At 64.1% G+C, this 57671-nt stretch carries 49 protein-coding genes and 1 pseudogene (1 of these 50 running past the window's edge); 16 read left to right on the forward strand and 34 right to left on the reverse strand.

Annotated features, from left to right (window positions below):
* A pseudogene (locus ACIPHN_RS09930) lies at positions 1-402 on the forward strand (superoxide dismutase); the annotation flags it as partial.
* 80 nt (positions 403-482) lie between these two features.
* On the opposite strand, the gene ACIPHN_RS09935 reads toward ACIPHN_RS09930, so the two are convergent.
* From ACIPHN_RS09935 to ACIPHN_RS09950, 4 genes are all read right to left on the reverse strand, one after another.
* Positions 483-1775, reverse strand: coding sequence for an NAD(P)/FAD-dependent oxidoreductase (locus ACIPHN_RS09935; protein WP_400435709.1), 1293 nt, complete (start codon positions 1773-1775; stop codon positions 483-485).
* A 16-nt stretch (positions 1776-1791) separates the two neighbouring features.
* A complete protein-coding gene (locus tag ACIPHN_RS09940) occupies positions 1792-2520 on the reverse strand; it encodes an amino acid ABC transporter ATP-binding protein (RefSeq protein WP_400435710.1) in 729 nt (242 codons plus the stop codon).
* Entirely contained in the window at positions 2517-3173 is a 657-nt protein-coding gene (locus tag ACIPHN_RS09945; RefSeq protein ID WP_400435712.1) for an amino acid ABC transporter permease, read from the reverse strand. Before ACIPHN_RS09945 ends, ACIPHN_RS09940 begins: the two co-directional genes overlap by 4 nt.
* A 118-nt stretch (positions 3174-3291) precedes the next feature.
* The gene (locus tag ACIPHN_RS09950) at positions 3292-4068 is read right to left on the reverse strand and encodes an ABC transporter substrate-binding protein (RefSeq protein ID WP_400435714.1); all 777 of its coding nucleotides are present in this window, start codon (positions 4066-4068) and stop codon (positions 3292-3294) included.
* A gap of 371 nt (positions 4069-4439) precedes the next feature.
* Here ACIPHN_RS09950 and ACIPHN_RS09955 point away from each other — a divergent pair, with 371 nt between their 5' ends.
* Entirely contained in the window at positions 4440-5231 is a 792-nt protein-coding gene (locus ACIPHN_RS09955) for an IclR family transcriptional regulator (RefSeq protein WP_400435715.1), read from the forward strand.
* A gap of 70 nt (positions 5232-5301) precedes the next feature.
* The gene (locus ACIPHN_RS09960; RefSeq protein WP_198981431.1) at positions 5302-5688 is read left to right on the forward strand and encodes an OsmC family protein; all 387 of its coding nucleotides are present in this window, start codon (positions 5302-5304) and stop codon (positions 5686-5688) included.
* Here the strand turns inward: ACIPHN_RS09960 and ACIPHN_RS09965 are convergent.
* The 5 genes from ACIPHN_RS09965 to ACIPHN_RS09985 all read right to left on the reverse strand — a co-directional run bounded on the left by ACIPHN_RS09965 (position 5670) and on the right by ACIPHN_RS09985 (position 12099).
* A complete protein-coding gene (locus ACIPHN_RS09965; RefSeq protein ID WP_400435717.1) occupies positions 5670-6593 on the reverse strand; it encodes a rhodanese-like domain-containing protein in 924 nt (307 codons plus the stop codon). The two genes, ACIPHN_RS09960 and ACIPHN_RS09965, sit on opposite strands and share 19 nt — an antisense overlap.
* A gap of 211 nt (positions 6594-6804) precedes the next feature.
* Positions 6805-8157 carry an MFS transporter gene (locus tag ACIPHN_RS09970; protein ID WP_400435718.1) on the reverse strand — a complete coding sequence of 451 codons (1353 nt, stop codon included), beginning with the start codon at positions 8155-8157 and terminating at the stop codon, positions 6805-6807.
* Between the two features lie 124 nt (positions 8158-8281).
* Complete coding sequence (gene gudD / locus ACIPHN_RS09975; RefSeq protein ID WP_400435720.1) at positions 8282-9652, reverse strand: glucarate dehydratase; 1371 nt, start codon at positions 9650-9652, stop codon at positions 8282-8284.
* Between the two features lie 214 nt (positions 9653-9866).
* Entirely contained in the window at positions 9867-10973 is a 1107-nt protein-coding gene (locus ACIPHN_RS09980) for a LacI family DNA-binding transcriptional regulator (RefSeq protein WP_400435721.1), read from the reverse strand.
* 76 nt (positions 10974-11049) lie between these two features.
* Complete coding sequence (locus tag ACIPHN_RS09985; RefSeq protein ID WP_400435723.1) at positions 11050-12099, reverse strand: NAD(P)H-dependent flavin oxidoreductase; 1050 nt, start codon at positions 12097-12099, stop codon at positions 11050-11052.
* A gap of 447 nt (positions 12100-12546) precedes the next feature.
* Between ACIPHN_RS09985 and dkgB the strand changes: the two genes are divergently transcribed.
* Positions 12547-13359, forward strand: coding sequence for a 2,5-didehydrogluconate reductase DkgB (dkgB, locus tag ACIPHN_RS09990; protein WP_400435725.1), 813 nt, complete (start codon positions 12547-12549; stop codon positions 13357-13359).
* A 452-nt stretch (positions 13360-13811) separates the two neighbouring features.
* Here dkgB and ACIPHN_RS09995 read toward each other — a convergent pair whose 3' ends face one another.
* The 4 genes from ACIPHN_RS09995 to ACIPHN_RS10010 all read right to left on the reverse strand — a co-directional run bounded on the left by ACIPHN_RS09995 (position 13812) and on the right by ACIPHN_RS10010 (position 19569).
* Positions 13812-15167: a TRAP transporter large permease gene (locus ACIPHN_RS09995; protein WP_400436082.1), complete on the reverse strand. Its 1356-nt coding sequence runs from the start codon at positions 15165-15167 to the stop codon at positions 13812-13814.
* A gap of 8 nt (positions 15168-15175) precedes the next feature.
* The gene (locus tag ACIPHN_RS10000) at positions 15176-15748 is read right to left on the reverse strand and encodes a TRAP transporter small permease (RefSeq protein WP_400435727.1); all 573 of its coding nucleotides are present in this window, start codon (positions 15746-15748) and stop codon (positions 15176-15178) included.
* Complete coding sequence (dctP, locus tag ACIPHN_RS10005; protein WP_400435728.1) at positions 15745-16782, reverse strand: TRAP transporter substrate-binding protein DctP; 1038 nt, start codon at positions 16780-16782, stop codon at positions 15745-15747. The genes ACIPHN_RS10000 and dctP overlap by 4 nt, the downstream gene beginning before the upstream one ends.
* Before the next feature lie 69 nt (positions 16783-16851).
* Positions 16852-19569: an AMP-binding protein gene (locus ACIPHN_RS10010; protein ID WP_400435729.1), complete on the reverse strand. Its 2718-nt coding sequence runs from the start codon at positions 19567-19569 to the stop codon at positions 16852-16854.
* 222 nt (positions 19570-19791) lie between these two features.
* Here ACIPHN_RS10010 and ACIPHN_RS10015 point away from each other — a divergent pair, with 222 nt between their 5' ends.
* Positions 19792-20478: a GntR family transcriptional regulator gene (locus tag ACIPHN_RS10015; protein WP_400435731.1), complete on the forward strand. Its 687-nt coding sequence runs from the start codon at positions 19792-19794 to the stop codon at positions 20476-20478.
* Positions 20479-20652: 174 nt separating this feature from the next.
* Here the strand turns inward: ACIPHN_RS10015 and ACIPHN_RS10020 are convergent, their stop codons facing one another.
* Together ACIPHN_RS10020 and ACIPHN_RS10025 are read right to left on the reverse strand one after the other, a co-directional pair.
* Positions 20653-21174, reverse strand: coding sequence for a trypsin-like peptidase domain-containing protein (locus ACIPHN_RS10020; RefSeq protein WP_400435732.1), 522 nt, complete (start codon positions 21172-21174; stop codon positions 20653-20655).
* 107 nt (positions 21175-21281) lie between these two features.
* Positions 21282-21977 carry a hypothetical protein gene (locus ACIPHN_RS10025; RefSeq protein WP_400435734.1) on the reverse strand — a complete coding sequence of 232 codons (696 nt, stop codon included), beginning with the start codon at positions 21975-21977 and terminating at the stop codon, positions 21282-21284.
* A 396-nt stretch (positions 21978-22373) separates the two neighbouring features.
* On the opposite strand from ACIPHN_RS10025, the gene ACIPHN_RS10030 reads away from it, so the two are divergent.
* From ACIPHN_RS10030 to ACIPHN_RS10040, 3 genes are all read left to right on the forward strand, one after another.
* Positions 22374-24614, forward strand: coding sequence for a rhodanese-like domain-containing protein (locus ACIPHN_RS10030; protein ID WP_400435736.1), 2241 nt, complete (start codon positions 22374-22376; stop codon positions 24612-24614).
* 140 nt (positions 24615-24754) lie between these two features.
* A complete protein-coding gene (locus tag ACIPHN_RS10035; RefSeq protein WP_400435738.1) occupies positions 24755-25666 on the forward strand; it encodes a transporter substrate-binding domain-containing protein in 912 nt (303 codons plus the stop codon).
* A 51-nt stretch (positions 25667-25717) separates the two neighbouring features.
* Positions 25718-26962, forward strand: a complete 1245-nt coding sequence (locus ACIPHN_RS10040; protein WP_400435739.1) for an aminotransferase class I/II-fold pyridoxal phosphate-dependent enzyme — start codon at positions 25718-25720, stop codon at positions 26960-26962.
* A 4-nt stretch (positions 26963-26966) separates the two neighbouring features.
* Here the strand turns inward: ACIPHN_RS10040 and ACIPHN_RS10045 are convergent, their stop codons facing one another.
* The 3 genes from ACIPHN_RS10045 to ACIPHN_RS10055 all read right to left on the reverse strand — a co-directional run bounded on the left by ACIPHN_RS10045 (position 26967) and on the right by ACIPHN_RS10055 (position 29748).
* The gene (locus ACIPHN_RS10045; protein WP_400435741.1) at positions 26967-28268 is read right to left on the reverse strand and encodes an MFS transporter; all 1302 of its coding nucleotides are present in this window, start codon (positions 28266-28268) and stop codon (positions 26967-26969) included.
* A gap of 87 nt (positions 28269-28355) precedes the next feature.
* Positions 28356-28793, reverse strand: coding sequence for a MarR family winged helix-turn-helix transcriptional regulator (locus tag ACIPHN_RS10050; RefSeq protein WP_400435743.1), 438 nt, complete (start codon positions 28791-28793; stop codon positions 28356-28358).
* A gap of 103 nt (positions 28794-28896) precedes the next feature.
* A complete protein-coding gene (locus ACIPHN_RS10055) occupies positions 28897-29748 on the reverse strand; it encodes a LysR family transcriptional regulator (protein ID WP_400435745.1) in 852 nt (283 codons plus the stop codon).
* Positions 29749-29838: 90 nt separating this feature from the next.
* Between ACIPHN_RS10055 and ACIPHN_RS10060 the strand changes: the two genes are divergently transcribed.
* Positions 29839-30693, forward strand: coding sequence for an alpha/beta fold hydrolase (locus ACIPHN_RS10060; protein WP_400435747.1), 855 nt, complete (start codon positions 29839-29841; stop codon positions 30691-30693).
* A gap of 461 nt (positions 30694-31154) precedes the next feature.
* A complete protein-coding gene (locus ACIPHN_RS10065) occupies positions 31155-33431 on the forward strand; it encodes an NADP-dependent malic enzyme (protein ID WP_400435748.1) in 2277 nt (758 codons plus the stop codon).
* Between the two features lie 78 nt (positions 33432-33509).
* Here ACIPHN_RS10065 and hppD read toward each other — a convergent pair whose 3' ends face one another.
* Genes hppD through ACIPHN_RS10090 form a run of 5 tightly spaced genes read right to left on the reverse strand, consistent with a single transcriptional unit; the run spans position 33510 to position 38843 of the window.
* Positions 33510-34586, reverse strand: a complete 1077-nt coding sequence (gene hppD, locus ACIPHN_RS10070; protein WP_400435750.1) for a 4-hydroxyphenylpyruvate dioxygenase — start codon at positions 34584-34586, stop codon at positions 33510-33512.
* A 19-nt stretch (positions 34587-34605) separates the two neighbouring features.
* Positions 34606-35130 (reverse strand): gamma carbonic anhydrase family protein, encoded by a 525-nt coding sequence (locus tag ACIPHN_RS10075; RefSeq protein ID WP_400435752.1) that lies wholly within the window; start codon positions 35128-35130, stop codon positions 34606-34608.
* Positions 35131-35172: 42 nt separating this feature from the next.
* Positions 35173-36405 (reverse strand): CaiB/BaiF CoA transferase family protein, encoded by a 1233-nt coding sequence (locus ACIPHN_RS10080; protein WP_400435753.1) that lies wholly within the window; start codon positions 36403-36405, stop codon positions 35173-35175.
* Entirely contained in the window at positions 36402-37382 is a 981-nt protein-coding gene (locus ACIPHN_RS10085) for a hydroxymethylglutaryl-CoA lyase (RefSeq protein ID WP_400435754.1), read from the reverse strand. The genes ACIPHN_RS10080 and ACIPHN_RS10085 overlap by 4 nt, the downstream gene beginning before the upstream one ends.
* A 24-nt stretch (positions 37383-37406) precedes the next feature.
* Positions 37407-38843, reverse strand: a complete 1437-nt coding sequence (locus ACIPHN_RS10090) for an MFS transporter (RefSeq protein ID WP_400435756.1) — start codon at positions 38841-38843, stop codon at positions 37407-37409.
* A gap of 174 nt (positions 38844-39017) precedes the next feature.
* Between ACIPHN_RS10090 and ACIPHN_RS10095 the strand changes: the two genes are divergently transcribed.
* Positions 39018-39956, forward strand: coding sequence for a LysR family transcriptional regulator (locus ACIPHN_RS10095; protein WP_400435758.1), 939 nt, complete (start codon positions 39018-39020; stop codon positions 39954-39956).
* On the opposite strand, the gene ACIPHN_RS10100 is transcribed toward ACIPHN_RS10095, so the two are convergent.
* Positions 39946-40656, reverse strand: a complete 711-nt coding sequence (locus ACIPHN_RS10100) for a GntR family transcriptional regulator (protein ID WP_400435759.1) — start codon at positions 40654-40656, stop codon at positions 39946-39948. The genes ACIPHN_RS10095 and ACIPHN_RS10100 overlap by 11 nt on opposite strands.
* Positions 40657-40844: 188 nt before the next feature.
* Here ACIPHN_RS10100 and ACIPHN_RS10105 point away from each other — a divergent pair, with 188 nt between their 5' ends.
* Both ACIPHN_RS10105 and ACIPHN_RS10110 read left to right on the forward strand, forming a co-directional pair.
* On the forward strand, positions 40845-42200 hold the full coding sequence (locus ACIPHN_RS10105) for an MFS transporter (RefSeq protein ID WP_400435760.1): 1356 nt from the start codon (positions 40845-40847) through the stop codon (positions 42198-42200).
* A gap of 67 nt (positions 42201-42267) precedes the next feature.
* Entirely contained in the window at positions 42268-43542 is a 1275-nt protein-coding gene (locus tag ACIPHN_RS10110; RefSeq protein ID WP_400435762.1) for a glucarate dehydratase family protein, read from the forward strand.
* A gap of 20 nt (positions 43543-43562) precedes the next feature.
* Here the strand turns inward: ACIPHN_RS10110 and ACIPHN_RS10115 are convergent, their stop codons facing one another.
* Complete coding sequence (locus ACIPHN_RS10115; protein WP_400435763.1) at positions 43563-44453, reverse strand: LysR family transcriptional regulator; 891 nt, start codon at positions 44451-44453, stop codon at positions 43563-43565.
* A gap of 164 nt (positions 44454-44617) precedes the next feature.
* Between ACIPHN_RS10115 and ACIPHN_RS10120 the strand changes: the two genes are divergently transcribed.
* Complete coding sequence (locus ACIPHN_RS10120) at positions 44618-45571, forward strand: 2-hydroxyacid dehydrogenase (protein ID WP_400435765.1); 954 nt, start codon at positions 44618-44620, stop codon at positions 45569-45571.
* Between the two features lie 70 nt (positions 45572-45641).
* Positions 45642-47015: an MFS transporter gene (locus ACIPHN_RS10125; RefSeq protein ID WP_400435767.1), complete on the forward strand. Its 1374-nt coding sequence runs from the start codon at positions 45642-45644 to the stop codon at positions 47013-47015.
* A gap of 46 nt (positions 47016-47061) precedes the next feature.
* Here the strand turns inward: ACIPHN_RS10125 and ACIPHN_RS10130 are convergent, their stop codons facing one another.
* The 5 genes from ACIPHN_RS10130 to ACIPHN_RS10150 all read right to left on the reverse strand — a co-directional run bounded on the left by ACIPHN_RS10130 (position 47062) and on the right by ACIPHN_RS10150 (position 52742).
* Positions 47062-47454, reverse strand: coding sequence for a cupin domain-containing protein (locus ACIPHN_RS10130; RefSeq protein WP_400435769.1), 393 nt, complete (start codon positions 47452-47454; stop codon positions 47062-47064).
* Between the two features lie 18 nt (positions 47455-47472).
* Positions 47473-49062, reverse strand: coding sequence for an aldehyde dehydrogenase (NADP(+)) (locus ACIPHN_RS10135; RefSeq protein ID WP_400435770.1), 1590 nt, complete (start codon positions 49060-49062; stop codon positions 47473-47475).
* Positions 49063-49136: 74 nt separating this feature from the next.
* On the reverse strand, positions 49137-49922 hold the full coding sequence (locus ACIPHN_RS10140) for a ribonuclease activity regulator RraA (protein ID WP_400435772.1): 786 nt from the start codon (positions 49920-49922) through the stop codon (positions 49137-49139).
* A 170-nt stretch (positions 49923-50092) separates the two neighbouring features.
* Positions 50093-51469 carry an MFS transporter gene (locus tag ACIPHN_RS10145; protein ID WP_400435774.1) on the reverse strand — a complete coding sequence of 459 codons (1377 nt, stop codon included), beginning with the start codon at positions 51467-51469 and terminating at the stop codon, positions 50093-50095.
* Positions 51470-51548: 79 nt separating this feature from the next.
* A complete protein-coding gene (locus ACIPHN_RS10150; protein WP_400435776.1) occupies positions 51549-52742 on the reverse strand; it encodes a mandelate racemase/muconate lactonizing enzyme family protein in 1194 nt (397 codons plus the stop codon).
* Positions 52743-52984: 242 nt separating this feature from the next.
* Here ACIPHN_RS10150 and ACIPHN_RS10155 point away from each other — a divergent pair, with 242 nt between their 5' ends.
* Complete coding sequence (locus tag ACIPHN_RS10155) at positions 52985-53992, forward strand: LacI family DNA-binding transcriptional regulator (protein ID WP_400435777.1); 1008 nt, start codon at positions 52985-52987, stop codon at positions 53990-53992.
* Between the two features lie 31 nt (positions 53993-54023).
* On the opposite strand, the gene ACIPHN_RS10160 is transcribed toward ACIPHN_RS10155, so the two are convergent.
* The 4 genes from ACIPHN_RS10160 to ACIPHN_RS10175 form a co-directional block, all read right to left on the reverse strand.
* Positions 54024-54917, reverse strand: a complete 894-nt coding sequence (locus tag ACIPHN_RS10160) for a hypothetical protein (RefSeq protein WP_400435778.1) — start codon at positions 54915-54917, stop codon at positions 54024-54026.
* Between the two features lies 1 nt (position 54918).
* Positions 54919-55962 (reverse strand): porin, encoded by a 1044-nt coding sequence (locus ACIPHN_RS10165; RefSeq protein WP_400435780.1) that lies wholly within the window; start codon positions 55960-55962, stop codon positions 54919-54921.
* 177 nt (positions 55963-56139) lie between these two features.
* Positions 56140-57423: an MFS transporter gene (locus ACIPHN_RS10170; RefSeq protein ID WP_400435782.1), complete on the reverse strand. Its 1284-nt coding sequence runs from the start codon at positions 57421-57423 to the stop codon at positions 56140-56142.
* A 150-nt stretch (positions 57424-57573) separates the two neighbouring features.
* On the reverse strand, positions 57574-57671 hold the end of the coding sequence (locus tag ACIPHN_RS10175) for a Dabb family protein (protein ID WP_400435784.1). 199 nt of this gene lie beyond the right edge of the window; 98 of the gene's 297 nt are visible here — the last part of the coding sequence; the start codon falls outside the window, past its right edge — the gene reads right to left on this strand; its stop codon occupies positions 57574-57576.

Here is a 57671-nt window from a genome sequence, read left to right on the forward strand (position 1 = left end):
CTCCTCCGGCGGCATCTTCAACAACGCTGCCCAGGTGTGGAACCACACCTTCTACTGGAACGGCCTGACCCCGAAGGGCCAGGCGCTCCGAGCGGTGCGCTGGCTGACGCCATCAACGCCAAGTGGGGCGGCTTCGACGCCTTCAAGGCCGAGTTCACCAAGCAAGGCCTGGCCAACTTCGGTTCCGGCTGGACCTGGCTGGTCAAGAAGGCTGACGGCACCCTGGACATCGTCAACACCACCGGCGCCGGCACCCCGCTGACCACCGACAGCAAGCCGCTGCTGACCGTCGACGTGTGGGAACACGCCTACTACATCGACTACCGCAACGCACGCGCCAAGTATGTCGAGAACTACTGGGGCATCATCAACTGGGACTTCGTGGCCAAGAACTTCGCCTGATCTTGCGCTCTCGCCTTCCCGGCAAGAAAAAACCACGCGCGAGCGTGGTTTTTTTTCGCCTGTACGATCCGCAGCAACCTTCAGGAGAATCGGTCCAGCACGCTGTACCAGGCCACCCCGGCGGCGATGTAGAAGCGCTGCAGCCCATGCAGCGGGATGGGCTGGATGGTGCTGACCGGGAAGGGAAACACCGCCCCTGCCTGCCCCGTCAGGCGCTGCGCCAGGCAGCGGCCCATGGTACTGGACATGGCAATGCCGCGTCCGTTGTAGCCCAGCGCAATGCTCAAGCCGGCGGCCGGCTCATGCACATGCGGCAGGAAGTCGCGCGTGATGGCGACCCGCCCCGACCAGCGGTATTCAAACTCCACCCCGGCCAGCTGCGGGAACAGCAAGGCCACCGAGCGCTCCAGGTGCGCGAAGTCTTCCGGCCCGCGTGGTTCGCTGAAGGGCCCGCGTCCGCCCATGAGCAGGCGCCCCTGCGCATCGCGCCGGTAGTACAGCAACAGGCGGCGCGAATCGGACGTGACCTCGCCGCCCGGCAGGATGCTGGCGCCCAGCGCCGCCGGCAAGGGTCGGGTGGCGACGATGAAGCTGTTGGCGGCGATCACCGATTGCCGCAGGTGCGGCCACAGATCATCGGTGTAGCCATTGGTGGCGAGCACCACGCGTTCGGCATCGATGTGCGCGCCCTGCGCACTGTGCAGGCGCCAGCCGCCCTGGCGACGTTCCAGCTTCGCCACCCGCGTGCCGCCGTGGATGGCCACGCCCAGCCGCTGCGCCGCTTGCGCCAGTCCCCGGCAATATTTCAGGGGATGCAGGCTGCCGGCCCGTTCATCCTTCCATCCCCCCACATAGGCGCCGGTACCGATGCGGCGCGCCACTTCGGCGCCATCCATCAGCTGGGCCGGCGCCCCCTCGGCCATCCACTGGCGCGCGCGCGCTTCCAGCGCACGCATCACCTTGGGCGAGTGGGTGGGCTGGATCCAGCCGGCGCGTTGCGCATCGCAATCGATGCCATGCCGGGCGATCAGGTCGAACACCGTATCGGCCGCCGAACCAATGGCCGCGATCAGGGGATCGGCGACCGCGCTGCCGAACATCACCCGCAGCTGGTCGGGATCGTACTTGAGACCGGGGATGACCTGTCCGCCATTGCGACCGGAGGCGCCCCAGCCGGGCGCGTGGGCATCCAGCACGCATACTGATACCCCGGCCTCGGCCAGATGCAGGGCGGTGGACAGGCCGGTATAGCCGGCGCCGACGATGGCCACGTCATAGCGCGCGCTGGCCTGCAGCGCTGGCGCCTCGGGCAATTCGCCACCGGTGGCGGCCCACAGTGAAAGCGGAAAAGCGACGTTGGAATGCTGTGTCATGGGCAAGACCTCGCTCTCACTTGCCGATCACGCGGCGCAGGAAATCCTGCGTGCGCGCATGCTGCGGTTCGGACAGCACCTGCGCCGCCGCACCGGACTCGACGATGCTGCCGCTATGCAGGAAACACACGCGGTCGGCCACCTCGCGGGCAAAGCCCATTTCGTGCGTGACCACGATCATGGTCATGCCATCGGCAGCCAGCGTGCGCATCACCGCCAGCACCTCGCCCACCAGTTCGGGGTCCAGCGCCGAGGTCGGTTCGTCGAAGAGAATCGCTTCGGGTTGCATGGCCAGCGAGCGGGCAATCGCCACGCGCTGCTGCTGGCCGCCGGACAGCTGGGCGGGATAGGCATCGCAGCGCGCCGCCAGCCCTACCTTGTCCAGCAGCGCCATAGCCTGCTCCCGCGCCTGTTCACGCGGCACGCGGTTGACGAAGATCGGCCCCTCGGTCACGTTCTCCAGCACCGTGCGATGCGGGAACAGGTTGAAGCGCTGGAACACCATTCCCACCCGGGTGCGCAGGCGGTGGATATCCGCGCCATCGCGATCCACGCGCTGGCCATCGATCAGGATATCGCCGCGCTCGTAGGACTCCAGCCCGTTGATACAACGCAGCACCGTCGACTTGCCCGACCCCGACGGCCCGATCAGGCAGACCACTTCGCCCTCGGCCACCGACAGCGACACATCCTTGAGCACCTCGTGCTGGCCGAAGCACTTCGAAATACGCTTGACCTCGATCATCGCGCCCTCCCCTTGCTGTTGCGGATCTCCAGGCGACGGATCAGGAACACCAGCGGCAGCGACAGCAGCAAGTACAGCACCGCCACGGTGGTATAGACCGTCATGTTCTGGAAGGTGCTGGAGGCGATCATCTGGCCGGCGCGGGTCATCTCCAGCACCGTGATGGTCGAGACCAGCGAGGAATCCTTCAACATCATCACCAGCGTATTGCCATAGGGCGGCAAGGCGATGCGGAAGGCCTGCGGCAGGATCACGCGGCGCATGATCATGGGCCCGCGCATGCCAATCGATTGCGCCGCCTCGATCTGGCCCACATCCACCGCCTCGATGCCGGCGCGGAAATTCTCCGCCTGGTAGGCCGAATAGGCGATGCCCAGGCCGATCACGCCGGCCTGGAAGGCCGAGAGCTGGATGCCGATGTCGGGCAGCACGAAATAGATGTAGAACAGCTGCACGATGATGGGCAGCCCACGGATGATGTTGACGATGGTGGCCCCGGCCAGCGCCACCGGCTTGACGCGAGAGACTTTCATCAGGGCCAGCAGCAGTCCGATCACCGAACTGAGCAGGAAGGAATAGATCGTGACTTCGACAGTGACCAGCGCTCCCTTGAGGAGGATGGGCAGGAAGTCCAGCACGGTTTGCAGGAGCATGGGCGGTAGCGAACGATGACGATGGCAGCAGGCCGGCCGAACGCCGATGGAGCGGCGCCCGCCTTGCCCTGTAACGATGAAGGTGAAGCTGAAGGTGCAGGTGGATCTGACCCCGGGATCAGTTCAGCTTCCACTGCTCCACGATGCGTGCCAGCGTGCCATCGGCCTTGAGCTCGGCAATTGCCTTGTTGAGCCGCTCCACCAGCTTGGGGTCGCCCTTGCGGATGACCAGGCAGACATCCCCCATGAGGGTGGACTGGTATTCCTTGACCAGGCGCACCTGCGGATTGGCCCCCTGCGAGAGCTGGTAGGCCACGATGGGGCGGTCGCCGAAGCCGGCCTTGATACGGCCCAGGCCGACGTCGCGCATCATGTCGGCCACCGAATCGTAGGTCTTCACTTCCTTGAAGCCACCCTTCTTGTTCAGCGCATCCACGAAGACGGTACCGACCTGGGCGCCGACGATCTCGCCCTTGAGGTCATCGAGGTTCTTGTAGCTCTTCGTATCCTGGGCGTTGACGAACAGGCCCTCACCGTAGGAATACACCGGATCGCTGAAGTCCACGATCTGGGCGCGGGCCTCGGTCTTCAGCATGGCCGCGGCGATGATGTCGATCTTGTTGCCGGTCAGCGAGGGGATCAGCGCCGCAAAGGGCGTCTGCTGGATGTTGACCGAGAAGCCGGCCTTGCTGCCCACCGCCGTGACGGTATCGACCATCATGCCCTGCAGCTTGTTGGTCTTGATATCGAGGAAGGTGAAGGGCACGCCCGTGGAGGTGGCGCCGACGTTGTAGCTCGACTGGGCCATGGCGGGTGCGGCACCGAGCGTGGCGGCCAGTGCGGCCAGCGCGACGCTGCCCACCAGGTGTTTGAACAGGCAATGGAACGGCTTCATACGACTCCCCTTTGGCGCGAGATCGCGACCAGGCGCGATCAGGATGGACGGCTGGAAGTCCGCGCGACGGTGCAAAAGACCCCTCGGCGGTGCGTGGACATGCATGGACCTGCGTGAATCTGCGTGAACCTGTATGAACTGCTGCGGCCCCTGACGGAACCGGATGCTGCAACACCGCAAGCGCTCCTGCATCGGACTGCCCGGTGTGGCCTCGATGCAGCGCGCGGAGATCAATATGACGCGTTGAAACAAGTATATTTGGTTTATGTGTATCGTCAATAGATATTTATGTATCGATATTCGATACACAAAACGAGAATTGCCTTAGAATCGGGCATTCCTCCCACCCACTCCACTCTCCAGGAGCGCGCATGAACGAACCCGACGAGACCGCCTCGGACCTGTTGTTCAATCAATCGCTGGAAAAGGGCCTGGCCGTGCTGCGCGCCTTCAACGCCCAGCGCCGCACCATGACCCTGGGCGACGTGGCCAGCGCCACCGGCATTTCCAAGAGTTCGGCGCAACGCATGGTGCATACGCTGGAGACGCTGGGCTATGTCTGCAAGCATCCCAAGACACGGCGCTACCAGCTCACGCCCAAGGTGATGGAAGTGGGCTACAACTACCTGGCCGCCGATATCCTGGTGGATGTGGCCAATCCCTTCCTTTCGGAGCTGGCCAACATCACCGGCGAGACCGTCAACCTGACCGAGCCCTATGACCGCGAGATGGTCTACGTGGCGCGCTTCGTGGCCAGCAAGTTCATTCCCATCCACATGCCCATCGGCAGCCGCATCCCCATGTATTGCACGGCCTCGGGCCGCGCCTACCTGAGCGCGCTGGAACCCGCCGAGGCGCGGGCCATCCTGGAGTCCAGCGAGCGCACGGTGCACACGCCCCATACCCGCACCAACGTAGAAGACATCATGCAGGTGCTGACCGCCAGCCGCGAGCGCGGCTTTGCCAGCAACCGGGAAGAGCTTTTCCTGGGGGACATGACCATTGCCTCGCCGATCTTCAACAGCGAGCGCACGCCGGTGGCGTCGGTCCATGTGGTGGCGCCGACCAGCCGCTGGAGCGTGGAAGACGCCGAAAAGAAACTGGGCCCGCTGGTGCTGGAATGCGCCCGCGCGATTTCCAATTCGGTGCGCACGCTGGTGTGAGCCTTGTGACACAATTCCCCATCACATCGCTGACATCGCTCACATCAACCACTTGCCCAACGGAGAACCCATGGCCCACGTCACCCTGCACAATGCCGCCGGCTACGCCCAGGACATCAAGGCACGCATCCATCAGCTGAAGTCCGACGAGCCCGAGAGCAACGGCGGCCAGGATACCGGCCCCGCCCCCTATGAATTGCTGCTGGCCGCACTGGCTTCCTGCACCTCGCTAACGCTGCGCATGTACGCCGACCGCAAGGGCTGGGACCTGGGCAGCATCGCCGTGGACGCCCACTTCGGCCGCGACGACAGCGGGCTGGAAACCATCACCCGCAAGATCAGTTTCGGCAACACCCTGAGCGCCGAGCAACTCACGCGCCTGGCCGAGATCTGCGAAAAGACCCCGGTCACCAAGACCATCCGCCAGGGCACCGCGATTCAGACATCGATCGCGTAACCGGCCGCGCGCCAGGCATCGATGCCACCGGTGAGCGGGCGCACCTTCTTGTAGCCGCGCGCCATCAGCTGGCGCGCCACCATGGCCGCCGAGGCCTCGTTGGGACAGGCGCAATAGACCACCACCTCATCCTCGATGGGGCCCTCGAAGACGAAGGTCTGGATCTCCTGGTTGGAGATCGTCACCGCCCCGGGAATGCGGCCATCCTGCTGCGACAGCGGCGAGCGCACATCGATGATGGTGGGCGCATTGCCTTCTTCGAGCAGGGTATTCAATTCATCCACCGAGATGCGCGCCATCTCCAGCGACTTGCGGAAACGCCGGCGCTGCCACCACTTGTTGGCGATGAAGGCGGCCAGTGCCACGGCGATCATCATCATGCCGTAGTGGCCCAGTTGCGCCAGCACATTGAGCAGGTCATCCACGGCCGAGCTGAACAGCGACCCCAGGAAAATCCCCAGGCCCGCCCACAAGGCGCTGCCGGCCGCATCCCACAACAGGAAGCTGACGCGGCGCGTCCCCATGGTGCCCGACAGCGCACTGGCAATCGAGGCAAAGCCGGGAATGAACTTGGCCAGCAGCAGTGAGCGCGCGCCCCAGCGCAGGTAGATCGATTCGGTCTGGCGCACGCAGGAGTCGGGCGAGAGCGAAATGCGGCACAGGCGCGACATGATCTGGCGCCCGTAGCGACGGCCCGCCAGGTACCACACGTAATCGGCCACCAGCGCCGCGCACACCGCCAGCAACAGCAGCAGCGCCGGAGAATAGCGCCCGCCCTGCGCCAGCGCACCGGTAATGATCAGGGTGGGATAGGCCGGCACCGGCGCACCCAGTTGCTCCACCAGCACGTTGACGAAGACGATGAGCAAACCATACTGCTCGATCAGGTGATACAGGGTTTCCATGGCCAGGCCGCCTTGATGTCTTGCCGCAGGGAATGCGGCCTCTGCTCCGCCGTGGTGGCGGGTTGCAGGCTGCCATTATAGGTTTGGCGGCGCCGGCGTGCTTGGACAAAACCGGCCAGATAGGGACACCCAATAAAAAGCGCCCCGGCGCCTGTCGTAAAACAGGCCCACAGGGCGCAAACGAGGGAGACCTCGGAGAAAATCGTCTGGATCAGGCCGGCTGCTTGGCCACCTTGACCTCGCCAGCGGCCGGGCCGCCACCATCCTCGACGCTAGGCCGGGTGCGGGCCAGGAACACCAGCACCGCCGCCAGCAGGGACGCCACCGACAGGGCATACAGGCCGCCCTGGATGGAGCCGGTCTTCTGCTCCAGGTAGCCGAAGGTGGCCGGTGCAAAGAAGCCGCCCAGATTGCCCAGCGAATTGATCAGCGCCAGCACGGCGGCGGCGATACGGGCATCGAGGTAGGCCTGCGGAATCGGCCAGAACAGCGAGGACGCCGCCTTGAAGCCGATACCGGCAAAGCACACCGCCACGAAACCGATCACCGGGCCCGAGAAGGCCGACACCGCCATGCCGATGGCCGAGATCACCAGCGTGACAGCGACCCAGAATTGCGGCCTCTTGAAGCGTGCCGCCAGCACGGCGAAGAGGTACATCGCGGCAATGGCGACGATCCAGGGAATCGAGTTGAACAGGCCCACCTGGAAGTCATTGAAATGCCCCATCTTCTTGATGATGGTCGGCAGCCAGAAGGTAGCGCCATAGATGGTCAGCTGGATGGCAAAGTAGATAAAGCAGAACAGCACGATCTGCGGATCACGCAACAGCGTCAGCGCCGACACATGCGCCGGACGGCTGGCCGCGCGCTGCTCCTGCTCGGCCGCGATCACGGTGGCCAGTGCCTCGCGCTGCTCCGGCGAGAGCCACTTGGCCTCACGCGGGCTGGAGTCCAGCAGACGCCACACCACCACGCAGAACAGCATCGATGCGCCCCCTTCGATGAGGAACATCCACTGCCAGCCATGCAGGCCGCCCCCCTCGATGAGCAACAAGGCTCCCGTCACCGGCCCCGACAGGATCGAGGCGATAGCCGACCCTGACAGGAAGATCGCCATCGCCCGGCCGCGCTCGTGATTGGGCAGCCATTGCGTGAAGTAGTACACCACGCCCGGGAAGAAACCGGCCTCGGTCACGCCCAGCAGGAAGCGCATGAAATAGAAGCTGGTCTCGCTATGCACGAAGGCCATGCAGGCGGCCACCAGGCCCCAGGTGAACATGATGCGGGTCAGCCAGGCGCGTGCGCCGAAGCGCTGCAGCAGCATGTTGGAGGGGACTTCGAAGATGGCATAGCCCACGAAGAACAGGCCCGCGCCCAGCCCGAAGGCTGCCGCGCCAATGCCCAGGTCGGTGGCCAGGTGGCTGCGCACGAAACCGATATTGACGCGGTCGATGTAATTGATGATGAACATCGCCACGAACAACGGCAGGATGCGCCACTTGATCTTGCTCACCGCCGAGGTGAGCAGCAGGTCTGCCTTGGCAGATGCTTGGGAAGGATTCACGAGTTGTCTCCTCTTCAGGACTCGGTGCTGCAGGTTGATCGGAGGGCCGGTCACGGATGCCATCACAGGCGAACCGGCACAGGCGCGTCGGGCGCGCTCTTGTTCTTGCCAGCCGGGCCGGGATTCAGCGCACCAGGCAGGGCTTCTTGTTATCGAACTTCCAGCCAGGAATCAGGTATTGCATGGCCACCGCGTCGTCACGCGCGCCCAGGCCCATGTTGCGGTAGGTCTGATGCGCCGCCTCAAGCTGCGCCATGTCCAGCTCCACGCCCAGGCCCGGCTTGGCCGGCACCTTGACCTTGCCGCCCGCGATCTGCAGCGGTTCGCGGGTCAGGCGCTGGCCGTCCTGCCAGATCCAGTGGGTATCGATGGCGGTGATCTTGCCCGGCGCGGCCGCAGCCACGTGGGTGAACATCGCCAGCGAGATATCGAAGTGGTTGTTGGAGTGCGAACCCCAGGTCAGGCCCCAGTCGTTGCACATCTGCGCCACCCGCACCGAACCCTGCATGGTCCAGAAGTGCGGGTCAGCCAGCGGAATATCGACCGACTGCAGCGAGATCGCATGGCCCATCTGGCGCCAGTCGGTGGCCACCATGTTGGTCGCGGTCTGCAGGCCGGTAGCGCGGCGGAACTCGGCCATCACCTCGCGGCCCGAATAACCGTCCTCGGCACCGCAGGGATCTTCGGCATAGGCCAGCACGTCATGCTGGTCGCGGCACAGGCGGATGGCATCCTTGAGCAGCCAGCCACCATTGGGATCCAGCGTGATGCGCGCCTGCGGGAAGCGCTCGGCCAGCGCGGTGACGGCGGCGATTTCTTCCTCGCCGCGCATGACGCCACCCTTGAGCTTGAAGTCATTGAAACCGTAACGGGCATAGGCTGCTTCCGCCAGGCGCACCACCGCTTCCGGGGTCAGCGCCGCCTCGTGGCGCAGGCGCAGCCAGTCGTCGCTCTCCCCCAGGGCCGACTGGTAAGGCAGGTCGGTCTTGTTGCGCTCGCCCACGTAGAACAGGTAACCCAGCATCTCCACCTCGTCGCGCTGCTGGCCTTCGCCCAGCAGGGCCGCCACCGGCACCTCCAGGAACTTGCCCAGCAGATCCAGCAGCGCCGCTTCCAGCGCGGTGACAGCGTGGATGGCGATGCGCAGGTCGAAGGTCTGCAAGCCGCGACCGCCGACATCGCGATCCGCAAAGGCCGCACGCGCCCGGTTCAGGATGCCCTGGTAGTTGCCGATGGACTGGCCCACCAGCAGCGTGCGCGCATCTTCCAGCGTCTGGCGGATGCCCTCGCCGCCCGGCACCTCGCCCACGCCGGTGTTGCCGGCGCTGTCGGTGAGGATGACGATGTTGCGGGTGAAATAGGGACCATGGGCGCCCGACAGGTTCAACAACATGCTGTCATGACCAGCCACCGGGACCACGCGCATGTCGGTGATGCGGGGCGCGCCCTGAACGAGGTTGGACGGGGATGCAACGGAAGATGCGGTGGCACTCATGGCTCTGCTCTCTTTCACGCCAGGGATGGCGGTCTCGGGGTTGTCGGGTTGATGGTGATGCCTGGCAAGGCCGCCATCGGCTGGGATGGAAACGCCAACCAAGCATTTGGTAGCGGTACCAAATCTCAATGAAATGCATGGTAGCGGTACCAAATTTAGGTGTCAACCAGATTTTTTACCTTGCATCAGGAGCAACAAAAAAGGGGAAAGCGGATCAGGCGCTTTCGCGATGGATGATGGTGAAGCCCACATCGACGATGCGCTCGGCCACCTCGATGCCCGCGGCACGGTCGATGATGAAGCGCGCCGCGCGCTGGCCGATGCCGGTGCCATCGATGCGCACGGTGGTCAGCTTGGGTTGCAGGTCGCGCGAGAACTCCAGATCACCGAAGCCCACCACGGCCAGCTGCCCAGGAATGCTGATGCCCCTGCTCTGCGCCTCGATCATCACCCCCAGCGCCAGCAGATCGGAGCTGCAGAAGATGGCATCGATATCGGGCTGGCGCTGCAACAGGTCGGCCAGGCCATTGCGTCCCTGGCCCAGCGTGGTCGGCGCCACCACATGATGCATGGGCAGCGGCGCGCTACCGGCATGCATGCCCAGCGCCTGCGCCTGCTGCGCGAAGGCATTCATGCGGCGCTGGCTGCGCTCGTCGCGCCCACCCACCACCGCCACCTGGCGGCGACCGATACCGTGCAGGTAGCGCGCCACCTCGCGGCCGATCTGTTCGTGCGAAAAACCGACCAGCATATCGATGGGCGTGGGCGTCAGATCCCAGGTCTCGACCACCGGGATGCCGCTGGCCAGCAGGCGCTTCCTGGCCTCGGCCGAGCGCATGATGCCGGTCAGCACCACGCCATCGGGACGACGGCCGATGATGGCTTCGAGCAGCGCATCCTCACGCGAATTCTCATAGCCGCTCTGACCCAGCATCACCTGGTAGCCGGCAGCGGCCAGGGTCTCGGTGAGGGTATGGACGATTTCCTGGAACACCGGCCCGATCACGGTCGGCACCACCACCGCCACCAGCCGGCTCTTGTTGGAGGCCAGGCCACCGGCCAGGAGGTTGGGCACGTAACCGGTCTTCTCCACCGCCTCGCGCACCTTCTGCAAGACCTTGGGCGACACCGCCGAGGGCGTATTCAAGGCGCGCGACGCAGTGATCGGCGCCACGCCAGCCAGTTGTGCGACATCGCGCAGGGTGATGCCACCGGCACTCTTGCGACTGCCGCGACGACGTGGTTCGGCAGCCTCCCCCTCGCGCTCACTGCGCTGGGGATCGGGAAGGGAATCGGGGGACGTGGTGCGGTTCTCGGACATGCGCGCATTCTAGCATTGGGGTTGGTAGCGTTATCAGCAAAACCGACACCGACAACGCCCCGACGCAGCCTGGCGCTCAACGCGCCAGACGCAGTTCTTCCACCAGCGTATCCACCAGTTGCGCCGCCGGCATGGGCCGCCCCATGGCCACGCCCTGCCCCGCCCACAAGGACATGAGATCGGGCCGTCCAGCCCGGGTGGCGGCCTGGCGCAACTCGGTGGTCAGTGCGTTCTGCACCGGATAGCCCGGCAACACCTGTTCGAAAGGCCGCATGCGCTCCATGAATTCATTGACGATGCCACGCGCCCAGCGACCGCTGAAGCTCCTGGTCAGGCGCGTGCTGTCGTCACGGGCAGCGGCCAGCGCCGCGCGCCAGGCCGGGGCGATACCCGATTCAGGACAACACAGGAAGGCCGTCCCCATCTGCGCCGCCTGCGCCCCCAGCAGCAATGCCGCCGCGATGGCACGCCCGCTCATCAGGCCGCCGGCTGCGATCACTGGCACCCTGACCGCATGGGCCACCTGCGGCAACAACGCCATGAGGCCGATGCAGGATTGCTCGAAGTCCCCCAGGAAGGTCGCGCGATGTCCACCCGCCTCGCTGCCCAGGGCGCAGATGAAGTCGGCCCCGGCCTCCTCCCAGGCACGCGCCTCGGCCACGGTAGTGGCCGTGCCGATGACCTGGATATCCTTCTTGCGGAATTGCCGCACCACCTCCGCATCGAGCAGTCCGAAGGTAAAGCTGGCCACCGGCGGGGCAGCCTCCAGCAAGGCCGCGACCTGGTCCCGGCAGTTCTCCGAAAAGCGTTGCGGTGTCTGTGCCGGCGGCAGGCCCAGTTCCTCGCGCAGCGGCTGCAGCAAGGCCTGCGCCTGTTCCAGTGCGGGCGGCGTCTGCAGTTCCGGCAACAGGAACAGGTTCATGTTGAAGGGCTGGTCCGTCAGCGTGCGCAGATGCGCCGCCGTCTCCAGGATGGCCGACGGTGCCAGCAACGCCGCCGCGCAGGACCCCAGGCCGCCAGCATTGCTCACCGCCGCTGCCAGCGCCGGCGGCGAAGCACCATTCATCGGACCTTGCACGATGGGATGCGCGATCCCCACGGCGGACTGGAACTGTGTTTTCTGCATCGTCGCTCCTTCATTGAGAAACCGGGTGGGACAGATTCTAACCAATGGCAGGGCAAGGGACTTCGACAGCGGCCAAGGTCAGATTTGTCACCGATGTCAAATCAGCTTTGCCAGCAAATCTCTCACGACAGTCGATGCAGGGGATACCACCTGAACGACGTGATTTTCTGCCTCCTGCTACTCATCCACCGCGTCACTTTCATCAACGACTGCGAGGACGGCATGAACGCCCTGCCCGCCTGCACGGTCCGCACCCGGACGGTATAAATCCGGTCGCAATGTCTGCATCGCAATCCAGCAGGATTATTGATCCAGGATCAATAATGTTTTGCCCCACCGGTGCTTCTTGCAAGAGCGGATGTGGCCGATACTGGCCTGCCCTGCCTGTCCCTGACAGGCAATGACGTCAAGCACAAGCTTGCTCCCCGATACCGTACAAAGGACTGCATGAATACCTCCTCCCTCCCCGCCTTCGGCCTGGGCACCTTCCGCCTGCAAGGCCAGCAGGTCATCGATTCGGTCCGCATGGGCCTGGAACTGGGCTACCGCCATATCGACACGGCGCAGATCTATGGCAACGAAGCCGAGGTCGGCCAGGCCATCGCCGAGGGTGATGTCGCACGCGATTCGCTCTTCGTCACCACCAAGATCTGGACCGAGAACCTGGCTGGCGACCGTCTCATCCCCAGCCTCAAGGACAGCCTGCACAAGCTGCGCCTGCCACAGGTCGATCTGACATTGATCCACTGGCCCTCGCCGGACGATGCCGTCCCCCTGAAAGAGACCATGCAGGCGCTGGCCGAAGCCAAGGCACTGGGCCTGACGCGCCTGACCGGCATCTCCAATTTCACCGTGGCGCATATGGAACAGGCCATCGCCGCCGTGGGCGCCGCCGAGATCGCCACCAACCAGGTCGAGATTCATCCCTTCCTGCAGAACCGCAAGGTCATCGAATTCGCCCGCGCCCATGGCATCCACCTGACCGCCTACATGCCACTGGCCTACGGCCGGGTCATGCAGGATGCCACCCTGCAGCAGATTGCCGCCCGCCATGGCGTCACGCCGGCCCAGGTAGCGCTGGCCTGGTCGCTGCAGCAGGGCTTTGCAGTGATCCCCTCTTCCACCAAGCGCGACAACCTCGCCGCCAATCTGGAGGCGGTGAAGATCCGGCTGTCGGACGAGGACATGAGCGCCATCGCCCGACTGGATCGCGGCGAACGCCTGGCCAATCCGGGCTTTGCGCCGCAGTGGGATGAATAAGCGTTCGCAGGCATTTGGAATAGCGCTCAATGACATGCCGCCAAGCACGCTCAAGTATTTGAGCGCTTGCTAGTTCTAGAACCCACTTCGTCATTTCATCAATAAGCTCGGGATGCGTTCTGCCCAGAAAGGGCGAACTGCTGCGTTACGAACTTGGGTCAAGACGCCTATTCTTGACTCAAGTTCGCGCCTTGCACCCCATCTCAAGTCGATGGACAGCTGGCAGCGAGCAATGCGTATTGAGCAGGATGTACGGTAACCTGGAAAGCCGCCCCCAGGAAAAGCAAGCCAGGGGGCGAAGCAAAAAAACGATAAATCAGCCTCAGGCAGCGACCAGGGAATCTTACATGGCAAGCATCAGCTGGCGAAAATGAGTGTTAAGCGCTTTTACCTCTTGGTGCTTTCACTGCGCCGTTGAAGTTGGTAATTTCCATGGGCAGTGTTCCCCTATCTCATTCCTTGCCAATCCCCATCACCCTGTTCGGAACCCAAGTAGCAATCTCGGGAAGCAAACAAAGTAACAGTACCGCCATGAACATTAACCCCAGAAACGGAAGCACTCCATAGATCACTTGTTTAAGTGGAATATCGGGGGCCACGTTCTTGATCACGAAAATGTTCAATCCTACCGGCGGATGGATCAGTCCCATTTCCATGACCACCGTCATCACTACGCCAAACCAGATCAGGTCAAAACCGGCGGCCTTCAACGGCGGCAAAATGATCGGTGCCGTCATCAGGATCAGAGACACCGGCGGCAGGAAGAATCCCAGCACGATGATCAGGCCTAGCACCGTTGTCAGCAACATCCACTTCGACAGATGCTGGTCGACAATCCATTGAGCAGCCGACTGGCTGATGTGCAGGTAGCTCATTACGTAGGAATACAGCAAGGACATGCCGATGATGAACATGAGCATGGTCGACTCTTTCAGGGCGCTGGCCAGGATCGGGATCAGTTGCCTGGGGCGCCAGATATCGTAGACCAGAGCGATCAGTCCCAGCGCCATCAGACCACCCAGGCCAGCGGTTTCGGACGGAGTCGAGTAGCCTCCGTAGAGAGCAATCATCACGCCGATCAGTATCACCACAAAGGGGAGCACGCGCGGCAGCATACGGGTCTTTTGTGCCAGCGTCAGGGTTGACTGGTACAGGTAGGCTGATTTTTCGCCGCCGGCGGCTAGAGTCGCTACGGCTTGCCGATACTCCCTCTTGTAGCGCCAAGCTGCATACAGGGAAAATAACGCCACCAGTAGCAGACCGGGGCCGACGCCGGCCAGGAACAGACGCCCCAAAGATTGTTCAGCCGCGACAGCAAACAGGATCATGGTGATCGATGGCGGTAGCAGGATGCCCAGGGTGCCCCCGGCTGCGATGATTCCGGCGGCGAAGCCCGGGGAATAGCCGCGTGCACGCATTTCCGGGATGCCGGCGCTGCCGATGGCTGAGCAGGTCGCCGGACTGGAGCCGGCCATGGCGGCAAACAGGGCGCAGGCGAACACGTTGGCGATGCCTAAGCCGCCCGGGATCTTTTGCATCCAGGCGTGGATTGCCGAATACAGATCGGCACCCGCACGCGACTTTCCAATGGCAGCGCCCTTGAGGATGAACAGCAGTATCGACAGCAGGGTGATGCTGGCCATCTCCTCATAAACATTCTGCGTCACCGTATCAAGCGCCGATGTCGGCATGAAGAAGTACATGAACACCACGGCGATCAAGCCCAGCGCAAATGCAATCGGCATCCCCGAAAACATCAATAGCAAGGTGCCACCACCATACAGCAGACCGATCATGCCAATACTCATGTCGAAACTCATGTCGATGCTCCTTCTTGTGGTCGGCCTTGCCTGCAGATCACGACCTGGCGCAATGACTGCACCAGCAGTTGTAGTGTCAGAAGGCTCATGCCGAACGCCATCACGCTATAGGGAATCCACAGCGGTGGCGCCCAGGTGGAAGAGGTGGTCTGGCCATCGATCCAGGCTTCGTGACACAGGGTCCACGACTTCCAGGCGAAGAACAGACAGAACAGGAACGAGGCGACGTCGCAGAACAGCTGCCGCAAACGATTAGCCCACGGCGGCATCAGTCCTGCCAGTGATTCAATGCTGACGTGGCCGCGCTGCTGCTGCACGAAGGCACCGCACAAGAAGCTTGCCCCCACCAGCAGGAACACCGCCGCCTCGTCTTGCCAGTCGGTCGGTGCGTGCAAGTAGTAACGCAGGAACACGCTGGTGCTGAGGATGCCGGCTGCGGCCAGCAAGGCCAGCATGGACAGGCCGAGGATGGTGCGGTTGAGAATGCTCAGTAAGTATTCGATTTGTGCCAGCAGGCCGTTGGCGGGACGGGCTGCCGACGTCGGCAGTGTATCGGTATGCGTGTTCATGCCGTCACCTTCTCGGCCAGTTGCAGCAGGCGCGCACAGTTGGATGACTTGGCGGCGTAGTCCTTCCAGGCTGTGTCGCGGGCGATGGCACGCCATTTTTCAACGGTGGCGGCATCCAGATCGTACAATCGGGCGCCCGCCTTCTGGTAAACGGTGGCGACGTTGCGATCGTCGGTACGGACCCCGTCAAGGCCGATCTTCTCGATCTCGTTACCGATCTGCAAGATCAAGTCCTGCTGGGATCTGGGAAGTTTTTCAAAGACAGCGCGCGACATCAGTAGCGGTACCGCCATGAACCAGAACGATTCGTTGCGGCCGGTGGTGAGATGTTTTGCGACTTCCTCAAGGCGAAACGACAGCAGGCTGGTGGAGGAAGTGATGACGGCGTCGACCGCGCCGGTCTGCATGGCGGCGTACAGTTCGTTGGACGGCAGCGTGACCACGGCAGAGCCGGCGGCCTTGAGCATCATGTCCACTTCGCGACTGCCACCACGGATCTTGATGCCCCTGACATCGTTTGGCGCGACCACGGCGCCGTTCTTGCCGGCGATGCAGCCGCTCTCCCAGACCCAGGCAATCGGAACCGCGCCCTTGTCGATCAACAGGTCGTTAAGGGCCTTGCCGATCTCGGCCTTCTTCCAGGCCAGCCCTTGTTCGTAGGTGGTCACCAGCCCGGGCATCAGGGCGATGTTGAGTTCCGGTACCTCGCCGCCGGCGTACGACACCGGAAAGAAACTCATATCCAGCGCACCGCGACGCAGGGCGCTGAATTGGGCGTTGGTTTTCATCAGCGACGAGCCGGGATAGACGCTGAACTTGAGTGCGCCCCCTGAACGCTTGTCGGCTTCCGCTGCGAAGATACGGCACAAGCGGTCGCGGAAATCGCCCTCGTTGCCGGTGGAGCCGGGGAACTGATGCGATATCTTGAACGGCGTCGGCCCCTGGGCGCCCGCGTCCAGGCAGATGCCCGCCAGCGGCAACGCCGCCATCGACGTACACAACCGGCGGCGGGTGGGGTTGATGGTATGGGTCATGGTCTCCTCCATTGCAATGGATGTGGGTTGCTGTTGTGGGTACATCGTGAAACCGGGGCGGGCAGCTGCCTAATTGGCCGCTGCGGGCTTGCCATAGGTGTCGCGCAAGACGTTTTTCAATACCTTTCCCATGGCGTTGCGCGGCAGTTCGGTGACGAAATGAACATGCTTGGGTACCTTGTAGCTGGCCATCTGCGCCTTCAACGATTGGATGATGGATTGATCGTTGATACCGTCGTGGCCTGGCTCGCCTGTGGTGGGGGCCAGCACGACCACGGCATTGACCGCCTCGCCGAAATCGCGGTCGGGCACGCCGATGACGGCCGATTCAAGCACACCGGGCAGGGCATCAATGGCCATCTCGACTTCTTTTGGGTAGACGTTGTAGCCACCGGAAATCACAAGGTCCTTGGCGCGACCGACGATGGTCAGGTAGCCGTCGTCGCTCAGCGTGCCGAGGTCGCCCGTGCGGAACCAGCCATCGGCACTGAACTCGTCGGCAGTCTTCTGTGGATTGCGCCAATAGCCTTTCATGACGCCGCTGCCACGGATCTGGATGCCGCCGACGGTATCGAATCCCAGCGGCAGGTCGTCTGCGTCGGCGATGCGCACCTCGACGCCTTCGATGGCCGGACCGACCGAGCCGATGCGGCGTTCGCCGCTGCACGGGTTGGAGCTGATGATGGCCGACTCGGTCATGCCATAGCGTTCCAGTACCACGTGGCCACAACGTTGCAGGAAGGCGCTATTGGTCTCGGCTAGCAGTGGTGCCGAGCCGGAAATGAATAGGCGCATGGCTGCAGCGCTGGCGGCGGTGAAGTCGCTCTGCCCGAGCAGACGAGAATAGAAGGTCGGTACCCCCACCATTACGGTAGCGCGTGAGAGCAATCCAACTACCTGTGCAGCGTCGAATTTCTTCAGCAACAGGATGCTGCTGCCCGATAACAAGGTGCAGTGACTGGAGATGAAAAGCCCATGCGCATGAAACAGGGGGAGCGCGTGCAACAGGACATCTTCGCGCGTGAACTGCCATAGCTTGGTGAGGGCGCGCCCATTGCTGAGCAGATTGGCATGCGTGAGCATCGCGCCTTTGGGCCTGCCGGTGGTGCCAGAGGTATAGATGATCAGCGCCACATCATCGGCAGCGGTGTGGACGGTGTCGAACTCAGTGGTCGCTGTCGCACACTGGTTAAGGTAGTCGATGAAGCTACCGCGATTGTCGTCGCCGAGGCTCAGGCTGTGAGCCACACCATTGGCGGCGGCCAGCGGCGCCAACGTGGCGAGGTTGGTCGGGGAGCAGATGAATACGTGGGGTGCGGCGTCCTGCATGAAGTACTGTAGTTCGTTGGGATGATAGGCGGTGTTGAGCGGTAGATAGATGGCGCCCAGGCGCAAGGTGGCCAGATACAGGCAGAAGTTCTCCAGCGATTTGTCGACTTGTACTGCCACCCGTTCACCTGCCGTAACACCCAGCGCGCGCAGGGCATTGGCATAGCGGGCAGTGAGCGCCAGCATTGCGCCATAGGTGAGGCGTTGGCCTTCAGGTGTTTCGATGCAGGTGGCGTCCGGGTGCTGGCGGGCGATGTCTTCAAAGTTGGCAAAGATATTGGCATTCATGATGGTAGAGAGAGAAGTGGAAACGGTATCGGCCACGCCCAGTGCCGGATAACGGATCGGGTCGATGTCGGCGCTAGCGTCGACACGGTCGGGGTGCGCGAGGATCTCGGAGAGGGCGGCGGGTGGCAACGTGCGTACGCTGCCGGTGGCGCTGACGTTGACGCTCGAAGCGGCACCAGCTGTGGCGATATAGATGCCACCTGAGATGTCGCCTTCGATATGCAGATGGACTGGCTGGCCAGCGCGCACCCGGCGCCGGATGGTGCGCGCCAGGTGCATCAGGTATTGGCTGAGCAACAGGCGTTCGTCAGCCAGAAGAGCGCTGTGGCCATTGCTGGCAAGATGCAGGTGCAGGGGGCCGGTACCTGCTGCATCGACCAGTTGCGCCAATTGCAGGGCATCGGCACAACCTGTCGGAGCGTGCGTCGCTGCGCGCAGGGCGCTGCCTTCCAGCGTGACGGTTGCACTGCCACCCAGGCCGACGACGTCCAGGCGTTCTTGCAGTTGCCAGCGTTCGTCGTCGATGTCAGGGGCGGTATGTTCAACGGTGGTCTTGCCCACCCAGTGCTGCATGGCTGCGGCGTAGGTCTTCGCTGCATCATCGAGCAATTGTTCGCGCCCGCCCCAGTGGCTGCGGGCGCTACCTTTGATGACGGCGAGCACTTCTTCCACCGAATGCACCGTGGGGTCACTTTGTTGCACCACGCGAGGGCCGGTCATGGCGAGCAGGGTGGCGGGGCTGTAACAGCGTCGCGCAGCGGCATGGGCAATCATGCTCGCGCCACCAAAGACGTTGCGGCCTAACAGAGCCAGCATGGGCATGCCATCCAGACGCGCATCCAGCAGTTCTGTCATCAGCTGACGCAATGCCCCCTGGATCGCAAGGCCTTCATACAACTGCGCGCCGGCGGAGTCGAGTATCAACAGCAATACCGCACCAGATGACTGCGCCAGGCGGATGGCGCGTCGTAAGTCCTGGCATTCGGCCAGGCCCAGGGCGCCTTTGTCGGCGATGGGATCGGTGGCCACCGCCAGCACGGTGCGGCCGGCGGCACGCCCATGCATCATGCGCAGATGCGATGCGGATGGCAGCGGCACACGGCAGTCGGGCGGGAACAGGGCCGCCAGGCGTGCGTCGACCGGCATGCCAATGAAGCTTGCTTGGGACAAGGTCTCCTCCTTGATGTTGGCTCCCGTTGGTTCGGGATGCCTGGTGTAGGTGATGCCGATTTGCTTGCGTCGAATATATACCTATTGCCTATCCTGGTATACAAGAACTTATTTTAGGTTTTTAGTTATTTATTATAGGTGCACCAAAACGTCCGCCTGGGCTTGTCAAACATGAAATGCGATATCATGCGCAAGCCATTTAGGAAATTCAGGAAAAATCTCATGTCCGAAGACGAAAGCACCTCGCAAGCCGACCGCATCAGCCGCGCCATTGAAGCGGATATCCTCAACGGCACCTACGGCCCTGGAGAGCGTCTCGATGAGCGTCAACTGGCAGCGTTGCATGGGGTATCGCGCACCCCCATCCGGGAAGCGCTTGGCCGTTTGGTTGCCGATGGACTGGCCGAACATCGTGCGCGTCAGGGCGTGTTCGTCTCGCGCATTTCGCTTGCCAGCGTGTTCGAGTTGTTTGAAATGTTGGCCGTGCTGGAGTCTGCCTCAGCGCGCTTGGCCGCACGGCGCATGAAGCCGCATGAAGTAGTGCACTTGATGCAGGCTGCGACCGACACCGTACAGGCAGCACAGGATCAAGATTCGAGTGTGTACTCGGCAGCAAACAAACGTTTCCACGAAATCATTTACGCCGGCAGTTGTAACCGCTTGCTGGAAGATTCGGCCAAGCAGTTGCGCCGTCGCGCAGCGCCATATCGGGAACATATCCACCGCGTGGCCGGTCGGCGCGATGCCACTGCGCATGAGCATGTCGCGATCGCCGAGGCGATCAAGGCGGGCAAGGCAGAGGTTGCCGCTGATTTGATGTTTCTACATCTGGATATTCATCGGCCTGAGTTTGCCGATTACGTGTTTATTCTTTCGCGAGCTGTTGAAAACGGCATCGCAGTTTCTTGATCTGGCTTGCCGGTCACCGGATCCAGCAGCAATACCTGGCCCTGCCCGTGGTCCAGGTCCGCAGCCGGCAAAAGTTGCGCCTGCCGCAGGTCGACCTGACGCCGAAAATGATATAAAAAATAATGCCGTCCATCGTTTCCGGTGGACGACATGCAGGTCTGGGTCAGCCAGGACTTACTGGGCCTTCTTCACACCCGGGCTCTGCAACTGCAGGTTCAGCTTGTCGATGGCGCTGGCCAGCGGGATGAAGAAGTTCATCCCGGCCAGGCCTTTGGCACCCAGGCCGGCTACCGTGATGCCGACCACCTGGCCGGACTTGTCCAGCAAGGGGCCGCCACTGCTGCCCGGCAGGATGGCCACGTCGCTTTGCAGGAATTCCTGATCCTTGAGCACGCGCACGCCGCTGAGGATGCCGCGCGTGAGCGTGGTGTTGAAGGTGTCGCCCAGGGGCGAGCCCAGCGCATAGACATCTTCGCCGATACCCGGCTCATCCACCCGCAGGGGCATCGGTCGCACGCCGGGGGCCTCGTCAAACTTTTCCACCAACAGCGGCGTCAACTTGGGGACGGGGATCGAATGACCATCCTTCCGCAATTCGCCGCGGAAGAGCGCAAACATCACCTGGGCCGGCGGCAGCAATTCGGCGGTCTTGACATTCCACTGGATATCGCCCTTACGTGAACAGAACAGGCGCAACTAAATCTAGACTAATGGAGAAAATTGGCTATTACCGCCCCCGCAAAGAGGGCTTGTACTCGACTCTTTGGAGGGGCACATAAAACGTGTAACTTAGGGCAGCTAACTTAGTTGATAAAGTCTAATATTTCTTTCTCAAGCTTTCCTTTTGAATAGCAGGTAACCATTTGCCCCCCACCTATATCTTGGGAAACCGATTTATTAGTGTTAAACGAAAGCGAAGTGCTTTCGCTGGTGGTTCCGCGATCAAAGACATTCCCATTCAAATGTTCGGCAACAATCTGTCGGCGAGCCTGAATGTTCAGTATGTAACGTGTGTTTACGGTGACCATCGTCCTCTTGTCATTCGTATCGGACGGAGCTAGATAAACGTTGACTCGTCCTTCGAGGTTTGTATTCCTCTTAACTACGATATAGTTGGAAAACGCTGGGTGCTCCTGCTTTTCAGTAGCTACGCGAAACTGTGAAGAAGCGGCGACATCGTAGTCATATTTTTCCACCGTCTCACCTCGGGTGTAGGTCCGGTGCGTTTTTCCGCAATCGATGTATTGAGAAGCGTTGGGAGTAGAGAACGAGAGATTAATAATCCTCGATTCCTTATCAATATTATTAATAACGTAGAAGCTTTTTGAAAGTTCTCTGACAAGCTTGTCCCATACCTGGGAATACGGCGCTGATACCTCTGCCTCGTTCTTTACAGCACTAACGGAGCTTGGAGTATAGCTGTACGAGCTCACCCCCTGAGTTGCGCATCCTGAGACTACAAGGATGATTGGTGCAGCATATTTGAGCTTCCCTAACATGTTTGTTCCCCGTGGTTGATTAAATTCTTTTTTGTCTGAGTGGCAGCTAACCCTTGAGAACAGCTCAATTGCCTGTGAACAGATTTGACGCCGTACTCATTGACAATATTTTAACTTTTCTACTAAGAACGTGCACTTCAGCTTCCTCATCTACGAGGCAGCGTTTTGCAGATTACCGTGGGAAAAGTCCCGGCCACCGTCGCCCTGTGTGCATCGCCGGCCAGTAACGGCCTGGGCACCTCCGTGACACTGCACACGGCGATCACCAGTAGCTTGCCAAGCGCCATCGTGGCCACCAGCGATTTACGTATATGGATCGGCGGATTTCTTCGTTGCCAGTCCCCGAGGTGGGGCTTACCGTGACAAATCCGTTTTCATCCATCCGCTTCCGACGCCATGACCTCGACCCCGCTTGCCATCGTTCCCGCCCCCTCACCCGCCCCGGCCGATACCGGCAGCCGCCGCGCCGCTGCCGTTGCGCACTTCATCGCCAGTGCCCGCCAGTTGCTGCCCGATCCGGCCCAGCCCACCGCCGGACAATTGCAGGCGGTGGCGCGCCAGCTTGAGGTGCTGGCGCAACAACGCGAACTCTTCCCCGAGAAAGACTTCACCGTCGATGCCGACCATCCCGCTGTCGTCTATCGCCTCAGCGAACAGGGCGACGGCAGCTATGCCCTCTACCTGTCGGCCGGCCTGCCGGGCAAGGCGGTGCTGCCGCATGACCACACCACCTGGGCCATCATCAGCGGCGTGCAGGGTATCGAGCGCAACATCTTCTATCGTCGCGACCAGACCAGCGACCCGGCACGAGACAGTCTCACGCCCGAGCGCACGGTCGATGTGGTGGTGGGTAATTCGGTGATCCTCAGCCCCACCGATGTGCACACCATCGAACTGCTGGGCGAGCAGACCGGCCTGCATCTGCATTTCTATGGACGTGGCCTGGACCGCATGCCCGAACGCGTGGTATTCGAGACCCGCAGCGGCGGCAGCTATCGCACCTTCAGCGCGCCGGCCGGTATCCGCCACGCCCGTATCTCTGCCACCGAACTGAAGGCGGCACTGGCCGACGGCGACGAGATCGCCCTGCTCGACGTGCGCGATGCCGGTGTGTTTGCGCGTCGTCACATCCTCTTCGCCGCCTCGGCGCCGTTATGGCGCCTGCCGCTGGAGATCGACCGCCTGGTGCCGCGCCGCCAGACCCGCGTGGTGCTCACCGATGGTGATGAAGCCGTGGCCCATGCCGCCGCCCACCAACTGGTGCGCCTGGGCTGGACCAATGTGTCGGTCCTGGCCGGAGGCACCGATGCCTGGGCTGCCGCCGGCCTGGAAATCTTCAGCGGCACCAACGTGCCCAGCAAGGCCTTTGGCGAAGTCATCGAACACGAGAAGCACACCCCGTGGATCACCTCCGAGGAACTGGAACGATCGGTCCAGGCCGGCGAAAACGTGGTGGTGGTCGACAGTCGTACACCCGAGGAATTCGCCGCCTTCAGCCTGCCCTTCGCCCATAGCGTGCCCGGTGCGGAACTGGTCTATCGCATCGGCGAGCTGGCCCCCGATCCCGCCACGCTGGTGGTGGTCAATTGCGCCGGCCGCACCCGCAGCATCGTCGGCGCCCAGACCCTCATCGATGCCGGCATTCCCAATCGTGTGGTCTCGCTGCGCAACGGCACCATGGACTGGTTGCTGACCGGGCGCGAACTGGCCCATGGCCGCCAGACCCCGCTGCCCGAACCCTCGCCCGAGAACCTGGCCACCGCGCGTGAGCGCGCCGCCGCCGTGGCCGAGCGGGCCGGTGTGCGTCGCATCGATGCCGCCACCCTGCAGCGCTGGCAGGACGCCGCCGAGACCGGCCAGGAACGTACCCTGTATCGCTTCGACGTGCGCACCCGCGAGGAATACCAGGCCGGCCACCTGGAAGGCTGGCGCTGGGCCCCCGGTGGCCAGCTGGTGCAAGCTACCGACGAGTACGCGGCCACCCGTGGCGCGCGCATCGTGCTGGCCGACTGGGATGGCGTGCGCGCCCTGACCACCGGCGCATGGCTGGCGCAACTGGGTTGGGATGTCTCGGTCTACACGCCACCAACGCATGGCCCGCAGTCCACTCGGGTGACCGGCGCAGAACCGGTACGCGTGCTGGCCCCCAATCCCCCCGCGCCGCAAGTGGCGGCCACACAGGCGGCCAAGTGGCTCAGTGCAGGACAAGCCGTGGTGATCGACATCGACCATCGCGCCGCCTATGAAAAGGGCCACATCGCCGCCGCCTCCTTCGTCGCCCCGGGCAGCCTGGTGCAGCACATTGCCGCCTTGCCGGCCGGCCAGGCGGTGCTGCTGGCCTCCGGCGACGGCGTACTGGCCCACAGCATCGCCTCGGGCCTGGATGCGGCACAGCGCAGCGGCCACGAAGTCGTCTCGGTACTGGGTGGCACGCAGGCATGGCGCCGTGCCGGCCTGCCCATCGGCCAAGGCAGCGAGGGCGTGCTCACCGGTGATGACGACCAGAGCTACAGCCCCTATCTGCACCACGACCTGGCCCTGCGCAATGCCGGCTTTGTCGACTATCTGGAGTGGGAGCTGGGACTGGTGGCGCAGCTGGCGCGCGAAGGCCATACCGGCATCCAGCTGATCGACTGAGGTACACGCCGGCCCTCGTCCATGGCGCAGGGCCGGCGCCACAAACCGCATTAGCAAACGCAAAAAGCTTCGTTGCGAGGGCGCAGGCGGCGGGCGCAAGATGGATGGCTCTTTTCACGGCAACCGCCCGGATACCCCTCATGCGCCTCCCCTCACTCTCCCGTACTGCTCCCCTGCTGGCTCTCCTGCTCACCACCCTGGCCTGTCACAGCGCCCAGGCCGATACTACGCTCGACAAGATCAAGCAGCGCGGCAAGCTGTCGGTGGGCGTCGATGGCGTCAGTCCGCCCTTCGGCGTGATGGACCCGGCCACCGGCAAGACCGGCGGCTACCAGTTCGAACTGGCTGCCGACCTGGCGCGCCGCCTGGGCGTGACGCTGGAAACCGTCTCCGTCACCGCCTCCACCCGCGTTCAATTCCTGCAGACCGGCAAGGTCGACCTGCTGGTGGCCAACATCCAGTGGACCCGCGAGCGCAATGACACCCTGGCCTTCGCCCCCACGCCCTATGACCTCATCGGCGGCGGCGCGCTGGTGGCCAAGTCCAGCGGCATCAAGCGCTGGGAAGACCTGCGCGGCAAGGTCGCCTGCGTCTCCCAGGGCAGCAACTACGCCAAGCCGCTGGCCGAGAGCTATGGCGCGGTGGTCAAGGGCTTGCGCGGCATCCCCGAATCCCTGCTGGCACTCAAGGGCGGCACCTGCGCGGCCTCGGTGCACGTCTATCCGGTGCTCTACAACACCCTGCACGGAGATGGCAGCGAGCAGTGGAAGGATTTCGCCCTGGGCACACAGGATCAACTGATCCCCTCCCCCACGGTGGTCTGGATGCGCAAGGGGGAAAGCGACACCCAGGCCTTCGTCGACCAGGCCATCCAGGATTGGCACCGTTCCGGCTTCCTGCTCAAGCAGGCGCGCAAATGGGGCGTGCCCGACCAGTGGATCGCCAGCCGGCATGATCTCGCCCTGAAGGGGAAGTTCGACCGCGCGCCGTTTGATTTCGAGGTCTACAAGAGCGCCCAGCAAGAGGCTGCTCCCAAGGTGGCCAGGCAGTAAGCCACGCACGCTGACCGTCCACCTGATGTCATCTGAAGAAAGGTCTTTTTCATGAGCAAGGATTCCCCCGCTTTCCCGCTGTCGCAACGCGTGCGCCGCGTGAAGCTCTCGCCCAATGCCGCTGCTGCGGCACGTGCTGCCGCACTGATTGCCGAAGGCCGCGACGTGATTTCCCTGACCACCGGCGAGCCCGATTTCGACACGCCGGAGTTCATCAAGCAGGCGGCCAACGCCGCGATGGCGCGCGGCGAGACCAAGTACACGCCCACGCCTGGCACGCTGGCCCTGCGCCGCGCCATCGGTGCCAAGTACCAGCGCGAGTACGCACTGGACTACGGCGTGGCCGATATCCTGGTCAGCGCCGGTGGCAAGCAGGTGATCTACAGCGCCTTCGCCGCGACCCTGGATGCGGGCGACGAAGTCATCGTCCCCACGCCCTACTGGCCATCCTTCCCGGACATGGTGCTGGTCAACGATGGCGTGCCGGTGTTCGTCCCCTGCGGGATCGAGACCGGCTACAAGCTCAGCGCCCAGGCGCTGGAGGCGGCCATCACCCCGCGCACGCGCTGGCTGGTGCTCAACACGCCGGGCAATCCGTCCGGCGCCGTCTACGAGCGCGACGAACTGGCCGCGCTGGCCGAGGTGCTGCGCCGCCATCCGCAAGTGCTGGTGCTGCTGGACGAACTGTACGAACACATCTGGTTCACACCCGAGGCGCCAGCGCACTGGCTGCACGTGGCGCCGGACCTGAAGTCGCGCAGTCTATTGGTAGGAGGCGCCTCGAAAACCTATGCCATGACAGGTTGGCGCATCGGCTGGGGCGCCGGCCCCAAGACGCTGATCCAGGCGATGGTGGTGATCCAGTCGCAGGTCTCGTCCGGGCCGAACGCGATTGCCCAGGCCGCCACACTGGCGGCCCTGGAGTCGCCCGACCAGAGTTTTGCCGTCATCGCCCGAGCAGCCTATGCACGCCGCGCCAGGCTTGTGGAAGACGCTATCGCAGGCATTCCCGGCCTGGCGCTGCGGCGCATCGATGGCTCCTTCTTTGCCTTCGTACATTGCGGTGGGTTGATCGGCCAGGTGCGCCCGGATGGCGCCGTGATCGCCAACGACCAGGATGCCGTGCAGTGGCTGCTGGAGTCGGAGGGACTGGCGGTGGTGGATGGAGGCGCGTTCGGCCTGTCACCCTATCTGCGGCTCTCCACGGCGGCTGCCGATGAGGTCCTGCAGGATGCGGTGGGACGGCTGGCGCGCGCAGTGGCAGCGCTACGCCAGCCGGAGAAGGCAGCCGCCTAGGTCGTCAGGCCGCCGCGGTCTGGGCGCTGCCCGGATTGCCCTGGTTGCCCTTGATGCGCAACACCAGCACCGCGCCGATCAGGCAGGCCACGCCCATCATGATCGACGAGGCCGTGTAGTTGCCCATCGAGGCACGCATGTAGCCCGCCACGGTGGTCGCCGTGGCCGCGCCCAGCTGGTGGCCGGCGACGATCCAGCCGAATACCACGGGTGCGGCCAGGCGACCGAAGACGTCATTGGCCAGGCGCACGGTGGGCGGTACGGTCGCGATCCAGTCCAGGCCATAGAAGAGCGCGAAGATGGTCAGGCCGTAGTACTGCAAGCCAAAGGCATAGGGCAGGAAGATCAGCGCCAGGCCGCGCAGGCCGTAGTACCAGAACAGCAAAATACGTGGGTTGTAGCGGTCAGAGAGCCAGCCCGAGAGCGTCGTGCCGACCAGATCCAGCATGCCCATGGCCGCCAGGATGGACGCGCTGCTCACTTCGTTGATGCCATAGTCATTGCACATGGCGATGAACTGGGTACCGATGTAGCCATTGGTGGAGAGGCCACAGACGAAGAAGCTCATGAACAGCAGCCAGAAGTCCGGCATGCGCACCGAGGTGCGCAAGGCGCCCAGGGCAATGGCCAGCGGGTTCCGGCGGGACAGGCCTTCGTCCTTGTTATCGCTGGTCTGGCCGACCATCTTCAGGCCGACCGCGCCCGGACCTTCCGGCAGCAGCAGCCACACCAGCGGAATGGCCAGCAAGGCCACCGCCGAGACCAGGAACGCCACCGAGCGCCAGCCATAGTTGCCGACCATGGACGCCATCAGCGGCAGGAACACCATCTGGCCGGTGGCCGCACTGGCGGTCAGCAAGCCCATGGCCAGACCGCGACGGGTCTCGAACCAGCGGCTGACGATGGTCGCGCCCAGCGTATTGGCGGCCACGCCGGTGCCGGCACCGACCAGCAGACCCCAGGACAGCAGCATATGCCAGGGCATGTGCATGAGCGTGGACAGCGCCGTGCCGCTGGCCAGCAGCACCAGCGCCACCAGCACCACGCGACGGATGCCGAAGCGCTGCATGGCGGCGGCCGAGAACGGGCCGATCAGGCCATAGAGGGCGATATTGACCGAGATCACCACCGAGATGGTGGAACGGTTCCAGCCGAACTCCTGCTCCAGCGGCAGGATCATCACCGATGGCGTGGCGCGGATGCCGGCCGAACACAACAGCACGAGGAAGATCACGCCCACCACGACCCAGGCATAGTGGAATCGTGGCGCGACGGCATTGGCGAGTGATTGGGTAAGCTTGTTCATTGCGATCCTGATGGAGGGGATGACGCTGGGTGGAGGTTGAAGGTTGAAGATCGAGATTGGAAAAACTGATGTAAAGATGGCCCGGCGTCAGAGATCCTGAAGCCGGCTATAGGCGTCCTGGATGACGTCCATGATCTCGCGCGAGAGCTTGGGACCGAGTTGCCGGTCGATCTCGTCCTGGGCGCGGCGCCAGTTGGGGCGCGCCTCCTCAAGCTTGATACGGCCGGCAGCGGTCAGTTGCAAGGCGAAGGAGCGCTTGTCCAGCAACTCTTCCTCGGGCAGGTCGACCGTCTCGATCCAGCCGGCTGTCGTCAGCGGCTTCAGCGCCCGGCTCAGGGTGCTGCGGTCCATGCCCATGTCGGCGGCCAAGGTGATGTTGGCGATCGGTCCTCGGCGGCCGATGCGGCTGATCAGCGAGTACTGGGTGATGGTCAGTTCATTGGGCTGCAGATGATGATCGTAAAGCAAGGTCATCTTGCGCGTGAGGCGTCGCAACGGGGTGCAGGTGCAGATTTCCTTGTTCATGGGGATATCCGGGTTGATTAACTATGCATATGCATCGATGTGTACGCATAATAGAGACGATCCAGGCGCCGCGTCAAGTCCTCTTCCGCATCGGCGTCGCAAATCAGCGTCGCAACTCCGCCATGATCTTCTCCGCCAGGAAATCACACGGCGGCCGCTTGGACTTGGTACTGCGCGCCAGCACCACTTCCAGCGGCGCGATATCGGGCAGGCCGTGCGCCTGGTCCAGCAGGGTGAAATGGCGCGGTACCGCGCAACGCGCCAGGGGCGCCACCGCCAGGCCGGCCTCCACCATGCTGAGCAGCCCCATCAGGCTGGGACTCTCGTAGGAGGTGCGATAGCCTATCCTGGCCTTCTCCAGGCTGTGGATGGCATTCTCGCGCGCCACGCTGCCCGGCAGGAACACCGCGATGGGCAAGGGCCGCTCGCGCCAGATATCCCCCGCGCTGGGCACGGTGGCCCAGACCATCGGTTCAAAACGCACGAACTCCCCCGAGATCCCCTTGACCCGCGTGGCACACACCAGATCCACGCTGCCCTCCTTGACCATCGGTGCCAGTGCGGAGCTGGGCAGGCCCACCACCTGGATTTCCACCTTGGGATAACTGGCCGAGAACTTCTTGAGAATGGGCGGCAGCAGCGACGAGGCATAGTCGTCCGGCATGCCCATGACCACGCGGCCCGTCACGTCCGGGCGCACCACGGCGGCCCAGGCTTCGTCGCGCAGGGTCAGCATGCGCCGCGCATAGGTCAGCAGGACCTCGCCGTCCTGGGTCGGGATGACGCTGCGCGGCTTGCGCAAGAACAGCGGCTTGCCCAGCGCCAGCTCCAGCGTGCGGATCTGCATGCTCACCGCCGATTGCGTGCGATGCACCAATTCGGCCGCGCGGCTGAAGTTGCCGGTGTCGGCCACGGCCACGAGCATGGCCATCACATCCAGGTCCAGGGCTTTCATATCGATCAGAAAAATTGATAGCAACGATCAATATTACGCGATTTTCTTGCAGCATCGCATCGGGCATAGTGCGTTCAAAGGAAATCACCCATGAATGCCCGTACCGACCTCGCCGTCTTTGCCGATCCCGATCTGCGCCTGATGCACACCCACGCCAGTGGCCAGTTGCCCTATGTCTCCAAGGGCAGCGGGGAGACCGTGGTCTTCGTGCACGGCTCGCTGTGCGACTACCGCTACTGGAATGCCCAGGCCGAGGTACTGTCGCGTGATTTCCACTGCGTCTCGCTGAGCCTGAGCCACTATTGGCCGGGCGCCGACTTCGGCACGCAGGGCACATTCTCCTGGGCCACCCATGCTGACGAAGTGGCACAACTGATCGCCGGCCTGGACCTGGGCCCGGTGCACCTGGTCGGTCACTCGCGTGGCGCTTGCGTGGCCTTCCACGCGGCACACCAGTATCCCCAGCTGATCCGCTCGCTGACCCTGGCTGATCCGGGCGGCCCGTTGCATGCCCACAACGCCGATGCCGGTGCGCTGTCCCCCGCCACGCTGGCCTTGCGCGCCAAGGTGGCCACGCTGATCGAAGCCGGTGATATCGACGCCGGCCTGGAAATGTTCGTCGATTCGGTCAGCATGCCCGGCGCCTGGAGCCGCAGCCCGGCCGGTTTCCGTGCCATGGCCACGGCCAACGCCAATACCCTGCCCCTGCAGTTCCGAGATCACCTGCCGGCCTACAACGAGATGGATGCCGCCGAACTGCAATGCAAGACCCTGCTGGTCGGTGGTGAAAAGAGCCCGCGCATGTACCGCGACAACATCGCCGCCCTGGCGCAATGGATTCCGGAAAACCAGCAACAGGTCATCCAGGGCGCCTCGCATGGCATGAACGTCTCGCACCCGGCAGCCTTCAACCGGACCCTGCAGGCTTTCCTCTCCGGCGTCTGATTGCCGGGCCAGGCCGATATCCCCGGTGGGATCGCCACAACGATATGCAAGTACAGGGCCGGCGCAAGCCGGCCTTTGCACATACGCAGAGGGCAACGGCCCAGCACACGATGACCGCCACTTCATGCCGATGCTGCATGAAGCCGCTGCAAAAAACCCGAGTTGCGAAAATTTAGGTAATATCCCCTCCCCGCTCCCGATCCGGCCGCCACAAGCCCCGGAACGGGCCGAAGCATGCGTGTAGAATCAACGTTCCCGCACGCGACTCCGGATCCGTAGCGGCCAGGACCGCTGCGTTGATTGATCCACCGCATTCGAAGCAGGAAACAGCTATTGCCGGAACATCGGGAAGGGACCAAGGTTGTACGCCCTCGCCTTCCCTGTCACCGGATCGCCGAACTACCGAATTTCGTCCCTGTCTCTATACCGTCTCTATACCGTCTCTATTCTTCATCAAGACCATGACCCAACAAATCAGTGCCGCAGAGCAACTTCTTCGTGACGCCGCCCGTGAATACCACCGCTCGCCGTCGCGCGGCAAGATCGAAGTGCGTCCCACCAAGCCCCTGTCGAACCAGCGCGACCTGTCGCTGGCCTACTCGCCGGGCGTGGCCTATCCCTGCCTGGATATCGAAGCCGATCCCCTGAAGGCCTTCGACTACACCTCGCGCGGCAACCTGGTGGCCGTGGTCTCCAACGGCACCGCCGTGCTGGGCCTGGGCAACATCGGTCCGCTGGCTTCCAAGCCGGTGATGGAAGGCAAGGGTTGCCTGTTCAAGAAGTTCGCCGGTGTCGACGTCTTCGACATCGAACTGGCCGAGACCGACCCGGACAAGCTGGTCGAGATCATCGCCTCGCTGGAACCGACCCTGGGCGGCATCAACCTGGAAGACATCAAGGCTCCCGAGTGCTTCTACATCGAGCAGAAGCTGTCGGCGCGCATGAACATCCCGGTCTTCCACGACGACCAGCACGGTACCGCCATCATCTCCTCGGCGGCCCTGCTGAACGGCCTGGAACTGGTGGGCAAGGACATCGGCGCGGTCAAGATCGCCGTCTCCGGCGCCGGCGCGGCAGCGATTGCCTGCGTGGAAGTGATGATCGGCCTGGGCGTGAAGCGCGAGAACGTCTACATGGTCGACAGCAAGGGCGTCATCTATGAAGGCCGCCCCGGTGGCCTGGACGCCTCCAAGCAACGCTACGCCATCAAGACCGAGGCACGCACCCTGGCCGACGTGGTCAATGGCGCCGACGTCTTCCTGGGTTGCTCGGCTCCGGGCGTGCTGACCGCCGACATGGTCAAGACCATGGCCGACAAGCCCATCATCCTGGCACTGGCCAATCCGGAACCGGAAATCCGCCCCGAGCTGGCCAAGTCGGTGCGTCCGGATTGCATCATCGCCACCGGCCGTTCGGACTATCCGAACCAGGTCAACAACGTGCTGTGCTTCCCCTACATCTTCCGTGGCGCGCTGGATTGCGGCGCCACCAAGATCACCGAAGCCATGAAGCTGGCCTGCGTGCGCGAGATCGCCGACCTGGCCAAGGCCGAGACCAGCGCCGAAGTCAGCGCCGCCTATCCCGGCAAGGAACTGGTGTTCGGTGCGGACTACCTGATCCCGACCCCGTTCGATTCGCGCCTGATCCTGAAGATCGCCCCGGCCGTGGCCAAGGCCGCTGCCGAGTCCGGCGTGGCAACCCGCCCCATCACCGACTTCGACGCCTATCGCGCCGAGCTGACCCGCTTCATCTACCAGACCGGCATGTTCATGCAGCCCGTCTTCAACACCGCCAAGCGCGCGCCGCAACGCGTGGTCTACGCCGACGGTGAAGACGAGCGCGTGCTGCGCGCCGTGCAGTTCGTGGCCGACGAAGGCCTGGCCGCGCCCATCCTGGTGGGCCGTCCCGCCGCCATCGAAGCCGGCATCAAGAAGGCTGGCCTGCGCATCAAGCCGGGCCAGAACGTGCAGATCATTGATCCCGCCACCGATGCCCGCGTGGCCGGCTACGCCGCCCACTACCAGGGTGGCAGCGAAGCCGACGTGCGCGCCAGCGGCAGCCTGCTGGCCGCGCTGATGGTCAAGGCCGGCGACGCCGATGCCATGCTGTGCGGTCTGGACGGCAACTACGACGGCCACCTGGCCCATGTGGAAAAGGTGATCGGCAAGAAGGACGGCGCCCAGGAATTCGCGGCCTTGAACGCCGTGCTGCTGCCCGAGCAAACCCTCTTCATCACCGACACCTACGTCAACGACACCCCGGACGCTGAGCAACTGGCCCGCATCGCCCTGGCGGCGGCCGAGGAAGTGGCGCGCTTCGGCGTGCCGCCCAAGGTGGCCTTCCTGTCGCACTCCAACCACGGCAGCTCCTCGCGTCCGTCGGCCCGCAAGATGGCGCAGGCCCACGAGCACTTCAAGAAGCTGGCGCCGCAGATCGAGTCCGCCGGTGAACTGCACGGCGACGCGGCCCTGTCCGAGAAGGTCCGCCACAGCGTCGGCCTGGCCGACAGCGGCCTGACCGGTTCGGCCAACGTGCTGGTCTGCCCCAACCTGGATGCCGCCAACATCCTCTTCAACGTCCTCAAGACCAGCAGCGGCCAGGGCACCACCATCGGCCCCATCCTGCTGGGTGCGGCTGCACCGGCGCATGTGCTGACCCCGTCGAGCACCGTGCGTCGTGTCATCAACATGACCGCGCTGGCAGCGGCCAAGGCACAGGACAGCAAGTCCAAGGCCTGAAGAACGGCAGCTCCATGAACAACGCCCCGCCATCCTACGATGGCGGGGCGTTTTTCTTTGTGATCCGGCGCAGCCTGCTTAGGATGTCTGCAGCACGCCGCGTTCGATCTGGTCACGCTCGATGGATTCGAACAGGGCCTTGAAATTACCCTCCCCGAAGCCCTCGTCGCCCTTGCGCTGGATGAACTCGAAGAACACCGGCCCCAGTTGCGGCTTGGAGAAGATCTGCAACAGCAGCCGCTGCCCGCCCTCGCCGGTGGCGCCATCGAGCAGGATGCCGCGCGTCTTGAGCTGCTCGGTCGGCTCGCCGTGCGCCGGCAGGCGTCGCTCCAGCATGGCGTAGTAGGTCGCCGGTGGCGCGGTCATGAAGGGCGTGCCGGCCTGTTGCAGGCGGTCCCAGGTATCGATCAGGTTGTCCGTCAGCAGGGCGATGTGCTGGATGCCCTCGCCATTGAACTGCATCAGGAATTCCTCGATCTGCCCCGAGCCCCTGGCAGACTCCTCGTTGAGCGGGATGCGGATGAGGCCATCGGGCGCCGACATGGCCCGCGAGGTCAGGCCGGTGTACTCGCCCTTGATATCGAAGTAGCGGATCTCGCGGAAATTGAACAGACGCTCGTAGAAACCGGCCCAGTAACTCATGCGGCCGCGATAGACATTGTGGGTCAGGTGGTCGATCAGCTTCAGGCCAGCACCGGGCGGATTGCGCTCCACGCCGTCGATGAATTCGAAGTCGATGTCATAGATGGACTTGCCCTCGCCGAAGCGGTCGATCAGGTACAGCGGCGCGCCGCCGATGCCCTTGATGGCGGGCAGGTGCAATTCCATCGGCCCGGTGGGGATCTCGACCGGTTGCGCGCCCAGCTCCAGCGCACGGGCATAGGCCCGGTGCGAATCCTTGACCCGGAAGGCCATGCCGCAGGCACAGGGGCCGTGCTCGGCGGCAAAATAGGCGGCGTGGCTGCGCGGCTCGTGGTTGATGATGAAGTTGATGCCGCCCTGGCGGTACAGGCTCACCTGCTTGGACCGGTGCACCGCCACCTTGGCAAAGCCCATGGCGGCAAATACCGATTCCAGCAGGCCCGGCACGGGCGAGGCGAACTCGACGAACTCGAAGCCCATCAGGCCCATGGGATTGTCAAACAGACCGCTCATGATGCTCTCCTATGATGCGTCAGTCGATGCGCACCAGCGCCTGTTGATAGAACGCGCCGCGCGCCACGTAGTCGGCTGCATTGGCATGCATGCCGGCGATGGCCTCGGGCGTGAGTTCGCGCAAGACCTTGGCAGGCGAGCCGATGATGAGCGAATTGTCGGGGAAGTGCTTGCCCTCGGTCACCAGCGCACCCGCACCGACCAGGCAATTCTTGCCGATCACGGCACCGTTGAGGATCACCGCCTGGATGCCGATCAGGCTGCCTTCGCCCACGGTGCAGCCATGCAGCATGGCCTGGTGCCCGATGGAGACATTCGCGCCCACCTGCAAAGGATAACCGGGATCGGTGTGCAGCACCGCGCCCTCCTGGATGTTGCTGCCGGCGCCGATGGCGATGCGTTCGTTGTCCGCCCGCAGCACCGCGCCGGGCCAGACGCTGACCTGCTGGCCCAGCACGGCCTGGCCGATGATGACCGCCTCGGCGGCCACGTAGGCGCTGGCGTCGATGTCCGGACGCTGTTGCGCCAGTGCATAAAGAGTCATGGAGTTCCTGTTGATAACGATAATGTGAGAAGCCTGATGCGTTCAGGAGGCCTGCTTGAGGCGATCCTGTGAGAACGCCGCGATCTGCGCATCGCTGTAGCCCAGCTCGCGCATGACCTCCTGGGTGTGTTCGCCGATGCCGGCGATGGGCCGGCGTGGTTGCAGGCGCTCACCATCCATGGAAATGGGCAGCAGCGGCATGTCGGTCTGGCTGCCGTCTTCCAGTGTCAGGCGGGCCATGCCACCACTGGCTTTCAGGTGGGGATCGTCGAACAGTTCCTCGGGTCGCGAAATGGGCGCGAAGGGAATGCCGCGCCGCTCCAGTTCCGGCGCCAGGGCCTTGCCATCGATGCTGGCCAGCGTGGCGCGCAGGGTCTGCAGCAGCCATTCGCGCAGCAGCACGCGCTGGTTGTTGGTCTGCAGGCGGGGATCGGCCAGCAGGTCGGGCCGTTCCAGCACCTCGCACAGCGTGCGCCACTGGGTGTCGCCGGTGGCCGCGATGAACATCTGCTCGCCGCCGGCCAGCTCGAACACGTCATACACCGCCCAGGCGCTGATGCGCGCCGGCATCGGTGCGGCGGCCTCGCCGGTGACCGCATACTGCTGCATGTGCTGGGCCGAGAGCAGCACGCAGTTCTCGAAGAGCGCGCTTTGCACTTCCTTGCCGCGGCCACTGTCACGGCGCTGGTACAAGGCGGCCAGCACGCCGATGGCGCCGAACATGCCACCCATGATGTCGTTGACCGAGCTGCCGGCCCGCAGCGGACGCCCCACCGGGCCGGTCATGTAGGCCAGGCCGGCCATCATCTGCACCACCTCGTCCAGCGCCAGGCGCTGGTCATAGGGGCCCTTGAGGAAACCCTTGTGGGAAACGTAGATGATCTTCGGATTGCGCGTGCGCACGCTCTCGTAATCGATGCCCAGTTGCTGCATGCGACCCGGCTTGAAGTTCTCGATGAAGACATCGGCGCCATCGACCAGCTTCTGCAGCGCGGCCACGCCTTCTTCGCTCTCCATGTCCAGCGTGACGCTACGCTTGTTGCGGTTGAAGGTACGGAAGAAGCCGGCGCCGGTGCCCAGCAGGCGGCGCGTGCCATCGCCGCGCGGCGGCTCGACCTTGATGACATCGGCCCCCAGGTCGCCCAGGATCATGCCGCAGGTCGGCCCCATGACCATGTGCGACATCTCGACCACGCGGATGCCCTTGAGCGGCAGGTCATCTTCGCTGCCTGCCGGTGTGGAATGTGCGCAATGTGCGGAATCTGCGGTCTTCATGCTGCTGCCCCTTGTAGAACCTTGCTGTCGTTGTCGTGATGGTGTGCTGATGCGTAGCCATGCGGCAGGCCGGCACGCGCCAGTGCGCCATACAGGGTCACGCCCGGCAGGGCCTGTTCCAGCAGCTTGCGGGCAGCCAGCAGACGCTCCACATCGATGCCGCTGTGGTAGCCCAGGCTGTCGAGCATGAAGACCAGGTCTTCGGTGGCGACATTGCCCGAGGCGCCCGGCGCATGCGGGCAACCGCCGATGCCGCCCAGGGTGGCGTCGAATTCGCGGATGCCGTGTTCCAGCGCCACCAGGGTGTTGGCCAGCCCGAGGCCGCGGGTGTCGTGGAAGTGGGCAATGGCCAGATACTCGCCGGCCACCGCGCGCACTGCTTGCAGCACTTCGCCGACCTGGCCCGGCGTGGCATGGCCGGTGGTGTCTCCCAGCGCCAGCAGGTCGCAACCGGCCTCGATGACGCTACGCGATACCTGCACGATATCGGCCAGCGGCACCCGTCCCTGCAAGGTACAGCCGAACACCGTCGACAAGCCGGCGATGAGGCGCGGCCGGCCCTGGCCTGCCGGCGACTGATCGATCAACTGGCGGATGCGGTGGAATTCTTCCACCATCTCCTGCGGCGACTTGCGCACATTGGCCTGGCTATGTGCCGCGCTCACCGAGACCGGTGCGACGAGGCGATGCACGCCGGCCTCCAGCGCACGTTCTGCGCCCTTGAGGTTGGGTACCAGGGCGGTGACCACCAGATCGGGATAAGTCAGCGCGTGGGCGATCACCTCGGCGGCATCGGCCATCTGCGGCAACAGCCGGGCTGGCACGAAGGAGGCCGCCTCCAGGTGGCGCACGCCAGCCGCATAGGCGGCATCGATCCAGCGGCGCTTGTCGTCGGTGGTCATCACTTGCGCGATGCTTTGCAAGCCGTCGCGCAGGCCGACTTCCTGGACGATGACCTTGGAATGGGAGGGTTGCATGCTCGGTTTCCTTGGCTATAGGGCTTAACGAGAGAGTTCTTCCAGGCGCATGCCATTGGTGCGGGGACCGAAGAAGCCGATCGAGATCATTACCGCCAGCATGGCGCAGGTGATGCCGGCAAAGACGCCCGTGACACCGAAGTCGCGCAGGAAGAAGGCGATCAGGAAGCCCGACAGCATCGCCCCGACCCGGCTGGAGGAGTAGACGACGCCCACCGCCAGGCAACGGATGCGGGTGGGGAAGAGTTCGGTCTGGTAGGCGTGGTAGTTCACCGAGATCATCGAGCCGCACAGGCTGATGAGGATGCCCAGCACCGTCAGCGGCATCGGGTCTTTCATCTGCGAGAAGGCAATGCCGAACACCACCACCGCGCCAGCCGCGCCGACGATGAGCCACTTGCGCTGGATCTTGTCGGCCACCGTCATCACCAGCATCGGGCCGATGGGGCTGGCGAAGGCGATGATGAAGGAGTACAGCAGGCTCTTGGTCACCGTGATGCCCTGGGCGATCAGCAGCGTCGGCACCCAGTTGGCGAAGCCGTAGTAGGCGATCGCCTGGAAGAAGTTGAACACCACCAGCATCAGGAAGCGCGAGCGATACGGCTGCTGCCACAGTTCACGGTAGGAGGCGCGCTCTTCGCGGACGTCCTCGACCACCGCCTGTGGTGCCGGCAGCGGCTTGCCGGAGTCGGCCTGGGCGCGTGCCTCAATGCGCTGCATGGCGGCCTCGGCCTCGGCGAAGCGGCCTTTCTGGGCCAGCCAGCGCGGGCTTTCCGGCACCGAGCGGCGAATGAACCAGACCAGCACCGCCCCCACCGCGCCGATGGCCACCACCCAGCGCCAGCCATCGATGCCATAGGGCGACAGGGGTACCAGCCACCACGACAGGATGGCCGCACTGGGCGCGGCCATGAACATGGCCGCCTGGTTCAGCGCCATGGCGCGACCACGCATGTGCTGGGGGACGATCTCGGTGATGTAGCTATCGATGGTGACGATCTCGATGCCTACGCCGATACCGGTGAGGAAGCGCCACAGCAGCAGCCCCTCCGAACTGGTCTGGCAAGCCATGATGGCCGAGCCCACCGAATACCACAGCAGCGAGACGGTGAAGATGGCGCGGCGGCCATACTTGTCCGGCAGGAATCCCAGGAAGAAGGTCCCCACGAACAAACCCGCGAAGGTCGCCGCGATGAAGGCGCCGATGCCTTGCGAGCCGAAGAAGTGGGCGGTGGTGGTGCTCAAGAGGCCGCTCTTGACCATGCCCGGGGCGATGTAGCCGGTGAAGACCAGGTCATAGATCTCGAAGAAGCCGCCCAGCGAAATCAGCAGCACCAGGATCCAAGCGCTACGGGTGACCGGCAGGCGGTCCATGCGCGCGGTGATATCGGCGGCCGAACCGGCGCCCCGGATCGTGGATGCAGCAGTGGGGAACGGCAAGGCCGTCGAAGGTGTACTCATCATGGTCTCCTTGCGCGCCGGTCATGGCCGGCAGGCTGTCTTGTTCGTGATGTCGTGTGGTGTTGCCCCCGGACGATCGCAGGGGACATGTGGCGGATTCTAGACTTCTCCGATTGGATGTATAGCGTTATATTGGAAGCTCAGACATTCCCGAACGGAAAGGCAGAAAAGAGGATGAGAGACCTGGACCTGACCACGCTGCGCCTGCTGGTGGCCGTGCTGGATCAGCAGAACATGGCGCGCGTGGCCGAGCAGTCGCATATCGCCGCCTCGGCCATCAGCAAGCGCATCGCACAGCTGGAATCGAACCTGGGCGTGCGCCTGCTGGTGCGCACCCGCCGTGGCGTGCAGGCCACACCGGCCGGCCTGGCACTGGCCGAGCATGCCCGCACCATCCTGTTCGCGGCCGAGCGCATCGAGACCGACGTCACCGCCTTCGCCGGCGGCATCAAGGGCAATGTGCGCATCCTGGCCACGCCCTCGGCCATGGCCGAATCCCTGCTGGAAGATATTTCCTCCTTCATGCGCGAGCCGCAGAACAGCCAGATCAAGGTCGATATCGAGGAATGCCTGACCAATGAGCTGCTGCGCAACATGCGCGAGGGCAGCACCGCCATCGGCGTGTGCTGGAACCATTCCGACCTGGGTGAGCTGCAGCAGCTACCCTACCGCAAGGACAGGCTGGCGCTGGCGGTGCATCGCGACCATCCGCTGGCTTCCCATGAGTCGATCCGCTACGAAGACACGCTGGACTACGAACACGTCGGCATGCGCCCCGACAGCGCCGTGGTGATCATGATGCAGCGCGCCGCCGCCCGTATCGGCCGGCCGGTGCGCTACCGGGTGCTGGTGTCGAACTTCGATGCGGCCTTCCGGGTGGTCTCGGCCAACCTGGCCGTGGGCATCATCCCCATCGAGATCAGCACCCTCTATGCCTCCGCCTCGCAGGTGAAGATGATCCCCCTGGAAGACGACTGGGCACAGCGCGAATTCTCGATCTGCTTCCGCAATCTGGAGGCCTTGGCCGTACCGGCGCAACGCCTGGTAGAACACCTGGCGCGCAACGGTCTGCAGGCGCGCCAGCCCGCCAGCACTGCTGCACTCAATACTTGAGGTAGTGCGGGAAGCGCTCGCCAATGGTCTCCAGCTGCGCCAGCGTGCCGGAGAGGTGCTCACGCAGGGCCGCCTGTGCCGCCAGCGGATCGGCGGCGGCAATCGCCTCCACGATGGCGGTATGGTCGCGCAGAACGCGCTGGGTCTTGCCGGGGATGGGAACGTGCAGGTTGCGCAAGCGGTCCAGGTTGCCGCTCTGCCGGCGCACCATGGCCCATAGCTCGGGCACCTGTGCGGCCTCGTACAGCTGGCGATGGAAACCCTGGTCGGCCAGCACGAAATCGGCATAGTTCTCGCGCTCGGCCAGCACGCGCTGCACCTCGATGCTGTCGCGCAGGCGCGTCACCAGCGCCGCGTCGGGCTGTTGCGCCAGCGTGTGGACGATCTCCAGCTCGATGGACCGGCGCAGGAAATGCGCCTGCCGCGCCAGCGTCACATTGACCGCGCTGACCACCGTGGCGTGCTGGGGAAAGATATCCACCAGCCCTTCCTCGCCCAGCTTGATCAGGGCATCGCGGATCGGCGTCTGGCTCAGGCCATATTGCGCGGCCAGCTCGGCACGCTGCAACACCGTCCCCGGCGCCAGCCGCATGGCGATGATCAGTTCGCGCAGGTGCTCGAAGACCTGCGGCGCCGACTGGCGCGAACGGTCCAGCGGCGGTGGCGTGATGACAATCGGGTCGGCGGTCGTGGTGCTCATGCGGAAATCCTGAATAACAAAGAAGGCTGCAATCCGGTGAGTTCGCCGATGTTGCCTTCAAGACCCTGCATGATAAACCGCGTCGGCGTCATTGACGCACTAATATATTAGTGTTTTAATGCATTCACCGACGCATGCAGGACGCTTCCGTCACGACCATGGCCAGCAGAAGCCATGCGGCATGCCCCATGACAACCGAGGAGACCCGTGTGGAATCACTGAAGCAACCGGCAGCCCCCCTGGCCGCAGGCAGTGCTGCCGCTGCAACCGCAGCAACCGCCGTACTGGCGCAGGCCGTGGCCAAGATCAAGCAGCGCGTGCTGCCGCTGTTCGTGATCATGTTCATCGTCAACTACATCGACCGGGTCAACATCGGCTTCGTGCGCAGCCACCTGGCCACCGACGTGGGCATCAGCACCGCTGCCTATGGCCTGGGTGCGGGACTGTTCTTCATCGGCTACGCCATCTTCGAGGTCCCCTCCAACATCCTGCTGCAGCGCTTCGGCGCCAAGGCCTGGCTCACCCGCATCATGGCTACCTGGGGCCTGGCAGCTACCGCCATGGCCTTCGTCCATAACGAATCGACCTTCTACCTGCTGCGCTTCCTGCTGGGTGCGGCCGAGGCCGGCTTCTTCCCCGGCGTGATCTACTACTTCACCCAGTGGCTGCCGGCCAGCGAGCGCGGGCGTGCCATGGCGATCTTCCTGTCCGGCTCGGCGCTGGCCTCCATCCTCTCCGGCCCGATCTCGGGCGGTCTCTTGCAGCTGGATGGCGGCGGCCTGCATGGCTGGCAATGGATGTTCATCATCGAGGGCATGGCCTCGGTGCTGCTGTGCGGCTTCGTCTGGTTCTGGCTGGACTCGATGCCGGCCGATGCCAAATGGCTGAGCGTGCAGGAACGCGATGCCGTCACCGGCGCCATCGTGGCCGAGCAGGCCGAGCGCATGAAGAACAAGCCGGCCCACGTCTCGGTGCTGCAACTGCTGCGCGACCCGCAGATCCTGATCTTCTGTTTCATCTACTTCTCGATCTCACTGACCATCTACGGCGCCACCTTCTGGCTGCCCAGCATCATCCGCAAGATGGGCAGCTTCAGCGACTTCCAGGTGGGCCTGTTCAACTCCATTCCCTGGCTGATCTCGATCGTGGCAATGTACGCCTTCGCCGCCCTGGCCGGTCGCTTCAAGCACCAGCAGGCGTGGACGGCCACGGCCCTGGTGATTGCGGCGGTGGGCATGTTCGTCTCCACCTTCGGCAATGCCAGCTTCGCCTTCGTCTCGATCTGCTTTGCCGCGGTCGGCTTCAAGGCGGCCTCCTCGCTGTTCTGGCCGCTGCCGCAGGGCTATCTGGATGCCCGCATCGCCGCCGGCGTGATCGCGCTGATCAATTCCATCGGCAACCTCGGCGGCTTCGTGGCCCCGACCGCCTTCGGCTTCCTGGAACAGCGCACCGGCTCCATCGAGGGCGGCCTGCTGGGCCTGGCGATCACCTCGCTGGTGGCCGCCGGCGTGGTCTTCCTGGCCCGTTCCGGCAGCAAGGCCTGATCCCCGCCCTTACCCCAGTCACCGATAAACCCGCTTTCATCCTCGCCCTGCCTGTAGAGAGTCCACCATGAAAATCGTCCGCGTCACCGTTACCCCCATCGCCTTCAAGGATGGTCCCCTGCTCAACGCCAGCGGCATCCACGAACCCTATGCCCTGCGCTCCATCATCGAGATCGAGACCGACAACGGCCACATCGGCCTGGGCGAGAGCTATGGCGATGCCCCGGCGCTGAAGATCCTGGATCTGGTCAAGGGCCAGCTGATCGGCCTGGACCCGTTCAACCTCAACGGCCTGCGCGCCATCGTGCGCCGCGTGGTGGCCTCCATGGCCCCGGCCAGCAATAGTGGCGCCGAACTGGCGCCGGGCTCGCATGCCAGCAAGGCGGTCTCCAACGCCTATTCCGCCTTTGAAGTGGCTTGCCTGGATGCGCAGGCGCGCTACCTCAACGTGCCGCTGGTGGAACTGCTGGGCGGTGCGATCCGCAAGCAGATCCCCTTCAGCGCCTATCTCTTCTTCAAGTACGCCCAGCACATCGACAGCCCCTATGCGCCCGACGCCTGGGGCGAGGCCCTGAGCGAAGAGCAGATCGTGGCGCAGGCGCGCAAGATGATCGAGGAGAACGGTTTCGAGAGCATCAAGCTCAAGGCCGGTGCGCTGGCGCCGGAGCATGAGGTAGCCTGCATCAAGGCACTCAAGAAGGCCTTCCCCAATGCGCCGCTGCGCATCGACCCCAACGGCAACTGGTCGCTGGAAACCGCCATCCGTATGGCCGAACTGCTGGGCGACGACTTGCAATACTACGAAGACCCGACCCCGGGCCTGGAAGGCATGTCCGAGCTGCACCGCCGCACCGGCCTGCCGCTGGCCACCAACATGGTGGTCACCGACTTTGACGAACTGCGCCGCAGCGTGGCGCTGAACAGTGTGCAGATCGTGCTGGCCGACCACCACTACTGGGGTGGCCTGCGCGACACCCAGCACCTGGCCAAGATGTGCGACGTGTTCGGCCTGGGTGTGTCGATGCACTCCAACTCGCACCTGGGCATCAGCCTGATGGCCATGTCGCATGTGGCCGCAGCGGTGGAAAACCTGTCCTATGCCTGCGACACCCACTACCCCTGGCAGGAAGCCGACGAGGAAGTCATCAAGGGCGGCAAGCTGCCCATCCGCAATGGCTGCGTGCAGATCACCGATGCCCCGGGCCTGGGCGTGGAGCTGGATCACGACCAGTTGCGCAAGCTGCACGAGCTCTATCTGGAATGCGGCATCCGCCAGCGCGACGACGTGGGCCAGATGCGCAAATACAAGCCGGACTGGAAGACGGTCAAGCCGCGTTTCTGATCTAGCAGGCCGGCCTTCGCTCAGCGATGGCCGGCAAAGAACTCGCTCACCAGCGCGCGAAATGCCGGCAGGGCCGGATTGTCGTTATCCATGCGCCAGCACAGGTATAGCTCGGCATGGGCGGCCGGTTCCTGCAGGGGGCGGAACTGCACGCGGCCCATGTGCAGCTCGCGCGCCGATTCCGGCACGATGGCCGCGCCGATTCCGGCCCGCACCAGACCCAGCAGGGTATGGGTCTGGCCGACATGCTGCACGTAGCGTGGCGTCACACCGTGGCTGGCAAACATCCCGGCGATGCAGTCGTAGAAGTAACGCCCTTCGGACTGGGTGTACATGACGAAGGGCAACTGATCCAGGTCGCGCATGGCGATCTGCTTGCGGCGCGCCAGTGCATGTCCCATGGGCAGCGCCACCAGCAGCTTTTCACGATGTACCAGCTCATGGCAGAGCGCATGGCGGCTCACCACCTGGCGCATGAAACCGACATCGATCATGCCCGTCACCAGCGCCTCCATCTGCGCCACCGATACCATCTCGCGCAACACCAGCTCCACCTCCGGCAGGCGCGCGTGCGCCTGGACCAGCAATTCGGGAATCATGCTGTAAGCACTCACCGCCGTGAACCCCAGCGTGATACGCCCGGCTTCGCCGCCGGCCACGCGCTGCGCCGAGAGTGCGGCCTGCTGGGAAAAGGCCAGGATCTGGCGCGCATCCCGCAGGAAGCTGCTGCCGGCCGCCGTCAGGTGCACCTGGCGACTGCTGCGTTCAAGCAGCTCCACGCCCAGCGCATGCTCCAGCATCTGGATCTGGCGGCTCAGGGGTGGCTGCGTCATGAACAGGCGCTGCGCCGCCCGCCCGAAATGCAATTCCTCGGCCACGGCCACGAAACAGCGAAGTTGATGTAGTTCCATGTATGAAGTCCGTGAGGCGTGTCGTTATCAATCAGCCAGCAATTCAATTCTTGTATTGATCCATCCGATATCTATGTTAGACGAACATTGATCGTCTTCCTATACTGGGCCCACCAGATCAACCCGGCAGGCCCCTCCACCGGCCTGCCCCATGGAGCCCTCCAGTGAACCAGCCCATCGACATCCTCCTGACCCAAGCCATCCCCGCCGCCATCGATGCCCGCCTCTGCGCCGGCTACACCGTGCACCGTCTCTACCAGGCCGAACAGGCGGGACAGGCCGAGGCCCTGCTGGCCCAGGTCGGCCATCGCGTGCGCGGCGTGGTCACCGGTGGCGTCAAGGGCTTGTCCAATGCCCTGATGGATCGCCTGGACGCACTGGAGATCATCGCCATCAGCGGCATCGGCACCGATGCGGTCGACCTGCAGCAAGCCTCCCGTCGCAAGATCCACGTGACCACCACCCCCGGCGTGCTCACCGAGGACGTAGCCGACATGGCGCTGGGCCTGATCATCATGGCGCTGCGCGATCTCGGCGTGGGCGAGCGCATCGTGCGTGCCGGCCAATGGGGCAAGACCGCCCAGGCACTGTCGCACAAGGTCAGCGGCAAGCGCCTGGGCATCATCGGCCTGGGCCGGGTCGGACACGCCATTGCCAGGCGCGCCGCCGCCTTCTCGATGTCGATTGCCTACAGCGATCCGCAGCGCCAGGATGACAGCGGTTACCGCTTCGTGGCCGACGTCGCCGAACTTGCCGGCAGCGTCGACATCCTGGTCCTGGCGGCCTCCGCCGACCACGGCCAGGTGATCGTCACCCGCGAGGTCTTGGCCGCGCTGGGACCGCAGGGCTACTTCATCAACGTGGCGCGTGGCAAGCTGGTCGACGAAGCTGCCCTGGTCGATGCGCTCACGCACAAGAGCATCGCCGGTGCCGGCCTGGACGTGTTTGCCGACGAGCCGCAGGTACCCGCTGCCCTGCTGGCCCTGGACAACGTGGTGCTGCAACCGCACCGCGCCAGCGCCACCGAGGAAACCCGGCTGGCCATGGGCGAGATCGTGCTGGAGAACCTGGCCGCCTGCTTCGCCGGCCAGCGCCCGCCGACCAGCGTGACAGCCTGAGCGCCTGAGCGCCTGAGCGTGGCCAGGCAGCACCCTACCTAAAACACCATCCGCAACAGGAGGAGACACCATGCATCAATCCGGCACCCCATCCCCGGCCATCGGCGAGCGCCGTGACGGCAGCGCCGTTGCCAAGGGCGCCGCCGTCGGGCGCTTCCGCTACCGCATCCTGGCCCTGATCTTCATCGTCACCGTGGTCAACTATGCCGACCGCGCCACCATGTCCATTGCCGGCACCGGCGTGGTCAAGGAACTGGGACTGGATCCGGTGATGCTGGGCATGATCTTCTCTGCCTTCGCCTGGGCCTATGCCATCGGCCAGATCCCCGGCGGCTGGCTGCTCGACCGTTTCGGCGCGCGCCGGGTCTATGGCGTCAGCCTGCTGCTGTGGTCGGTCTTCACCATGCTGCAGGGGACGGTAGGCTGGCTGGGCTTGTCGGGTGTGGCGGCGGCCGGTGCGTTGTTTTTCATGCGCTTCATGCTGGGGCTGGTGGAGTCGCCCGCCTTTCCGGCCAATTCGCGCATCGTGGCCTGCTGGTTCCCCACCCGCGAGCGTGGCACCGCCTCGGCCCTGTTCAACTCGGCGCAATACATGGCAGTGGTGCTGTTCACCCCGATGATGGCCTGGCTCACGCACCGCATGGGCTGGGAACATGTATTCCTCTGGATGGGCGCGGTCGGTCTGGTGCTGGGGGTGGTGTGGTTTTCCTTCTACCGCGAGCCGCATGGGCAGAAACAACTGGGTGCGGCCGAACTGGAACACATGCGCGCCGGTGGCGCACTGGTCGACCTGGAACGCAATCGCGTCAACCGCAAACAGCGCACCAGCCTGGCCGAGGTCGCGGTGCTGTTCCGCAACCGCAACCTGTGGGCCATCTACATCGGCCAGTACTGCATCACGGCGCTGACTTACTTCTTCATCACCTGGTTCCCGATCTATCTGATCAAGGGACGCGGCATGAGCATCATGGAAGCCGGCTGGGTCGCGGCGCTGCCGGCCATCTGCGGCTTCAGCGGCGGCATCCTCGGCGGCGTCATCTCGGACTGGCTGATCCAGCGCGGCAAGCATCCCTCGCTGGCGCGCAAGACGCCCTTCGTACTGGGCATGGCCTTGTCGACCATGCTGGTCGGCGCCAACTTCTCGGACTCCAATGTGGTGGTGATCGCCCTGATGGCACTGGCCTTCTTCGGCAAGGGCCTGGCCGCGATCGGCTGGGCCGTGCTGGCCGATACCGCGCCGGAAAACATGGTCGGCCTCAGCGGTGGCGTCTTCAATGGCATCGGCAATATCGCCGGCATCGTCACCCCCATCGTGATCGGCTATGTGCTGGCCAGTACCGGCTCCTTCACCAATGCGCTGTGGTTCGTGGCCGCGCATGGCGTGCTGGGCATCCTGGCCTATCTCGGACTGGCCGGGCGGTTCGAACGGGTGCGGGTGGGCTGACAACAGCCCGGCCCCGGCACGCAAACGTGCCGGGGCCGGATTGCCGTCAGAACTCCTCGTCCTGGTAAGCCACCAGATGGCGATAGTCTTCCCGCACGGTGGGGAACAGATCCAGGTTCAGCACCAGCTCATCACCCACCGGTTCGGCATAGTGCATGGTGTGGGCCGGGACGCGGATCATCGAACCTGGTCCCATCTCGAAGACTTCATCACCGACGTGGTAACGCATGCGCCCCTGCACGCAGATCGCGACCTGTTCGTAGTCATGCTGGTGCGGACGCACCTGCATGTCGGGCGAGACGAAATTCATCACCAGCATGGCATCGCTGCTGCGAAATGCCACCCGCTCCACGCCCTGCCGCACCGATTCACGGGGCAGCGTGTTCCAGTTATGGACCTTGACCTTGCCGGTCTTCGCGCCATGCTCACTATCGCTCATCTTGTCTCCTTGTATTGATCAGGCTTCCACTACACCATTGATACGGCGGCGCAATCCCTGTGGATTGGCCTCCTGGATGGCCGCCGGGCGCAGGCCATCCGGCAGGTCCTGATAGGCGACCGGGCGCAGGAAGCGCTCGATGGCCGTCGCGCCCACGGACGTGAACATGGCATTGGAGGTCGACGGGAACGGTCCGCCATGCACCATCGCATGGCATACCTCGACGCCGGTGGGGAAGCCATTGGCCAGGATGCGTCCGACCTTCTTCTCCAGCGTCGGCAACAGGCGGCCGGCGGCGCGATGGTCATCCTCATCGATCTGCAGGGTGGCCGTCAGCTGCCCTTCCAGTTGCTGCGTGAGCGCTACCATCTCCTCCACATTGGCCACCCGCACCACCAGCGAAGCGGGGCCGAAGACTTCCTCGCGCAGATGCGGCTGGGCCAGGAAATGGCGCGCGTCGGTCAGGTACAAGCCGGCCTGCGCGGCGTTGTGAGCATGCTCACCCAGGGCGGGCTGGCCCTGTGCCACACGGGCGACACCCGCCAGGCCGTCCAGGCGCGACACGCCCTGGCAATAGGCATCATGGATGCCGGGGGTGAGCATGGTCTGCGCGGCCGCCTCGCCAAGGGCTTGCGAGGCGGCCGCGAGGAAGCGTTCCAGGTCGGGGCCGTCCTGCGCAAATGCCAGTCCGGGATTGGTGCAGAACTGACCGGCCCCCATCGTCAGCGACGCCGCAAAGCCGCGTCCAATGGCCTCGGCGCGAGCCGCCAGCGCCGCCGGGAACAGATATACCGGATTGATGCTGGCCATCTCCGCATAGACCGGAATCGGCTCGGGACGTGCGTTGGCAATCTTCACCAGTGCCAGGCCACCCTGGCGCGAGCCGGTGAAACCCACAGCCTTGATCTCCGGATGCGCCACCAGGGCCTCGCCCAGTTGGCGCCCCGCGCCCACCAGCAATGAAAACACGCCGTCCGGAAGTTCCAGCTTGCGTGCCGCCTGCTGGATGGCGCGACCAACCAGTTCGGAGGTGCCCAGATGCGCGCCATGCGCCTTGACGATGACCGGGCAACCCGCCGCCAGTGCAGCGGCGGTATCACCGCCGGCCACCGAGAACGCCAGCGGGAAATTGCTGGCGCCGAAGACGGCCACCGGGCCCAGGCCGATCTTGCGCAGGCGGATGTCGGCGCGCGGCAGGGGCTGGCGCTCGGGCTGGGCCTGGTCGACCACCACGCCCTGGAAGGCGCCTTCGCGCACCACCGCGGCAAACAGGCGCAACTGCCCGACGGTACGGCCGCGCTCGCCTTGCAGGCGTGCCAGCGGCAGGCCCGATTCCTGGTGTGCCCGGTCGATCACGGCATCACCCAGCGCCAGAATCTGCTCGGCGATCTCTTCGAGGAAGCGGGCACGCGTTTCCAGCGGCAGCGCGCGATACGGGTCGAAGGCTTGTGCCGCCAATGTGGCGGCGCGCTCGACCTCGTCCTTGCCACCCAGTCCGAAGGCCGGGATGGGAATGGCCTGGTTGGTGGCCGGATTGATGGAGTGTTGCTGTCCCTCGGTGCCGCGCACCGTAGACAGACCGATCAGCATATCGCCAGTGATGGCCATGGTGTTCTCTTTGCAGGAATAAAAAAACCGGCGCATGCTGCCTCGACGGCGGCACGACGCCGGCACAGCGGAGATTACTTCACGGCCGGACGGCCAGCCTCGACCCAGGCACGGAACTGGCCACGGGTTTCCTCGCTGGGCGGATACAGGCCCCACAACGGCTCACCGGCTTGCACACGCAGGGCCAGGTAGGCTTCGATGTCGTCTCGTTTCTCGCACAGGTCGGCCATTTCTTCTGCCATGTGGGCCGGGATGACAGTGATGTTGTCGCCATCGCCATGGATCACGTCGCCCGGATAGATGGCCACGCCTGCGCAACCGATGGGGACATTCAGATCAGCCACATGGTGATAGGACAGGCGCGTGGTGGCCGTGATGCCGGTGCTCCAGATCGGGAAATCCATCTGCGAGAGTTCGGTGCCGTCGCGGAAGCTGCCATCGGTAATGACGGCGCGCGCACCGCGCTTCATCATGCGGGTGATCAGCATGTTGCCCATCGACGCGGCACGGCCGTCGCGATTGCTGTCGATGACCAGCACATGACCAGGTTCGATCTGCTCCACGCCTACCCATTGCAGGTTGTTGGCATCAGGCTTGACGGTCAGGTTGGCGTAGTTGTCGACATCCTCGCGTGCCGGGATGAAACGCATGGTGTAGGCACGGCCGGCGAAGGGCTTGATGTTCTTGTTCACCGGCGTCAAGCCGTGCAGTACCGGCTGGCGGATGCCCTTGATGTAGAGCTGGGTAGTCAGCGAACCGCTGGTGACCTTGGCCAGGCGCTCCAGCACCGAATCGGACACATGGGGAGCGGGAGCCAGTTGGGGGATGCTGTCCAGCGGCGGCGGAGTGATGGCGTTCATAGTGGGACTTTCCATTGAATGAGCAGGCAAATGGTCTGGGCGAGGCAGGCAACTGTGGCGCCCTGCCAGGACCGGATGGGTAAAATCTTAGTGAATCAGGGTCGCCAGCCACAACAGGCGGTGCTGGCGACTTGGACCGGCTGTTCCAGTAACTGGGATTGCAGGTTTCGTCACGGATGATCGGTACGGCCCTGCGGCATGAGATCCGGCCGTGTCGCTGCCGTGGCCGCATCGGCGGGCAGACCCGGATCGAAGCGCTCGATGCGACCCACCACGAACAGGTAACTCAGGACCGCGACCAGGCCATGGCATCCGACAAACACCAGTGCCCAGTAGAACGAGCCGGTGCGTCCCAGGATCAGGCCGATGATCAGGGGCGTGGTGATGCCGGCGGTGTTGCCGATGGCATTGAAGACACCGCCGGTCAGTCCGATCATGCTCCTGGGCGCGGTATCGGCCACCACCGCCCAGCCCAGCGAGCCACAGCCCTTGCCCATGAAGGCCAGCGACATCAGGGCGATCACCATCCAGTCGGCCGTGACGAAGTTGCAGCCGATCATGGCTGAGGTAAGCAGCATGCCGCAGATGATGGGAATCTTGCGGGCGATGGTCAGCGAGCCGGTGCGGCGGTACAAATGGTCGCTCACATAGCCGGAGGCCACGCCGCCGAAGAATCCGCACAGGGCCGGGATCGACGCGACCACCCCGGCGGTGAGGATGCTCATGCCCCGATCCTTGACCAGATAGGTCGGGAACCACGAAACGAAGAACCAGGTGATGGCCGAGATGCAGTATTGCGACAGGAAGATGCCTGCCAGCATGCGGCTGCGCAGGAGCCCGAGCACGCTGGCCAGCGTCGGCGGTGGTGGCGCCGGCGGTATGCCGCGTCCGGCATGGGAAGCGCCCAGCTCCACCAGGCCGCCGCCCTGGCGGATGTAGTCCAGTTCCTCGGCATTGATACGCTTGTGCGTCGACGGCGGCGCATAGGAAAACCACCACAGCACGGCCAGCAGCAGGCCCAGCGCGCCCATGACGGAAAACACGTGCTCCCAGCCAAAGCGATGGTCCAGCCAGCCCATTAGCGGCGTGAACAGGGCCAGCGAGACGTACTGGGCGCTATTGAAGATGGCCCCCGCCAGGCCACGCTCGGTGGCCGGAAACCACGCAGCGATCACTCGCGCCGACGCCGGCCCGACCGGCGCCTCGAAGGTCCCCAGCAGGAAGCGCAGCACCAGCAGCGCCGCGAATACCTGCACGAACCACGCTGCCGCTCCCATGAACATGGTGCACAGCGACCAGGCAAGCAGCCCGGCCATGACGGTGAGCCTGACACCGAAACGGTCCACCAGCCAGCCGGCCGGAATATGGGCCATCACATAGGCCCAGGCAAAGGCCGAGAACAGCCAGCCCATCTGTACCGGGTCCAGTCCCAGTTCCCGGGACATGCCCGATCCTGCGATGGAAAGCGTGGCCCGGTCACCGGTACTGAAGGCCAGCACGATGGTGATCAAAGCCAGGATGAAATAGCGCTGCCGCGTACGTGGCATCGTGGGTCTCCTTGATTGTTATGGTCCTGGGATGCGCGGCCCTGCCTGCCGGCGGGCCGCGCCAACGCGGTTCAACGCCTCAGGGCGCCTTGCCGAACTCGGCGGCGTCAGCGCGCCAGCGCAACGCCTGCTCGGACAGGGAGAAGCCCAGGCCAGGGCGATCCGACACGTACATGCGGCCGTTCTTGAGCTGCATCTGCTCGTTGAACATCGGGCCCAGCCATTCGAAGTGCTCCAGCCACGGCTCGATCGGATAGGCGGCCGCCAGGTGCAGGTGGATTTCCATGGCGAAGTGAGGCGCCAGCTTGCGTCCCTTGAGCGCGCCCAGCGCCATGATCTCCAGGAAGGGCGTGATCCCCCCCACGCGCGGCGCATCGGGCTGGATGAAGTCACTGCCTTCGGCCAGGATCAGCTGTGCATGCTCACCTGCGCTGGTGAGCATCTCGCCGGTGGCGATGGCGGTGTCGAAACGATTGGCCAGTTGCGCATGGCCCTCGAAGTCGTAGGCGTCCAGCGGTTCCTCGATCCAGGTCAGGTCGAACTGTTCGAGGGCGCGGCAGGCACGCGTGGCCTGCTGCCGGTCCCATTGCTGGTTGGCATCGACCATCAGGGGGAAGCCCTCGCCCAGGAGCTTGCGGACCTCGCCCACGCGGCCGATATCGATGGCCAGGTCCGGCTGGCCGACCTTGAGCTTGATGCCGCCGATACCACTCTCGCGCGAGATCGCCACGTTCTTGAGCACCTGCTCCAGCGGTGTATGCAGATAGCCACCCGAGGTGTTGTAGCACTGCACCGAATCACGATGCGCCCCCAGCAGCTTGGCCAGCGGCAAGCCGGCACGCTTGGCCTTGAGATCCCACAGGGCAATGTCGAATGGCGCGATGGCCTGCGTGGTCAGGCCGCTGCGTCCCATAGAGGCGCCGGCCCACAACAGCTTGGTAAAGATCCTAGAGATGTCGCTGGGATCCTCACCCAGCAGGTTGGGAGCGATCTCCTTGGCATGGGCATACATGCCCGGACCACCGGCACGCTTGGAGTAGCCGAAACCGATCCCCTCATGACCGTCGCGGGTGCGGATCTCGGCGAAGATGAAGGCGATCTCGGTGAGCGGCTTCTGGCGCCCGGTCAGCACCTTGGCATCGGAGACCGGCGTTGCCAGCGGCAGATAGATCAGCGAGACCTTGACCCACTCGATGCGGTCGCCAGACTCGGCGGCGGTACGGGCATCGGCGGCAACCTTGGCGTAGGAGACGATATTGGATTCGACGGACATGCTATTCCTTGAAAATGAGACGGGAGAAAGAAACCGGAGAAAGAATCCGGAGCGGCACCACACCTGTTGTGATGCCGATGAAAGCGCTTTCATCATCAATCCCCGCTCACCCTGGCGCAAGGCGTTGCCCACGCCATCGCGCCACGCACGGACGTGTATTTCCCACGCTCTGGAACGTTGCCGACAAGTGCCGCGTTATGATGGCAAGCCTTGTCTTGATGAACCCACAGAACAGCCCCGCCATGAAAGCTTCCGCCATCACCCCGCCCGACGGCCCCATGCGCATGAGCGACGTGGCCCGCATCGCCGGCGTCTCGCTGGTGACGGTCTCGCGCGCCGTGAACCAGCCTGACAAGGTGGCACCGGCCACGCTGGCCGCCGTGCGCGCCGCCATCGACACGCTCGGCTACGTGCCCAACCAGCTGGCCGGCGGCCTGGCCTCGAACCGCTCACGCACCATCGCAGCCATGGTGCCCACCCTCTCCAACCTGGTGTTCTCGGAAACCATCGAGGCCATGAGCCTGGCCCTGAATGCGCGCGGCTATCAGGTCCTGCTGGCGCAGACCAACTATTGCGCCGCCGACGAGGTACGTATCGTCGATACCTTCCTCGGCCGGCGTGTGGATGGCATGGCACTCATGGGGATCACCAACGAGGACGTCGCCGACAAGCTGCGTCGTGCCGGCCTGCCGGTGGTACAGACCTGGGATTTCTCCTCGGCGGCGATCGACATGCAGGTCGGTTTCTCCAACGCCGATGCCGGTCACAAGGCCGGCGTCTACCTGGCCGGCCAGGGGCACCGTGTGGTGGGATTCATCGGTGCCGACGAGCGTCGCTCGCGCCTGCGGCTCAAGGGTTTTCGCCGCGCCTTTTCGGCCGTGGGAGGACAGGTGGTGGTCTCGCTGGCGCCGCCGCCGGCCGGTGTCGATACCGCTGCCGCCCAGCTGGCCGACTTGCGCCGCCAGGCGCCGGCGATGACGGCCGTGTTCTGCAACAACGATCTGCTGGCCGCAGCCTTGTTGTTCGAATGTCAGCGGTTGCGCCTGAAGGTGCCACAACAGATGGCGGTGATGGGTTTCGGCGACCTCCCGGTGGCAGGAGCCTGCTGGCCCCGTTTGACCACGGTGAGCGTGCCGCGCCGCCGTATGGGTGAGGTGGCGGCCGAGTTGCTGCTGCGCCGGCTGGCCGGTGATCCGTCGGCCAGTACCGTCGACCTCGGTTTTACGGTGGTGCCACGCGAGAGCGCCTGACGCTGCCCGCGCACCTGCACCTGGCTCCGCCTCAGTTCGGCTGCCAGGCCAGGCGCATGGAGTAGTGCACCGACTGGCCGGGCGCTGCCAGCGCCACGCCACTGTCGCGGGGATCCAGCTGCGGCATGGCAAAGGCATTGGCCAGATGCGATACCGGCTCCACACAGACATAGGGCGCGCCACGCGGGATGAACATCACGAGGTGCGACAGCCCCTGGCTGGCCGACAGCTGCAGTATTCCCTGGTCGTATTGCAATTGCATCTGGCCATCCCATTGCGAGAAATAACCCAGTTGCTCCGCCTCATCGGCCATGGACGGCGACCAGCATTGCCCCCCCTGCAGCGGTGTGCTCAACCCATCGGGCAGGCATTGCGCATCATGCTGCCAGCGTCGTCCGGCGACAAAGCGCATCTCACGCAGTCCATCGGCGCTGAGGAAAGGATGCAGGCCGCCACCGACGGGCATGCTGCGCGTGGCATCCAGATTGCGAACCTCCAGTGTGCATTCCAGCCAACCCTCTCCGATGACCACACGCTGCCGGCAATGCAAGGGCCAGGGCCAGTGCGGCCCGGTGTAGTGCACGTCCATCTCCAGCAGGCGAGGGTCTTGCGCGCTCACCCGCCAGGCCAGTGTATGGGCGCAGCCATGCAGGGTATGCGGCAAGGCCGCCGGATGCGGCGGCAGCACATGCACCTGCCCCGCGAAGGGCAGGCGTGCATCGCGGATACGGTTGGAATAAGGCGCCAGCGGATACATGCCGCACTTGGGCCAGGCCAGCGCATCGAAGCTGGTCTGCACATAGGGCTGCAACACCTCGCGCTGGCACCCCGGCGGGCCCTTGAACAGCAGGCGTGCCATGCGGCCACCGAACTCCGGCAGGAATTCGGCGCGCAGGCTGGCGTTTTCCAGGATCCGCGTGTCCATCTCAGAAGCGGTGCTGGATGCCCAGGTTCCAGGCCTGGTTGCCCGAACCGACTTCGATGGCATTACCCACCTTGTAGCTGGCGCCGTTGCTGTTGTTGATACGGCCATAGGCGGCAAACAGGTCGGTGCGCTTGGACATCGGGTAGATGTAACCCAGGCCGACCTGGCTGGCGTGCTGGGCGGCGGCCAGCCGGTCGCGCTTCCTGACGTAGGACACCATCACCCGTCCGATACCTGCCGGGATCACCGCCCCCACCATCAGGTCGCGACTGTCCACCGTGGTCACGCCCGCAGCGGTGCTCTTGTTGATGGCCGCCGCCCCATGCAAGCGCAGCACGCCGAAATCATAGTAGGCACCAAAACCGGTGTTCTTGGCCGCGCCATCGTCGTTGACGGTGTTGATGTTCTGGTGTGCCACTCGCAGGTAGAGCGGACCCGATGCGTAGCCGAAGGAGGCGCCCACGTAGCGACCGGCGGCCATGTTGCCGGCGGTCTCGCCAAAACCGTAGCCGACATCCCCCGAGTAACCGCCACCGAAGACCGGTGAACTCCAGGTCACGCTATTGTTGATGCGGTTGTTGTAGTAGCCGTTGACGCCACCCACATAGTTCTCACCGAACAGGTTGGTCATGCGCGCGGCCGAACCGGCAAAGAAGGGATCGGAGGTACCGGCCAGTACATCGAAGGGGGTGTACTGGCGACCCACGCGCACGCTGCCGAAGTCACCATTGAGACCGACATAGGACTGGCGGCCGAACAGCAATCCGCCCTGCCCCATGGCACCGGTATCGACCTGGAAGCCGCTTTCCAGGAGGAACACCGCCGAGAGCCCGCCACCCAGGTCTTCCGCCCCCTTGAAGCCAATGCGCGAGCCGTTGAAGATGCCGCTGGAGATCTTGTTGATGGAACCACCGGCACCGCCCGACTCGTGGGTAAAGCCGGTGTCGAGCAAGCCATAGATCGTCACCGACGACTGTGCCTGGGCTGCGCCCGTGCCCAATGCGGCCATGCCTGCCATTGATGCTCCGATGATGTAACGTTTCATGCCATCTCCCTTGTTGTGATTGTGGATGTGGGGAGGCCGGTCCCATACCGGACTCCCGAGGGTGGTCGTGCGCAGGCGACGGGCAGGCGCCAGCCGCTGCGCACGGCCGTGCGCCAGCTGCCGGCGCCACGCGCCGGCATCAAGACGTAATGCGAGGAAAGAACCGCCCGGAAGGAATCAGGCCGGCTTGACCACCGGCATGGCCGATGAAGGCCGCTGGTGGATAAAGATCACGATGACCAGCGCGCCCACCAGTCCCAGTACTGCTGCCAGGACAAAGCCACCGGTATAGGTCTTGGCGCTCTGGATGATGAAGCCCGTCGCCGCCGGGGCGATGATGCCCGACAGGTTGGAGAGCATGTGCATGAAGCCGCCTGCGGTCCCCATGCGCGAAGGCGCCACGCTGTCCTGGATCAAGGCCCAGAAGCCGGGACCGGCGAGCATCAATGCGCCGATGGCCAGGGTCATCACCGCCACGATCTGCATGGTGTCGTCGATGAGACCGACCACGCCGATGCACAACGACGAGGTCAGCAGGCTGCACACCAGCACCACCTTGCGCGAGAACAGCAGCTTGCCGGTGATGCGATAGAGCGTGTCGATGAGCCAGCCACCGCACAGGAAACCGAGCGCGCCCATCAGCCAGGGCAGCGCCGAGAAGAAGCTCATCTCCTTCAGGCTCACGCCGCGTGCGTCGATCAGGTAGCTGGGGAACCAGGTCATGAAGAAGAATAGGATGTAGTTGTAGCAGAACAGCGCGCCACCGGTGACCAGCACTTCACGCTGGGTGATGATGGTCAACAGGCTGACCTTCTCTGCGCTGGACGTCGCGGCCACGCTCGGACGCTCTGCATTGATCAGCTGCAACTCGGCCGGGCTCACATGCTCGCTCTGGGCCGGCAGGTCACGCGACATGCGATGCCACACCAGCGCCCACAGCAGGCCCAGTACGGCAATGATGACGAAGGCCGTGCGCCAGCCCAGCCACAGTGCCAGCAGACCCACCACGGGACCGGCCAGTGCACCGCCGATGGGACCGCCAGCCTGGTTGATGCCGATGGCGCGGGCGCGCTCGCGCACCGGGAACCAGTTATTGATGGTCTTGTTGGAAATGGCCGAGACCGGTCCTTCTCCCAGACCGAACAACACCCGCGCCGTCAGCAGCGACCAGAAGTTGAACACCCCGGCGGTCGCGCCGCACAGCAGCGACCAGATCACCATGGACCAGGTGAACACGCTCTTGGGGCCGAAACGGTCCGACAGATAACCGCCAATGAAGTTGAAGGCCGCATAGCCGATGAAGAAGCAACTGAAGATCAGCCCCTTCTCGGCGGCGGTGAGGTGGAAGTCCTTGGTGATGAAGGGAATCGCCACCGACAGCGCGGCACGATCCATGTAGTTGACCATCATCGCCAGGGTCAGCAGGGCCAGGATCGCCCAGCGATATTTGCTTGTCTTCATGTCTGTCTCCGTTGCCGGGCGGATCGAGCCGCTGGCATGGCCGTCTCCCCACCAGGGGGGCGCGGCTGAACTAAAGCCAGCCTGGCGTCGCGCCGGCCGGTCTGGATAAAAATTGCGTGATGTGCGTCGCCATGAATGCGAGCCCACCGATCAGGATTGGACGTAGTCTACCGCTGCCCACTCGAAATACTGTTTCAGGTCCTGGATCAGGGCCACATGTGCCGGATGTACCAGGTAGCGCTGCACGG

This window comes from Herbaspirillum sp. NPDC087042 (assembly GCF_044745245.1).
Taxonomy (GTDB): Bacteria; Pseudomonadota; Gammaproteobacteria; order Burkholderiales; family Burkholderiaceae_D; genus Herbaspirillum.

Coding starts and splice junctions, on each gene's coding strand:
- ACIPHN_RS09935 (WP_400435709.1), bottom strand. CDS start 1,775: ATGACACAGCATTCCAACGTCGCTTTTCCGCTTTCACTGTGGGCCGCC.
- ACIPHN_RS09940 (WP_400435710.1), bottom strand. CDS start 2,520: ATGATCGAGGTCAAGCGTATTTCGAAGTGCTTCGGCCAGCACGAGGTG.
- ACIPHN_RS09945 (WP_400435712.1), bottom strand. CDS start 3,173: ATGCTCCTGCAAACCGTGCTGGACTTCCTGCCCATCCTCCTCAAGGGA.
- ACIPHN_RS09950 (WP_400435714.1), bottom strand. CDS start 4,068: ATGAAGCCGTTCCATTGCCTGTTCAAACACCTGGTGGGCAGCGTCGCG.
- ACIPHN_RS09955 (WP_400435715.1), top strand. CDS start 4,440: ATGAACGAACCCGACGAGACCGCCTCGGACCTGTTGTTCAATCAATCG.
- ACIPHN_RS09960 (WP_198981431.1), top strand. CDS start 5,302: ATGGCCCACGTCACCCTGCACAATGCCGCCGGCTACGCCCAGGACATC.
- ACIPHN_RS09965 (WP_400435717.1), bottom strand. CDS start 6,593: ATGGAAACCCTGTATCACCTGATCGAGCAGTATGGTTTGCTCATCGTC.
- gudD (WP_400435720.1), bottom strand. CDS start 9,652: ATGAGTGCCACCGCATCTTCCGTTGCATCCCCGTCCAACCTCGTTCAG.
- ACIPHN_RS09980 (WP_400435721.1), bottom strand. CDS start 10,973: ATGTCCGAGAACCGCACCACGTCCCCCGATTCCCTTCCCGATCCCCAG.
- ACIPHN_RS09985 (WP_400435723.1), bottom strand. CDS start 12,099: ATGCAGAAAACACAGTTCCAGTCCGCCGTGGGGATCGCGCATCCCATC.
- dkgB (WP_400435725.1), top strand. CDS start 12,547: ATGAATACCTCCTCCCTCCCCGCCTTCGGCCTGGGCACCTTCCGCCTG.
- ACIPHN_RS09995 (WP_400436082.1), bottom strand. CDS start 15,167: ATGAGTATTGGCATGATCGGTCTGCTGTATGGTGGTGGCACCTTGCTA.
- ACIPHN_RS10000 (WP_400435727.1), bottom strand. CDS start 15,748: ATGAACACGCATACCGATACACTGCCGACGTCGGCAGCCCGTCCCGCC.
- dctP (WP_400435728.1), bottom strand. CDS start 16,782: ATGACCCATACCATCAACCCCACCCGCCGCCGGTTGTGTACGTCGATG.
- ACIPHN_RS10015 (WP_400435731.1), top strand. CDS start 19,792: ATGTCCGAAGACGAAAGCACCTCGCAAGCCGACCGCATCAGCCGCGCC.
- ACIPHN_RS10025 (WP_400435734.1), bottom strand. CDS start 21,977: ATGTTAGGGAAGCTCAAATATGCTGCACCAATCATCCTTGTAGTCTCA.
- ACIPHN_RS10030 (WP_400435736.1), top strand. CDS start 22,374: ATGACCTCGACCCCGCTTGCCATCGTTCCCGCCCCCTCACCCGCCCCG.
- ACIPHN_RS10035 (WP_400435738.1), top strand. CDS start 24,755: ATGCGCCTCCCCTCACTCTCCCGTACTGCTCCCCTGCTGGCTCTCCTG.
- ACIPHN_RS10040 (WP_400435739.1), top strand. CDS start 25,718: ATGAGCAAGGATTCCCCCGCTTTCCCGCTGTCGCAACGCGTGCGCCGC.
- ACIPHN_RS10045 (WP_400435741.1), bottom strand. CDS start 28,268: ATGAACAAGCTTACCCAATCACTCGCCAATGCCGTCGCGCCACGATTC.
- ACIPHN_RS10050 (WP_400435743.1), bottom strand. CDS start 28,793: ATGAACAAGGAAATCTGCACCTGCACCCCGTTGCGACGCCTCACGCGC.
- ACIPHN_RS10055 (WP_400435745.1), bottom strand. CDS start 29,748: ATGAAAGCCCTGGACCTGGATGTGATGGCCATGCTCGTGGCCGTGGCC.
- ACIPHN_RS10060 (WP_400435747.1), top strand. CDS start 29,839: ATGAATGCCCGTACCGACCTCGCCGTCTTTGCCGATCCCGATCTGCGC.
- ACIPHN_RS10065 (WP_400435748.1), top strand. CDS start 31,155: ATGACCCAACAAATCAGTGCCGCAGAGCAACTTCTTCGTGACGCCGCC.
- hppD (WP_400435750.1), bottom strand. CDS start 34,586: ATGAGCGGTCTGTTTGACAATCCCATGGGCCTGATGGGCTTCGAGTTC.
- ACIPHN_RS10075 (WP_400435752.1), bottom strand. CDS start 35,130: ATGACTCTTTATGCACTGGCGCAACAGCGTCCGGACATCGACGCCAGC.
- ACIPHN_RS10080 (WP_400435753.1), bottom strand. CDS start 36,405: ATGAAGACCGCAGATTCCGCACATTGCGCACATTCCACACCGGCAGGC.
- ACIPHN_RS10085 (WP_400435754.1), bottom strand. CDS start 37,382: ATGCAACCCTCCCATTCCAAGGTCATCGTCCAGGAAGTCGGCCTGCGC.
- ACIPHN_RS10090 (WP_400435756.1), bottom strand. CDS start 38,843: ATGAGTACACCTTCGACGGCCTTGCCGTTCCCCACTGCTGCATCCACG.
- ACIPHN_RS10095 (WP_400435758.1), top strand. CDS start 39,018: ATGAGAGACCTGGACCTGACCACGCTGCGCCTGCTGGTGGCCGTGCTG.
- ACIPHN_RS10100 (WP_400435759.1), bottom strand. CDS start 40,656: ATGAGCACCACGACCGCCGACCCGATTGTCATCACGCCACCGCCGCTG.
- ACIPHN_RS10105 (WP_400435760.1), top strand. CDS start 40,845: ATGACAACCGAGGAGACCCGTGTGGAATCACTGAAGCAACCGGCAGCC.
- ACIPHN_RS10110 (WP_400435762.1), top strand. CDS start 42,268: ATGAAAATCGTCCGCGTCACCGTTACCCCCATCGCCTTCAAGGATGGT.
- ACIPHN_RS10115 (WP_400435763.1), bottom strand. CDS start 44,453: ATGGAACTACATCAACTTCGCTGTTTCGTGGCCGTGGCCGAGGAATTG.
- ACIPHN_RS10125 (WP_400435767.1), top strand. CDS start 45,642: ATGCATCAATCCGGCACCCCATCCCCGGCCATCGGCGAGCGCCGTGAC.
- ACIPHN_RS10130 (WP_400435769.1), bottom strand. CDS start 47,454: ATGAGCGATAGTGAGCATGGCGCGAAGACCGGCAAGGTCAAGGTCCAT.
- ACIPHN_RS10135 (WP_400435770.1), bottom strand. CDS start 49,062: ATGGCCATCACTGGCGATATGCTGATCGGTCTGTCTACGGTGCGCGGC.
- ACIPHN_RS10140 (WP_400435772.1), bottom strand. CDS start 49,922: ATGAACGCCATCACTCCGCCGCCGCTGGACAGCATCCCCCAACTGGCT.
- ACIPHN_RS10145 (WP_400435774.1), bottom strand. CDS start 51,469: ATGCCACGTACGCGGCAGCGCTATTTCATCCTGGCTTTGATCACCATC.
- ACIPHN_RS10150 (WP_400435776.1), bottom strand. CDS start 52,742: ATGTCCGTCGAATCCAATATCGTCTCCTACGCCAAGGTTGCCGCCGAT.
- ACIPHN_RS10155 (WP_400435777.1), top strand. CDS start 52,985: ATGAAAGCTTCCGCCATCACCCCGCCCGACGGCCCCATGCGCATGAGC.
- ACIPHN_RS10160 (WP_400435778.1), bottom strand. CDS start 54,917: ATGGACACGCGGATCCTGGAAAACGCCAGCCTGCGCGCCGAATTCCTG.
- ACIPHN_RS10165 (WP_400435780.1), bottom strand. CDS start 55,962: ATGAAACGTTACATCATCGGAGCATCAATGGCAGGCATGGCCGCATTG.
- ACIPHN_RS10170 (WP_400435782.1), bottom strand. CDS start 57,423: ATGAAGACAAGCAAATATCGCTGGGCGATCCTGGCCCTGCTGACCCTG.